The organism is Phenylobacterium sp. (assembly GCF_036677185.1).
In the GTDB taxonomy this organism is placed as follows: Bacteria; Pseudomonadota; Alphaproteobacteria; order Caulobacterales; family Caulobacteraceae; genus Phenylobacterium.
This window is the reverse complement of the sequence record NZ_JAKFEN010000039.1, coordinates 1-51,770: the sequence shown is the minus strand read 5'-3', so window position 1 is coordinate 51,770 and position 51,770 is coordinate 1. Positions and strand designations below refer to the sequence as shown.

Annotated in this window: 56 protein-coding genes, 1 tRNA gene and 1 other RNA gene; 34 read left to right on the top strand and 24 right to left on the bottom strand. The window is 69.8% G+C overall.

Going from position 1 to position 51,770, the window contains the following annotated elements:
- Positions 1–612 (bottom strand): c-type cytochrome (locus V6M51_RS20425; protein ID WP_332770083.1); only part of this gene is annotated, 612 nt, incomplete at its 3' end.
- A gap of 137 nt (positions 613–749) precedes the next feature.
- Between V6M51_RS20425 and V6M51_RS20420 the strand changes: the two genes are divergently transcribed.
- The 4 genes from V6M51_RS20420 (at position 750) to V6M51_RS20405 (ending at position 3,372) form a co-directional block, all read left to right on the top strand.
- The gene (locus V6M51_RS20420; RefSeq protein ID WP_332770082.1) at positions 750–1,499 is read left to right on the top strand and encodes a 3-deoxy-manno-octulosonate cytidylyltransferase; all 750 of its coding nucleotides are present in this window, start codon (positions 750–752) and stop codon (positions 1,497–1,499) included.
- Positions 1,496–2,341, top strand: coding sequence for a prephenate dehydratase (locus tag V6M51_RS20415; protein ID WP_332770081.1), 846 nt, complete (start codon positions 1,496–1,498; stop codon positions 2,339–2,341). The genes V6M51_RS20420 and V6M51_RS20415 overlap by 4 nt, the downstream gene beginning before the upstream one ends.
- Complete coding sequence (locus V6M51_RS20410) at positions 2,342–2,650, top strand: hypothetical protein (protein WP_332770080.1); 309 nt, start codon at positions 2,342–2,344, stop codon at positions 2,648–2,650. It abuts the gene before it with no gap.
- A 98-nt stretch (positions 2,651–2,748) separates the two neighbouring features.
- Positions 2,749–3,372, top strand: a complete 624-nt coding sequence (locus tag V6M51_RS20405; protein ID WP_332770079.1) for a glutathione S-transferase family protein — start codon at positions 2,749–2,751, stop codon at positions 3,370–3,372.
- Here the strand turns inward: V6M51_RS20405 and nudC are convergent.
- Positions 3,369–4,295: an NAD(+) diphosphatase gene (gene nudC / locus V6M51_RS20400; protein ID WP_332770078.1), complete on the bottom strand. Its 927-nt coding sequence runs from the start codon at positions 4,293–4,295 to the stop codon at positions 3,369–3,371. The genes V6M51_RS20405 and nudC overlap by 4 nt on opposite strands.
- 60 nt (positions 4,296–4,355) lie before the next feature.
- Here nudC and ffs point away from each other — a divergent pair.
- The 6 genes from ffs (at position 4,356) to def (ending at position 9,095) form a co-directional block, all read left to right on the top strand.
- An RNA gene (gene ffs, locus V6M51_RS20395) (signal recognition particle sRNA small type) lies at positions 4,356–4,454 on the top strand.
- A gap of 22 nt (positions 4,455–4,476) precedes the next feature.
- Positions 4,477–6,273: a DNA polymerase III subunit gamma/tau gene (locus tag V6M51_RS20390; RefSeq protein ID WP_332770077.1), complete on the top strand. Its 1,797-nt coding sequence runs from the start codon at positions 4,477–4,479 to the stop codon at positions 6,271–6,273.
- Positions 6,274–6,302: 29 nt separating this feature from the next.
- Complete coding sequence (locus V6M51_RS20385; protein WP_332770076.1) at positions 6,303–6,629, top strand: YbaB/EbfC family nucleoid-associated protein; 327 nt, start codon at positions 6,303–6,305, stop codon at positions 6,627–6,629.
- 1 nt (position 6,630) lies between these two features.
- On the top strand, positions 6,631–7,233 hold the full coding sequence (gene recR / locus V6M51_RS20380; protein ID WP_332770075.1) for a recombination mediator RecR: 603 nt from the start codon (positions 6,631–6,633) through the stop codon (positions 7,231–7,233).
- Between the two features lie 65 nt (positions 7,234–7,298).
- Positions 7,299–8,570 carry a DNA recombination protein RmuC gene (locus V6M51_RS20375; protein ID WP_332770074.1) on the top strand — a complete coding sequence of 424 codons (1,272 nt, stop codon included), beginning with the start codon at positions 7,299–7,301 and terminating at the stop codon, positions 8,568–8,570.
- Positions 8,571–8,585: 15 nt separating this feature from the next.
- Positions 8,586–9,095: a peptide deformylase gene (gene def, locus V6M51_RS20370; RefSeq protein ID WP_332770073.1), complete on the top strand. Its 510-nt coding sequence runs from the start codon at positions 8,586–8,588 to the stop codon at positions 9,093–9,095.
- Between the two features lie 8 nt (positions 9,096–9,103).
- Here def and V6M51_RS20365 read toward each other — a convergent pair whose 3' ends face one another.
- Entirely contained in the window at positions 9,104–9,430 is a 327-nt protein-coding gene (locus tag V6M51_RS20365; protein ID WP_332770072.1) for a cell surface protein, read from the bottom strand.
- Between the two features lie 90 nt (positions 9,431–9,520).
- Between V6M51_RS20365 and fmt the strand changes: the two genes are divergently transcribed.
- Entirely contained in the window at positions 9,521–10,447 is a 927-nt protein-coding gene (gene fmt, locus V6M51_RS20360) for a methionyl-tRNA formyltransferase (RefSeq protein WP_332770071.1), read from the top strand.
- Positions 10,447–11,184 carry a tRNA pseudouridine(38-40) synthase TruA gene (gene truA, locus V6M51_RS20355; protein ID WP_332770070.1) on the top strand — a complete coding sequence of 246 codons (738 nt, stop codon included), beginning with the start codon at positions 10,447–10,449 and terminating at the stop codon, positions 11,182–11,184. Before fmt ends, truA begins: the two co-directional genes overlap by 1 nt.
- A 138-nt stretch (positions 11,185–11,322) precedes the next feature.
- Here truA and dapE read toward each other — a convergent pair whose 3' ends face one another.
- Positions 11,323–12,477: a succinyl-diaminopimelate desuccinylase gene (gene dapE / locus V6M51_RS20350; protein ID WP_332770069.1), complete on the bottom strand. Its 1,155-nt coding sequence runs from the start codon at positions 12,475–12,477 to the stop codon at positions 11,323–11,325.
- A 48-nt stretch (positions 12,478–12,525) separates the two neighbouring features.
- On the opposite strand from dapE, the gene V6M51_RS20345 reads away from it, so the two are divergent.
- The gene (locus V6M51_RS20345) at positions 12,526–12,981 is read left to right on the top strand and encodes a cupin domain-containing protein (RefSeq protein ID WP_332770068.1); all 456 of its coding nucleotides are present in this window, start codon (positions 12,526–12,528) and stop codon (positions 12,979–12,981) included.
- A gap of 133 nt (positions 12,982–13,114) precedes the next feature.
- On the opposite strand, the gene dapD is transcribed toward V6M51_RS20345, so the two are convergent.
- The 3 genes from dapD to argB are packed head-to-tail and all read right to left on the bottom strand — an operon-like array spanning position 13,115 to position 15,527.
- A complete protein-coding gene (gene dapD / locus V6M51_RS20340; protein WP_332770067.1) occupies positions 13,115–13,954 on the bottom strand; it encodes a 2,3,4,5-tetrahydropyridine-2,6-dicarboxylate N-succinyltransferase in 840 nt (279 codons plus the stop codon).
- Positions 13,954–14,616: a pyrimidine 5'-nucleotidase gene (locus tag V6M51_RS20335; protein WP_332770066.1), complete on the bottom strand. Its 663-nt coding sequence runs from the start codon at positions 14,614–14,616 to the stop codon at positions 13,954–13,956. The genes dapD and V6M51_RS20335 overlap by 1 nt, the downstream gene beginning before the upstream one ends.
- Positions 14,613–15,527: an acetylglutamate kinase gene (gene argB / locus V6M51_RS20330; RefSeq protein WP_332770065.1), complete on the bottom strand. Its 915-nt coding sequence runs from the start codon at positions 15,525–15,527 to the stop codon at positions 14,613–14,615. The genes V6M51_RS20335 and argB overlap by 4 nt, the downstream gene beginning before the upstream one ends.
- 196 nt (positions 15,528–15,723) lie before the next feature.
- On the opposite strand from argB, the gene V6M51_RS20325 reads away from it, so the two are divergent.
- Positions 15,724–16,992: a Xaa-Pro dipeptidase gene (locus tag V6M51_RS20325; RefSeq protein ID WP_332770064.1), complete on the top strand. Its 1,269-nt coding sequence runs from the start codon at positions 15,724–15,726 to the stop codon at positions 16,990–16,992.
- 6 nt (positions 16,993–16,998) lie between these two features.
- On the opposite strand, the gene V6M51_RS20320 is transcribed toward V6M51_RS20325, so the two are convergent.
- The 8 genes from V6M51_RS20320 to V6M51_RS20285 form a co-directional block, all read right to left on the bottom strand.
- Positions 16,999–18,141, bottom strand: a complete 1,143-nt coding sequence (locus V6M51_RS20320) for an acyl-CoA dehydrogenase family protein (RefSeq protein ID WP_332770063.1) — start codon at positions 18,139–18,141, stop codon at positions 16,999–17,001.
- A gap of 234 nt (positions 18,142–18,375) precedes the next feature.
- Positions 18,376–19,029 (bottom strand): ribosome biogenesis GTP-binding protein YihA/YsxC, encoded by a 654-nt coding sequence (gene yihA, locus V6M51_RS20315; protein ID WP_305675306.1) that lies wholly within the window; start codon positions 19,027–19,029, stop codon positions 18,376–18,378.
- Positions 19,026–20,834, bottom strand: a complete 1,809-nt coding sequence (yidC, locus tag V6M51_RS20310; RefSeq protein WP_332770062.1) for a membrane protein insertase YidC — start codon at positions 20,832–20,834, stop codon at positions 19,026–19,028. Before yidC ends, yihA begins: the two co-directional genes overlap by 4 nt.
- A 12-nt stretch (positions 20,835–20,846) precedes the next feature.
- Positions 20,847–21,245 carry a ribonuclease P protein component gene (rnpA, locus tag V6M51_RS20305; RefSeq protein ID WP_332770061.1) on the bottom strand — a complete coding sequence of 133 codons (399 nt, stop codon included), beginning with the start codon at positions 21,243–21,245 and terminating at the stop codon, positions 20,847–20,849.
- Between the two features lie 31 nt (positions 21,246–21,276).
- Positions 21,277–21,411: a 50S ribosomal protein L34 gene (gene rpmH, locus V6M51_RS20300; protein ID WP_056731898.1), complete on the bottom strand. Its 135-nt coding sequence runs from the start codon at positions 21,409–21,411 to the stop codon at positions 21,277–21,279.
- A gap of 248 nt (positions 21,412–21,659) precedes the next feature.
- Positions 21,660–22,928: a beta-ketoacyl-ACP synthase II gene (gene fabF / locus V6M51_RS20295; RefSeq protein WP_332770060.1), complete on the bottom strand. Its 1,269-nt coding sequence runs from the start codon at positions 22,926–22,928 to the stop codon at positions 21,660–21,662.
- A gap of 4 nt (positions 22,929–22,932) precedes the next feature.
- The gene (locus V6M51_RS20290) at positions 22,933–23,385 is read right to left on the bottom strand and encodes a MarR family transcriptional regulator (protein ID WP_305677030.1); all 453 of its coding nucleotides are present in this window, start codon (positions 23,383–23,385) and stop codon (positions 22,933–22,935) included.
- A 45-nt stretch (positions 23,386–23,430) separates the two neighbouring features.
- Positions 23,431–24,231, bottom strand: a complete 801-nt coding sequence (locus V6M51_RS20285) for a LytTR family DNA-binding domain-containing protein (RefSeq protein WP_332770059.1) — start codon at positions 24,229–24,231, stop codon at positions 23,431–23,433.
- Between the two features lie 109 nt (positions 24,232–24,340).
- Here V6M51_RS20285 and V6M51_RS20280 point away from each other — a divergent pair, with 109 nt between their 5' ends.
- The gene (locus V6M51_RS20280; RefSeq protein WP_332770058.1) at positions 24,341–25,549 is read left to right on the top strand and encodes an acyltransferase family protein; all 1,209 of its coding nucleotides are present in this window, start codon (positions 24,341–24,343) and stop codon (positions 25,547–25,549) included.
- Here the strand turns inward: V6M51_RS20280 and V6M51_RS20275 are convergent.
- The gene (locus V6M51_RS20275; protein WP_332770057.1) at positions 25,487–26,257 is read right to left on the bottom strand and encodes a class I SAM-dependent methyltransferase; all 771 of its coding nucleotides are present in this window, start codon (positions 26,255–26,257) and stop codon (positions 25,487–25,489) included. The genes V6M51_RS20280 and V6M51_RS20275 overlap by 63 nt on opposite strands.
- Positions 26,258–26,377: 120 nt before the next feature.
- On the opposite strand from V6M51_RS20275, the gene V6M51_RS20270 reads away from it, so the two are divergent.
- The 4 genes from V6M51_RS20270 to V6M51_RS20255 all read left to right on the top strand — a co-directional run bounded on the left by V6M51_RS20270 (position 26,378) and on the right by V6M51_RS20255 (position 29,347).
- Complete coding sequence (locus V6M51_RS20270) at positions 26,378–27,031, top strand: LemA family protein (protein ID WP_332770056.1); 654 nt, start codon at positions 26,378–26,380, stop codon at positions 27,029–27,031.
- Positions 27,028–27,813 (top strand): TPM domain-containing protein, encoded by a 786-nt coding sequence (locus V6M51_RS20265; protein WP_332770055.1) that lies wholly within the window; start codon positions 27,028–27,030, stop codon positions 27,811–27,813. The genes V6M51_RS20270 and V6M51_RS20265 overlap by 4 nt, the downstream gene beginning before the upstream one ends.
- 1 nt (position 27,814) lies before the next feature.
- Positions 27,815–28,504 carry a TPM domain-containing protein gene (locus tag V6M51_RS20260; protein ID WP_332770054.1) on the top strand — a complete coding sequence of 230 codons (690 nt, stop codon included), beginning with the start codon at positions 27,815–27,817 and terminating at the stop codon, positions 28,502–28,504.
- A 144-nt stretch (positions 28,505–28,648) separates the two neighbouring features.
- On the top strand, positions 28,649–29,347 hold the full coding sequence (locus V6M51_RS20255; RefSeq protein ID WP_332770053.1) for a hypothetical protein: 699 nt from the start codon (positions 28,649–28,651) through the stop codon (positions 29,345–29,347).
- Positions 29,348–29,356: 9 nt separating this feature from the next.
- On the opposite strand, the gene V6M51_RS20250 is transcribed toward V6M51_RS20255, so the two are convergent.
- Entirely contained in the window at positions 29,357–30,739 is a 1,383-nt protein-coding gene (locus V6M51_RS20250; RefSeq protein ID WP_332770052.1) for a DUF6880 family protein, read from the bottom strand.
- Between the two features lie 7 nt (positions 30,740–30,746).
- Complete coding sequence (gloB, locus tag V6M51_RS20245) at positions 30,747–31,496, bottom strand: hydroxyacylglutathione hydrolase (RefSeq protein ID WP_332770051.1); 750 nt, start codon at positions 31,494–31,496, stop codon at positions 30,747–30,749.
- Between the two features lie 77 nt (positions 31,497–31,573).
- Here gloB and V6M51_RS20240 point away from each other — a divergent pair, with 77 nt between their 5' ends.
- Together V6M51_RS20240 and V6M51_RS20235 are read left to right on the top strand one after the other, a co-directional pair.
- Positions 31,574–32,329 carry a class I SAM-dependent methyltransferase gene (locus V6M51_RS20240; RefSeq protein ID WP_332770050.1) on the top strand — a complete coding sequence of 252 codons (756 nt, stop codon included), beginning with the start codon at positions 31,574–31,576 and terminating at the stop codon, positions 32,327–32,329.
- A gap of 67 nt (positions 32,330–32,396) precedes the next feature.
- Positions 32,397–32,741, top strand: coding sequence for a P-II family nitrogen regulator (locus tag V6M51_RS20235; RefSeq protein WP_305677019.1), 345 nt, complete (start codon positions 32,397–32,399; stop codon positions 32,739–32,741).
- Between the two features lie 3 nt (positions 32,742–32,744).
- Here the strand turns inward: V6M51_RS20235 and ggt (V6M51_RS20230) are convergent, their stop codons facing one another.
- The 3 genes from ggt (V6M51_RS20230) to V6M51_RS20220 form a co-directional block, all read right to left on the bottom strand.
- Positions 32,745–34,499, bottom strand: a complete 1,755-nt coding sequence (gene ggt / locus V6M51_RS20230) for a gamma-glutamyltransferase (protein ID WP_332770049.1) — start codon at positions 34,497–34,499, stop codon at positions 32,745–32,747.
- 107 nt (positions 34,500–34,606) lie between these two features.
- On the bottom strand, positions 34,607–35,932 hold the full coding sequence (locus V6M51_RS20225; protein WP_332770048.1) for a calcium-binding protein: 1,326 nt from the start codon (positions 35,930–35,932) through the stop codon (positions 34,607–34,609).
- A gap of 15 nt (positions 35,933–35,947) precedes the next feature.
- Positions 35,948–36,289: a helix-turn-helix domain-containing protein gene (locus V6M51_RS20220; RefSeq protein WP_332770047.1), complete on the bottom strand. Its 342-nt coding sequence runs from the start codon at positions 36,287–36,289 to the stop codon at positions 35,948–35,950.
- Positions 36,290–36,455: 166 nt separating this feature from the next.
- On the opposite strand from V6M51_RS20220, the gene V6M51_RS20215 reads away from it, so the two are divergent.
- Both V6M51_RS20215 and V6M51_RS20210 read left to right on the top strand, forming a co-directional pair.
- Complete coding sequence (locus V6M51_RS20215) at positions 36,456–39,587, top strand: autotransporter outer membrane beta-barrel domain-containing protein (protein WP_332770046.1); 3,132 nt, start codon at positions 36,456–36,458, stop codon at positions 39,585–39,587.
- 15 nt (positions 39,588–39,602) lie between these two features.
- The gene (locus V6M51_RS20210) at positions 39,603–39,881 is read left to right on the top strand and encodes a hypothetical protein (protein WP_332770045.1); all 279 of its coding nucleotides are present in this window, start codon (positions 39,603–39,605) and stop codon (positions 39,879–39,881) included.
- Positions 39,882–39,887: 6 nt separating this feature from the next.
- Here V6M51_RS20210 and metW read toward each other — a convergent pair whose 3' ends face one another.
- Together metW and metX are read right to left on the bottom strand one after the other, a co-directional pair.
- Positions 39,888–40,550: a methionine biosynthesis protein MetW gene (metW, locus tag V6M51_RS20205; protein ID WP_332770044.1), complete on the bottom strand. Its 663-nt coding sequence runs from the start codon at positions 40,548–40,550 to the stop codon at positions 39,888–39,890.
- The gene (metX, locus tag V6M51_RS20200; RefSeq protein ID WP_332770043.1) at positions 40,547–41,698 is read right to left on the bottom strand and encodes a homoserine O-acetyltransferase MetX; all 1,152 of its coding nucleotides are present in this window, start codon (positions 41,696–41,698) and stop codon (positions 40,547–40,549) included. Before metX ends, metW begins: the two co-directional genes overlap by 4 nt.
- A 129-nt stretch (positions 41,699–41,827) precedes the next feature.
- Here metX and V6M51_RS20195 point away from each other — a divergent pair, with 129 nt between their 5' ends.
- From V6M51_RS20195 to V6M51_RS20180, 4 genes are all read left to right on the top strand, one after another.
- Positions 41,828–42,319 (top strand): SixA phosphatase family protein, encoded by a 492-nt coding sequence (locus tag V6M51_RS20195; RefSeq protein WP_332770042.1) that lies wholly within the window; start codon positions 41,828–41,830, stop codon positions 42,317–42,319.
- 2 nt (positions 42,320–42,321) lie between these two features.
- Positions 42,322–42,663: a DUF952 domain-containing protein gene (locus tag V6M51_RS20190; protein WP_332770041.1), complete on the top strand. Its 342-nt coding sequence runs from the start codon at positions 42,322–42,324 to the stop codon at positions 42,661–42,663.
- The gene (locus tag V6M51_RS20185; RefSeq protein WP_332770040.1) at positions 42,660–43,700 is read left to right on the top strand and encodes a quinone-dependent dihydroorotate dehydrogenase; all 1,041 of its coding nucleotides are present in this window, start codon (positions 42,660–42,662) and stop codon (positions 43,698–43,700) included. The genes V6M51_RS20190 and V6M51_RS20185 overlap by 4 nt, the downstream gene beginning before the upstream one ends.
- A 67-nt stretch (positions 43,701–43,767) precedes the next feature.
- A complete protein-coding gene (locus V6M51_RS20180) occupies positions 43,768–45,261 on the top strand; it encodes a sensor histidine kinase (RefSeq protein WP_332770039.1) in 1,494 nt (497 codons plus the stop codon).
- Here the strand turns inward: V6M51_RS20180 and ggt (V6M51_RS20175) are convergent.
- Positions 45,258–46,973: a gamma-glutamyltransferase gene (gene ggt, locus V6M51_RS20175; RefSeq protein ID WP_442957870.1), complete on the bottom strand. Its 1,716-nt coding sequence runs from the start codon at positions 46,971–46,973 to the stop codon at positions 45,258–45,260. The two genes, V6M51_RS20180 and ggt (V6M51_RS20175), sit on opposite strands and share 4 nt — an antisense overlap.
- 81 nt (positions 46,974–47,054) lie before the next feature.
- On the opposite strand from ggt (V6M51_RS20175), the gene V6M51_RS20170 reads away from it, so the two are divergent.
- The 7 genes from V6M51_RS20170 to V6M51_RS20140 form a co-directional block, all read left to right on the top strand.
- Complete coding sequence (locus V6M51_RS20170) at positions 47,055–48,092, top strand: P1 family peptidase (protein ID WP_332770037.1); 1,038 nt, start codon at positions 47,055–47,057, stop codon at positions 48,090–48,092.
- Positions 48,093–48,174: 82 nt separating this feature from the next.
- Positions 48,175–48,251, top strand: a tRNA-Arg gene (locus V6M51_RS20165).
- A 234-nt stretch (positions 48,252–48,485) separates the two neighbouring features.
- The gene (locus V6M51_RS20160; protein WP_332770036.1) at positions 48,486–48,842 is read left to right on the top strand and encodes a hypothetical protein; all 357 of its coding nucleotides are present in this window, start codon (positions 48,486–48,488) and stop codon (positions 48,840–48,842) included.
- Positions 48,843–48,963: 121 nt separating this feature from the next.
- A complete protein-coding gene (locus tag V6M51_RS20155) occupies positions 48,964–50,115 on the top strand; it encodes a Re/Si-specific NAD(P)(+) transhydrogenase subunit alpha (protein WP_332770035.1) in 1,152 nt (383 codons plus the stop codon).
- Entirely contained in the window at positions 50,112–50,315 is a 204-nt protein-coding gene (locus V6M51_RS20150) for a hypothetical protein (protein WP_332770034.1), read from the top strand. The genes V6M51_RS20155 and V6M51_RS20150 overlap by 4 nt, the downstream gene beginning before the upstream one ends.
- Positions 50,315–50,635: a proton-translocating transhydrogenase family protein gene (locus V6M51_RS20145; protein WP_332770033.1), complete on the top strand. Its 321-nt coding sequence runs from the start codon at positions 50,315–50,317 to the stop codon at positions 50,633–50,635. The genes V6M51_RS20150 and V6M51_RS20145 overlap by 1 nt, the downstream gene beginning before the upstream one ends.
- Positions 50,636–50,639: 4 nt before the next feature.
- Positions 50,640–51,770 (top strand): NAD(P)(+) transhydrogenase (Re/Si-specific) subunit beta (locus tag V6M51_RS20140; protein ID WP_332770032.1); only part of this gene is annotated, 1,131 nt, incomplete at its 3' end.

Sequence of the window (51,770 nt, the reverse complement as noted above, 5' to 3'; positions counted from 1 at the left end):
AGCCGCGGTCGAGGCCCCAGCTTCGGCCGGAGCCGCGGCGCCCTCGGCGGCCGGAGCCGCGGCGACGACCGGGTTCGGCGCCGGGATCGGCAGGTTCGAGCCCTGGGCGTTGAGATAGGCGATGAGGTTGACGCGCTCTTCCGGCTTCTTCAGGCCCACGAAGGTCATCTTGGTGCCGGCGATGTGCTTCTGCGGCGCCTTGAGGAACTCGGAGAGGTCGGCGAACTGCCAGGTCCCCACCGCGGCGCCGTGTTCGGTCATGCCGGCCGAATAGGCGAAGCCCGCGCGCGTGCCCGGCTTCTTGCCCAGGACACCGTTCAGGTTGGGGCCGGTGCCGTTCGGGCCGCCGGCCTCGATGGTGTGGCAGGACTTGCACTTGGCGAACACCGCCTCGCCGGCCTTGACGTCGGCGGTCGGCAGGACGCTGCCCCAGTCGATCGGCGCTTCCGCGGTCGCGCCGCCGCCGGTGTCTTCCACCACGGCGATCGCATAGCCGGGCTTTTCGACTTCGTGGGTGGCGAACACGCCGGTGGAAATTTCGCGAAGGCCGACAATGGCCAGACCGGTCGCCAGCACAGCGCCGGCGACTTTGTTGAACGTTAGGTCGCTCATAGTCCTGAAATCGGCCCTCTTATCAGCCGGCCCGGAGGCCAGCGTAAGCGCGGGAATCCCCGCCCCTTATTGCGCCCGGCTCTCTTACACGCTACCGCCGCCCGCGCAACCGGCCAGTTGGTCGCTCATGGACGCACATGAACCCAATCGTCCTGATCCCCGCGCGGATGGCCGCCACCAGGCTGCCCGGCAAGCCCTTGGCGGATATCGAAGGCGTGCCGATGATCGTCCGTGTGCTGCGCCAGGCGCAGGCCGCCGGCGTCGGCCCCGTGGCCATCGCGGCGGGCGACGCTGCGATCGTCGAGGCCGTGCGCGCGGCCGGCGGGGAGGCGGTGCTGACCGATCCGGACCTGCCCTCGGGCTCGGACCGAATCATCGCGGCGCTGAACGCGCTGGACCCGCAGGGACGCCACGACGTGGTGATCAATCTGCAGGGCGACATCCCCTTCCTGGCGCCGTCCGTGGTCGAGGCGACCGCGCGCCTGCTGGCCGACCGGCCCGACTGCGACCTCTCCACGGTCATGGTGGCGGAATCGGACCCGGCCGAGCGCAGCAATCCCGACATCCCAAAGGTGGTGGCGGCCATGGCGCCCGACGGGCGCAGCGGCCGGGCGCTCTACTTCACCCGCTCGGTGCTCTATGGCGACGCGCCGGTCTGGCTGCACCACGGGGTCTATGGCTATCGGCGCGAGGCGCTGGAGCGGTTCACGCAGAGCCCGCCCTCCCCCCTGGAATTGCGCGAGCGGCTGGAACAGCTGCGCGCCCTGGAGATGGGCATGACCATCTGGGCGGCGGTCATCGACGAAGCCCCGATCTCGGTGGATAACCCGGCCGACCTCGAACGGGCGCGCCAGTATGCAAGGCAGTACGCAAGGATGAACCCATGACCAAGGGACGGATCGCCTTCCAGGGCGAGCTCGGCGCCAACAGCCATGAGGCCTGCGTCGCGGCCTTTCCCGAGATGGAGCCGGTTCCCCACGCCACCTTCGAGGAGGCCTTCGAGGCGGTGAAGAGCGGCGACTGCCAGCTGGGCATGATCCCGGTGGAGAACTCCATCGCCGGGCGGGTGGCGGACGTGCATCACCTACTGCCGTCCTCCGGGCTGAAGATCGTCGGCGAGCGGTTCAAGCCGATCCACTTCCAGCTGATGGCCAATCCCGGTGTGAAGCTGGAGGACCTCAAGACCGTGGCCTCCATGCCGATCGCACTGGTCCAGTGCCGCAAGACCATCCGCCGGCTGAAGCTGAAGACCGAGGCCGTGGGCGACACGGCGCTCGCCGCCAAGCTGCTGGCCGCCCAGCCCGATCCGACCCGGGCGGCGATCTCGCCGGCGCTGGCCGCCGAGCTCTACGGCCTGGAGATCCTGGCCCGGGACATCGAGGACGAGCACCACAACACCACCCGCTTCCTGGTGATGACCGCCGACAAGAATCCGCCGCCGCCGCCGTTCACCACCCCCTGCGTGACCAGTTTCGTGTTCCGCGTGCGCAACCTGCCCGCGGCGCTCTACAAGGCCATGGGCGGCTTCGCGACCAACGGGGTCAACATGACCAAGCTGGAGAGCTACATGGAGAACGGCGCCTTCACGGCGACCTTCTTCTACGCCGAGGTCGACGGGCGTCCGGAGGATCGCGGCCTGGCTCTGGCCTTCGAGGAACTGCAGTTCTTCTCCGAGCAGTTCGCCATCATGGGCGTCTATCCGGCCGACCCGTTCCGGTCACGCGGCTAGATGAAGATCATCGCGATCGACGCCGCGGACTGTCCGACCGTCAAGGCCTTCACGACGCAGCTGAAGGACGCCATCCAGGCCCTGCCGGGCCACGGCGGCAGCATTCCGGCCTTCGTCGATTCGATGATCTGGGGGACCGGAGTGAGCGATCTCGTCCCGCCCTACACGATCAAGGTCGTGGGCAAGCTCGACCGCGAGGTCGGCCGCTTCGCCCGCGAGCTCTCCGACGCCCTGGAGGCCGCCCGCACCGACCGCCGCACCCGCAAGGGCGAGGATATCCCGGTGGTGCTGGAGATAGGACGGCGCTAAGCGGCCTCGCATTTGAGACCGATCAAGGCTGGTCCGGCTTGGATCGGCGAGCGTCGCGCCCAGATGGGGCCTAGGGTCTCTTCCGGCGAGGTGATCAAATGGCCGACATCGTCCTGCACACCGACGTGCTCAGCCCTTACGGCTGGGCGGCGCGGCTCGTCGCGGCGGAAAAGGGCGTGTCCTGGCGGTTGAAGCCCGTGAACGTCGCCTTGCCGGCGCACTGGAAACTGCACCCCTTCGGCAAGATGCCCGTGCTCGAGCACCGCGGCGTGATCGTCTACGAGACCCTGGCCATCGTCCACTATATCGATCGCGCCTTTTCCGGCCCGGCGCTGCAGCCCAGCGGGGCCCTGGCCCAGGCGGAGATGCTGCAATGGATCAGCGTCGTGAACGGTTACATGTTCCCGGTCATGAACGGGCTTCTCAAGGAGCGGACGTCGGCCATGTGGCGGGCCGAGGGGCCCGACGACGAGGTGCTGGCGAGCTTCAAGGGGCCGCTGGAGCTGCAGGTGCAGTACATCGACCGGGCGGTGGCGGAACATGACTTCCTGGTGGACGGCGAGATCAGCCTGGCCGACAGCTTCCTGCTGCCGCACCTGCACTTCGTCTCGGCGACGCCGGAAGGCGCCCAGGCCCTCGAGCGGGCGCCGGCGGCGCAAGCCTGGCTCGACCGGATGCGCGAGCGCCCCAGCTTCGCGGCGACGACCCCCTTCGGCGCCTAGGGCTCCTCGGCCCAGGCCTTCAGGAGCTGGTGGGCGATAGCCATGCCGCCGGGCGCATTCACCCCGTCGCCCTTGCCGGCCAGGACGTCGCGGGCCTCGGCCTTGGTGAACCAGCGGACCTCGGAGAGCTCGGTCTGGTCGGGGGTGGCGTCGTCGTCCTCCACCTGGGCGATGAGGCCGATCATCAGCGAGGACGGATAGGGCCAGGGCTGGGTGGAATGGTAGCGGACGCTGAGCGTCTTCAGCCCCGCCTCCTCGTGCAGTTCGCGGGCGCAGGCCTCCTCGATGCTCTCGCCGGGCTCCAGGAAGCCGGCCAGGGCCGAGAACATGCCCTTGGGCCAGATCTCCTGGCGGCCCAGCATGCAGCGCTCGCCATGGACGGCCAGCATGATCACCACCGGATCGGTGCGCGGGAAGTGCTCGGCCTTGCAGGCGGGGCAGGCCCGCTTCCAGCCGCCTTCGACCACGTCGGTCTGTTCGCCGCAGGCCGAGCAGTGGCGATGACGGCGGCGCCACTCGAACATCTGCTTGGACGTGGCCATGATCGCTGCATCGGTGGGCGGCAGGCGCAGGGCGACGGCGCGCAGGTCCTCGAACCGCCCCAGGCCCGCCAGCGGGCCATCGGCGGGATCGGCCCCGCCTTCCAGGTCGACGGCGAAGACCGCGGTCTCCTGCCACAGCCCCAGGAACAGCAGGCGTTCGCCGCCGCCCGACAGCTCCTCGGCCATCCTGGCCGGCAGGTAGGCGATCTGCAGGCCGCCGTCCTTGGCGGTCTCCACGAAGGGCTTTCCGTTCCAGATCGCCACGGCTAGCGATTCGTCGGAACGAAGCTGTTCGGTCAGCCAGGCGACATCGGTTCGCTTCTCGCTGGCGCGGTTCAGCGGGTTGCCGGCGAAGGTGTTTTGGAAGGCGGAAAGAGGCATGCGCGGAGTTGTAGCTGCGCCAGCGCTTGCGCGCGACCCTCAAGGCCGCGATATAGGGGGTGGAGATCGGCGACGGGCGGACGCCTCGCCAACCCGGTCAGGTCCGGAAGGAAGCAGCCGCAACGAGTTTCGCTCCGGGTCGTCGTTCGGTCTCCACCCAAAGCTTTACCCTCGGGCGCCAATGGCCGACGAAGACGAACCCGAGACAGTCGAACGCGATCCCGACACGAGCGATATGTTCGGCGCGCCCGCGGCTCCGAAGCCGGTCGCCGCCGCCGAGCCCTCGGCCGCCTACACCGTCATCGCCCGCAAGTATCGGCCCAGGACCTTCGAGGACCTGTTCGGCCAGGAGGCGATGGTGCGCACCCTGCGCAACGCCTTCGCCACCGGCCGCATCGCCCACGCCTTCATGCTCACCGGCGTCCGGGGGGTCGGCAAGACCACCACCGCGCGGCTGCTGGCCCGGGCGCTGAACTACGAAAGCGATACGATCCACGAGCCGACCCTCGACCTCTCCGTCGACGGCCGCCACTGCAAGGCGATCATCGAGGGGCGGCACATGGATGTGCTGGAGCTGGACGCCGCCAGCCGCACCAAGGTCGACGAGATGCGCGAGCTGCTGGACGGGGTGCGCTACGCTCCCGTCGAAGCGCGATACAAAGTCTATGTGATCGACGAGGTTCACATGCTGTCGACGGCGGCGTTCAACGCCCTGCTGAAGACGCTGGAAGAGCCGCCGCCCCACGCCAAGTTCATCTTCGCCACCACCGAGATCCGCAAGGTGCCGGTGACCATTCTCTCCCGCTGCCAGCGCTTCGACCTGCGCCGGGTGGAGCCGGAGGTCATCGTCAAGAACCTGGAGATGATCGCCGAGAACGAGGGCTCGCGCGTCGAGGCCGAGGGCCTGCTGCTGATCGCCCGCGCCGCCGAGGGCTCGGTGCGCGACGCCCAGTCGATGCTGGACCAGGCCATCGTCCAGGCCGAGGCCGGCCAGACGGTCACCGCCGCCTCGATTCGCGACATGCTGGGCCTGGCCGACCGGGCCCAGACCATCACCCTGTTCGAACAGGCCATGCGCGGCGAGGCCGGGCCGGCCATCGAGACCTTCCGCACCCTCTACGGCTTCGGCGCCGATCCGGGCCAGGTGATGCTGGACCTGCTGGACCACGCCCACGGCGCGGCGGTGGCCAAGGCCATCGGGCCCCAGGCCCTGATCATGCCCAAGGAGCAGGCCGGACGCCTGGCCGCCATCGGCGCGGCGGTCTCGGCCGGGATCCTGTCGAGGGTCTGGCAGATGCTGCTGCGCAGCCACGACGAGGTGCGCCGGGCGCCCGACGCGGCGGCGGCCTGCGACATGGCCCTGATCCGCCTGGCCTACGCCGCCGACCTGCCGGGGCCGGAGGAGGCCCTGAAACGATTGCAGTCGGGCGAATCCCTGCCCAGCGGCGGACCAGCGCCCGCGCCTTCGGGCGGCGGCGGCGGGATGTCGGCGGCCGGCATCGGCGGCTCGGTCAACGCCCAGGCGCGGATGGTGGCCCGGGATCCGGAGGCCAACGAGCCCGCCCCCACCCTGCAGTCCTTCGCCGACGTCATCGCCCTGATCGAGCGCAAGCGCGACATCGCGCTGCGCCTGGACGTCGAACGCTATGTCCGGCCGATCAGCTTCCGGCCCGGCGCCTTGGAATACGAGCCCGCCCCGGGCGCGCCGGTGAACCTGGCCCAGCGCCTGGTGGGCCGCCTGAAGGAATGGACCGGCCAGCCCTGGCTGATCGCCGCCCAGGGCGGCGGCGGGGCCGAGAGCGCCTGGGAACGCCAGAAGCGCGAGGAGCGCGAGGTCCGTGTCCAGATCGAGGCCGACCCCTTCATCGTCGCGGTGATGGAGGCCTTCCCTGGCGCCGAGATCGTCAGCGTGCGCAACCTGCCCGTTCCGGAGGCGTCGCCGATGACCGACGCGCCGGACGAGGATGAGGACGAGTAGGAGAACTTACCGATGAAAGAGTTAGCCCGATGAAGGATTTGGGCGGCCTGATGAAGCAGGCCCAGGCCATGCAGCAGAAGCTGGCCGACGCCCAGGCGCGGCTGGCCGAGATCACCGTCGAGGGCACCTCGGGCGGCGGCATGGTCAAGCTGACCCTTAAGGGCACCGGCGAGCTCGCCGACGTCGTGCTGGACGAGAGCCTGCTGCAACCCGGCGAGGGGGAAGTGATCTCCGACCTGCTGGTGGCCGCTCACGCCGACGCCAAGCGCAAGCTGGACGCCCAGCAGTCCGAACTGATGCGCGAGGCCGCAGGCCCGCTTGCCGGCCTGGGCATCCCCGGCATGCCGAAGTTCTAGCTTGGCCGCTTCCGCCGGACCCGAGATCGAGCGGCTGATCTCGCTGCTCTCCAAGCTGCCGGGGCTGGGCCCCCGCTCGGCCCGGCGCGCGGCCTTGGCCCTGCTCAAGCGCCGCGACCAGCTTCTGGCGCCGCTCAGCGAGGCATTGGCCCAGGCCGCCGAGCGGGTGCGCACCTGCTCGGTCTGCGGGTCGCTGGATACGCAGGATCCCTGCGCCATCTGCGCCGACCAGAGCCGCGACGGCTCGCTGATCTGCGTCGTGGAGGAGGTGGGGGCGCTCTGGGCCATGGAGCGGGCCGTGGCCTTCCGGGGCCGCTACCACGTGCTGGGCGGCCTGTTGTCCGCCCTGGACGGGGTGGGACCCGATGCGCTGAAGATCGGGCCGCTGGTCCACCGCGCCGAGGCGGAGGCCATCCGCGAGGTGATCCTGGCCCTGCCCGCCACGGTCGACGGCCAGACCACCGCCCACTACCTGGCCGAACGCCTGGCCGGCGCCGGGGTCTCCGTGACCATGCTGGCCCGCGGGGTGCCGGTGGGCGGCGAGCTCGACTGGCTGGACGACGGGACCATCAACCAGGCCATGCGGGCGCGGCGTCCGGCCTAGGCGCCTTTCCCTCCCCACAAGGAGGAGGGATGCGCTTATCTCCGACTCCGGCTAAAGAACGGAGCATGAACTTCGAGACCCTGCTGCTGATCCTCGTCGCCGTGCTGCTCGTGGCCGTGCCCCTCCTGGCTTGGGCGCTGATGGAGCGCGGGCGCGCCAACCGGGCCGAGGCCCGCGCCTGGCAGTTCCAGGACGCCGCCACGCGGGTGAAGGTGATCGAGGAAATGGGCGCGAAGAACGCCGCCCTGCTGCAGGGCGAGGCGGCCAACGCCATCGCCGAACAGGTGCTGAAGCGCGCCGACGAGACCTTCCACAACCGCGAACAGCTCGCCCAGGCCCGCCTGGAGGCGCAGCTCAAGCCGGTGGCCGAGAGCCTGGCCAAGTTCCAGGAGCAGGTGGTCGCCGTCGAGAAGAGCCGGGCCGAGGAGAGCGGGGGGCTGAAGGCCCAGATCGCGGCCCTGATGCAGGCCTCGGTCGACACCCAGTCGGAAGCCCGCAAGCTGTCGGCCGCCCTGCGCCGCGGGGCCGGCGTCCAGGGGCGCTGGGGCGAGCAGACCCTGCGCAATGTGCTGGAGGCCGCGGGCCTGCACAATCGCTACGACTTCGACGAACAGACCTCCACCGACACCGAGGAGGGCCGCCGGCGCCCAGACGTCACCGTGCGCCTGCCGGGCGGGGCGGTGTTCGTGATCGACGCAAAGTGCTCGCTGAACGCCTTCCTGGACGCCCAGGACGCGGTGGACGAGGCGGTGCGCGAGGCCTGCTATGTCCGTCACGCCCAGAGCGTTCGGGCCCACATGCACGGCCTGTCGGCCAAGACCTATTGGGATCAGTTCAACCAGGGCTCCCCCGACTTCGTGGCCATGTTCATCCCCGGCGACAGCTTCCTGGCCGCGGCCCTGGAGCGGGCGCCCGAGCTGATGAGCGAGGCCATGGATCGCCGGGTGCTGGTGGTGACGCCCACCACCCTGTTCGCCCTGTGCAAGGCGGTGGTCTACGGCTGGCGGGTGGAGGAGCAGGCGGCCAACGCCCAGGAGATCTCCAAGCTGGGCCGCGAGCTCTACAAGCGCCTGTCGGTGATGGGCGGCCACGCCGCCTCGGTCGGCAAGGCCCTGGAGCAGGCGGTCGGCAAGTACAACGCCTTCGTGGGCTCGCTGGAGACCCAGGTCATGACCCAGGCCCGCCGTTTCGAGGACCTGAAGGTCGACCACGAGCACCGCGAACTGCCGGAGCTGACCCCCGTGGACGGCGGGGTTCGGGCGCTCTCCAAGCTCGCAACCGACTTCGAGCCGGACGAGGCGGGGCAAGTCGCCGCCTTGACGGCCAAGGGTCGCTGACCTACCTGCGTTCTCATGGCCTTACGCGAAATCCTCGTTGTCCCCGATCCGGTCCTGAAACAGGTCTCCCAGCCTGTCGACAAGGTCGACGACGCGCTGCGCGCGCTCATGGATGACATGCTCGAGACCATGTACGACGCCCCCGGCATCGGCCTGGCCGCGATCCAGGTCGGGGTGGCCAAGCGGGTCATCGTCATGGACCTCGCCGGACCCGACGAGGAGAAGGCGCCGCGCTATTTCGTCAATCCCGAGATCCTCTGGGCGTCGGAAGAGACCCAGCCCTACGAGGAAGGCTGCCTCTCGGTCCCCGACATCTTCGATGAGGTCGAGCGCCCCATCCAAGTGAAGCTGAAATACCTGAACTATCAGGGCGAGGAAGTGATCGAGGACGCTGAGGGCCTGTTCGCCGTCTGCATCCAGCACGAGATGGACCATCTCGAAGGCGTGCTGTTCATCGACTACCTCTCGCGCCTGAAGCGCGACCGGGCCGTGGCCAAGGTCAAGAAGCAGGCCCGCGCGGCCTAGGTTCCGAGCTACTTCGCGTCCTGGCGGGCCTTGTCAGCCGGGGTCGGGGCGGTGGCTTCGTGGATCGCCTGCTTGGCCTCGACCGTGGCGTCCTTCGCGCCTTCCTTGACCGCGGCCCCAGCGTCCTTGGCCGCTTCCTTGATCTCGGTTCCGGCCTGTTTGACCTCGGGGCTGTTGGCGAAGTCCTTGGTCTCGGCGGCCACGGTGCTGGCGGCCTCCTTGGTTTCGGCGGCGACCTTGTCGGCGGCGGCCTGGGCGTCGGCCTTGTCGGACTGCGAGCAGGCCGAAAGGCCGAGGATCGCGACGACGGCGGCGGCGGTCAGTAGCGTGCGCATGAGGTATGGACTCCCTATCCGAGCGCTCAGAGGAACGGCCAAGCTTGCGCCTGGTTCCTAAAACTCCGCCACGCCGCTAAACGAGCGTCAATGCGCATCGCCTTTCTTGGAACCCCCGACTTCGCCGTCGCCGCCCTGGCCGCTCTCGTGGAGGCCGGGCACGAGGTCGCCTGCGTCTATTCCCAGCCCCCCGCGCCACGCGGCCGGGGCCAGGACCTGAAGCCATCGCCGGTCCACGCCTACGCCCAGGAGCGCGGCATTCCGGTGCGCACCCCGGTCTCCATGCGCGACCCCGCCGAGATCGAGGCCTTCGCCGGGCTTGAGTTGGACGCCGGCGTCGTGGTGGCCTTCGGCCAGATCCTGCCGCGCGAGGTGCTCGACGCGCCGCGCCTGGGCTGTTTCAACCTGCACGCCTCGCTGCTGCCGCGCTGGCGGGGCGCGGCCCCGATCCAGCGCGCGATCATGGCCGGCGACAAGCTGACCGGGGTCGAGGTGATGCAGATGACCGAGGGCCTGGACGAGGGCCCGGTCCTGGCCTCGGAAACCCTGCGCATCGACGCCCTCGAGACCGCCGGGACCTTGCACGACCGGCTGGCCGAGGTGGGCTCGGCCCTGCTGGCCCGCACCATGGCCGCCGTCGAGCGCGGCGAGACCCGGGCCAAGCCGCAGGCGGCCGAGGGTGAGACCTACGCCAAGAAGATCCGCCCCAAGGAGGCGCGTATCCGCTGGACCAGGCCGGCCGCCGAGGTCGACCGCAAGATCCGCGGCCTGTCGCCGTTTCCCGGCGCCTGGTTCGAGCTGCCCACCGAGCGCGGCCCGGTGCGGGTGAAAGCCCTGCTGTCCCAGCCGGAAGACGCCGACGGCGCGCCCGGGACCGTGCTGGACGACGCCTTGCTGGTGGCCTGCGGCGAGGGGGCGGCGCGCCTGCTGCGGGTCCAGCGCGAGGGCAAGGGACCGCAGGACGCCGCGACCTTCCTGCGCGGCCTGGCCGTGCCGGCCGGGACGGTGCTGGGCTGATGCCGCGCTACCGCCTCACCATCGAATATGACGGCCGGCCCTATCGCGGCTTCCAGGCGCAGGACGGCCTGCCTTCGGTGCAGGTCTCCATCGAGCGCGCGGTGGAGGCCTTCTGCGGCGAGACGCTGCGGGTCCACGCGGCCGGACGCACCGACACCGGGGTCCACGCCACGGGGCAGGTGATCCACATCGACCTGGCCAAGGCTTGGCGGCCAGAGGTGGTGCGCGACGCGCTGAACGCCCACCTGCGGCCCCAGCCGATCGTGGTGCTGGACGCCCAGGCCGCGCCGGACGACTGGCATGCGCGGTTCTCGGCGACCGGGCGACGCTATCTCTACCGGATCCTCAATCGCCGAGCGCCGCCGGGACTCGACCAGGGCCGGGTCTGGCACGTGGCCAAGCCGCTGGACGTAGAGGCGATGCATGCGGCGGCCCAGGCCCTGGTCGGACACCACGATTTCACGACGTTTCGCCACATCCACTGCCAGGCCAAGTCGCCTGAGAAGACCCTCGACGTGGTTCGGGTTAGCCGCGAGGGCGACGAGGTCCGGCTGGTGTTCGAGGCGCGATCCTTCCTGCACCGCCAGGTCCGGTCCCTGACCGGGTCCATCGTCGAGGTGGGGATCGGGCGCTGGAGCGCCGGCGACCTGAAGGCCGCCCTGGAGGCCCGCGACCGCACCGCCTGCGGTCCCGTCGCCCCGGCCGACGGGCTCTACCTGACAGGCGTGGATTACTGACCTTTTCCCTCCTCCTTGTGGGGAGGGCAGACCGCGTAGCGGTCGAGGGTGGGGCTTTCTCAAGCTACCGCACAGACGGCCGAACTTCCCCACCCTGGTCGCAACGCGACCTGTCCCTCCCCATAAAGAGGAGGGATGTTACGCGCCGAACGCTTCGAAGTAGCGCGCGATCAGGCGTTCATAGACCGCCTGGAGCTTGTGGATCTCGTCGACCGGCGCGCGCTCGTCGACGGCGTGCATGGTGGTCCCGACAAGGCCCAGCTCCACCACCGGGCAGAGGTCGCGGATGAAGCGGGCGTCGGAGGTGCCGCCGGTGGTGGAGAGCTCGGGCGCCTGGCCGGCCACGTCGGCGACGGCGGCGCTGACCACGTCGGTGAACGGGCCCGGCGCGGTGAGGAAGGCCTCGCCGCTGATCACCGGCTCGACCTTGATGGTCCCGGCGAAGTCGATGTCCAGGGCGGCGGCCTCGCGGGCGATCCAGGCGGCGAGGTCGGCGCCCTTGTGGTTCGGGTTGAAGCGGATGTTCAGCCGCGCCTTGGCCTGGGTTGGGATGACATTGGTCGCGCCGTTGCCGACGTCGACCGTGGTGACTTCCAGGTTGGACGGTTGGAAACCGGTATAGCCCTCGTCCAGCACATGGTTCTGCAGCCGCGCCAGGAGCTCGATCAGCACTGGGATCGGATTGGCCGCCCGCTGCGGGTAGGCCACGTGGCCCTGCTTGCCGTCGACGGTGATCCAGGTGTTGATCGAGCCGCGGCGGCCGATCTTGATCATGTCGCCGAAGGTCTCGGCGCTGGAGGGTTCGCCCACCACGCAATGGTCGAGCACCTCGCCCTGGGCCTTCAAGGCCTCGACCACCATCTTGGTGCCGTGGGTGGCCACGCCCTCCTCGTCGCCGGTGATCAGGAAGGAGAGCGATCCCGTCACCTGGCCCGCGGCGATGGCCTTGGCGGCGGCGGCGGCGAAGGCGGCCACGGCGCTCTTCATATCCACGGCGCCGCGACCGATCAGGACGCCGTCGACGATCTCGGCGGCGAAGGCCTCGCGGCTCCAGGCCTGGGCGTCGCCCACCGGCACGACGTCGGTGTGGCCGGCGAAGCAGAGATTGGGCCGCGCCGTTCCCCAGCGGGCGTAGAGGTTCTCGATCTCGCCAAACTTCATCCGCCGGCAGGCGAAGCCCAGGCCCTCCAGGGTGCGCTGGACGATGTCCATGGCGCCCTCGTCGGCGGGGGTCACCGACGGGCGACGGATCAATTCCTGGGTGAGGGCGACGGGATCAATGGCGAGCGACATCCGCGCGCTTTACGGTTCCAACGATCCAATCGCAAACGGAACCTGTGAATGCCGAAGATCGACATCGCCGCCGCGCCCTCCAGATCGGGCACGGGCTATCCGCCGCCGTTCGACAGGGAGTGCCAGGGCCGCCAGCGCTGGATGCTGGGCGACGCCGTGGGGCTCAGCCAGTTCGGGGTCAACCTGCTGCGGCTGCCGCCCGGCCAATGGTCGAGCCAGCGGCACTGGCATACCGCCGAGGATGAGTTCGTCCAGGTGCTGGAGGGCGAGGTGGTGCTGGTCACCGACGCGGGCGAGGAGGTCCTGCGCGCCGGGGACTGCGCCGGTTTCCCGGCGGGCGTGGCCGACGGCCACCACCTGCAGAACCGTTCGGACCGTGAGGCCGTGCTGCTGGAGGTGGGCTCGCGACGTCCGGAGTACGACGCCTGCGCCTATCCCGACATCGACCTGGCGGCGCCGGCGGGGCTGGACGGCTACGTCCACAAGGATGGGACGCCTTATTGAGCGTGGGCTACCCAAACCCCGCTCACCCCGGCGAAGGCCGGGGCCCAGGTCGTAAGACTGTGCTTCCGGTTGAAATTCCCGGCGCGGCGGATGAATCTGGGTCCCGGCCTTCGCCGGGATGAGCGGAAGAGAGCTAGTCCCGCAGCAGTTCGTTGATGCTGGTCTTGGAGCGGGTGCGGGCGTCGACCGTCTTCATGATCACCGCACAGTAGGTGGACGGCATGCCCTCGTGCGGGCTGGGGCGGCTGCCGGACATGATCACCGAATAGGGCGGCACCTCGCCGGTGAAGACCTCGCCGGTGCGGCGGTCGATGATCGGGGTGGTGGAGGTCAGGTAGACGCCCATGGACAGCACGCTGCCCTCGCGGACGATCACGCCCTCGGCGACCTCGGAGCGGGCGCCGATGAAGCAGTTGTCCTCGATGATGGTGGGGTTGGCCTGCAGGGGCTCCAGCACGCCGCCGATGCCCGCGCCGCCCGAGAGGTGCACGTTCTTGCCGATCTGAGCGCAGGAGCCGACGGTGGCCCAGGTGTCGACCATGGTCCCTTCGTCCACATAGGCGCCGATGTTCACGAAGGACGGGGTCAGGACCACGTTCTTCGCCAGGAAAGCGCCGCGGCGGACCACGCAGCCGGGGACCGCTCGGAAGCCGGCGGCCTCGAACCGGGCGGCGTCCCAGCCGGTGAACTTGGAGGGCACCTTGTCCCAGTAGGGGCCGGGCGCGTCGGCCTCGATCAGCCTGTTGGCGAAGAGCCGGAACGACAGCAGGATCGCCTGCTTGGCCCACTGGTGCGTGGTCCAGACGCCGTCGTCGCCGCGCGTGGCGACCCGCAGGATCCCGGCGTCGAGCTGGTTCAAGGTCTCTTCCACCGCCTCGCGGGTCGGCCCTTGAGTGGCGGTGTTGACCTCGTCGCGGGCCTCCCAGGCGGCTTCGATCACGGACTTCAAGTCTTGGTTCGCTTGGGAGGACATCAGGCGGCTTCCTTCAGGCGCGCCGCATTCAGGAAGGGCGCGAGCTTGGCGGTGCGATAGTGGACGAAATCGGCGGTGGACGCGGCGGCGCGAGGGCCGACCAGGACCGTGGTCATGCCCAGGTCCGCGGCGGGCTTCAGGTTGCGCTCGGAATCCTCGAAGAAGGCGGTGGTCGTCGGGGTGATGCCGTGGGCGTCGATCATCCGCTGGAAGCCCAGGGGATCGGGCTTGGGCGCGAAGCCGAACGAATGGATGTGGAAGACGTCGTCGAACAGGTCGGCCAAGCCCAGATGGGCCATGACCCGCTCGGCGTGCTTGTCGTCGGCGTTGGTGAAGATGAACCGGCGGCCGGGCAGGTGGGCCAGCGCCGCCAGCAGGTCGGGATCCTGGGCCAGGACCTCCAGCGACAGGTCGTGGAACAGGGCGTGGAAGTCGGCCGGATCGACGCCATGGTTCAGCATCAGGCCCTTCAGCGTCAGGCCGTGCTCGGCCAGGTACTTCTTCTGCAGGGCATAGGCCTGGTCGCGGGGCAGGCCTGAGACCTTGGCCACGAAGTCGGTCATCCGCGCCTCGACGGAGCCCATGAACCCGGACTCCTCGGGATAGAGGGTGTTGTCCAGGTCGAAGAGCCAGGTGTCGATGTGGCGGAGGTCGGCGCTCATGCGCAGATCAGCGTCCCCGAGCCGTGCTCGGTGAACAGCTCCACCAGCATGGCGTGCGGGCGCCGGCCGTCCAGGATGACCACGGCCTCGACGCCGGACTCCACGGCGGCGATGGCGGTCTCCAGCTTGGGGATCATGCCGCCTGTGGCGACGCCGCTGTCGATGGCCGCCCGGGCCTCGGCGACGCTCATCTGGCGGATCAGCTCGCCCTTGGCGTCCAGCACGCCGCGCACGTCGGTGAGCAGCAGCATGCGCTTGGCGGTCAGCGCCCCGGCCAGGGCGCCGGCCACGGTGTCGGCGTTGATGTTGTAGGTCTGGCCCTCGACCGACACCCCGATCGGCGCGACGACCGGAACGTAGTCCTCGTCGGCATAGATCAGGGCCTCGATCAGCTTGGGATCGATGACCGTGGGTTCGCCCACGAAGCCCAGATCGACGGCCTGTTCGATCTGGCTGTCAGGGTCCTTCTTGGTGCGGACGGCCTTTTCCACCGTGATCAGCCGGGCGTCCTTGCCCGACAGGCCCACGCCGCGGACGTCGGCCTCGGCGCCGGCGAGGGTGATCCAGTTGGCGATCTCCTTGTTGATGGCGCCCGACAGCACCATCTCGGCGACCTCCATGGTGGCCTCGTCGGTGACCCGCAGGCCGTCGACGAAGCTCGACTTCACCCCGGCCTTGTCCAGCATCCGGGAGATCTGCGGCCCGCCGCCGTGCACCACCACCGGATGGCAGCCCAGCATCTTCAGCAGCACGGCGTCAGCGGCGAACAGGCGCGCGACGCTCTCCTCGCCCATGGCGTGGCCGCCGTATTTGATCACCACGACCTCGCGGTCATAGATCTGGATATAGGGCAGGGCCGTGGCCAGGGTCTTCGCGGTGGCCCAGCCCTGTTCTTCGGCGTCGTCGGTCAAGGTCGCGGCCCTCCCGGAGCCGGATGGCTCCAAATCAAAAGTAAGAGCGTGATGGCCGCCGAAACCGGTGGCCACTTTCGGCTATCACGCTCTTGTCGGGAGGTTCCGATAGCGGACCCTGGCGCGCATGTCACCGCCTCGACGCACGCCCCGGCCGTGCTAGCTTCGCCGCACTGTCCAAACCCAGAGGGATTTCATGCGCTCCATTGCTCTCGCCGCCGCGTTCGCGGCGCTCTCCGTCGGCGCCGCGGAGGCCAAGACGGTGGCGGTCAGCGCTGAGCGGCTGGTCGACGTCACCAACGGCAAGGTGACGGAGAAGCCCCTGGTGATCATCACCGATGGGCGGATCACGGCGGTCGGCCGGCAGGGCGACGCGGTCCCCGCCGGCGCCGAGCAGGTCAGCCTGCCGGGGGTGACCCTGCTGCCCGGCCTGATCGACATGCATGTCCACCTGACGTCGTCGCCGCTCTATGGCGGCTACACCTCCCTGCAGTTCTCCGACGCCTTCGGGACGGTGATCTCCACCCGCCACGCCAAGGACACCCTGGAGGCGGGCTTCACCACGGTGCGCAACGTGGGCTCGGAGTTCTACGGCGATGTCGGCCTGAAGGAGGCGATCGAGGCCGGCTTCGTGCCCGGGCCGCGGGTGATCCCGGCGGCCTATTCCTTCGGCGCGACCGGCGGGCATTGCGATTCGACCTTCTTCCCGCCGTCCATGGAACAACAGGCGCCCTATGTCGCCAACGGCCGCGACCAGGCCCGCGAGGCGGTGCGCCGGGTGCGCAAGTACGGCGCCGAGGTGATCAAGATCTGCGCCACGGGCGGGGTCTTCTCGCGCCGCACCTCGCCGGGGGCCCAGCAGCTCACCCTCGACGAAATGAGCGTGGTGGTCGAGGAGGCGCACATGGCCGGTATGAAGGTCGCCGCCCACGCTCACGGCGCGCCGGGCATCACCGCCGCCGTCAAGGCCGGCGTCGACACCATCGAACACGCCAGCCTGGTGGACGACGAGGGGATCAAGCTCGCCGCCCAGAAGGGCACGTGGTTCGGCATGGACATCTACAACACCGACTACACCCAGGCCGAGGGCAAGAAGAACGGCGTGCTGGAGGAGAACCTGCAGAAGGACCGCGACATCGGCGAGATCCAGCGCCAGAACTTCCGCAAGTCCCTGAAGGCCGGCGTGCGGCACATCTATTCCACCGATGCCGGGATTTATCCGCACGGCGACAACGCCAAGCAGTTCGCGGTGATGGTGCGCTATGGCGCGACGCCCTTGCAGGCTATCCAGACCGCCACGGTCAACGCCGCCCAGGCGCTAGGCTGGGAGAAGGATGTCGGCCAGGTGGCGGTAGGCCGCTATGGCGATCTGGTCGGCGTGACCGGCGACCCGCTCAACGACGTGACCGTGCTGGAAAAGCCCGTCTTCGTCATGAAGGGCGGGGATGTCGTGAAGCGGCCGTAGCGGCGGCTAGATCGAGCGGGCCACGACCTCCTTCATGATCTCCGACGTACCGCCGTAGATGCGTTGAACCCGCGCGTCCCGCCACAGGCGCGCGATGGGGTATTCGTTCATGTAGCCCGCCCCGCCATGGAGCTGGAGGGCGGTGTCGCAGGCCTCCCACTGCAGCTCGGTGTGGAACAGCTTTGCGGCGGAGGCCTCGGCGGCGGTCAGTTCGCCGGCTACGTGGCGCTTGATCGCCCAGTCCAGGTGCGCCCAGCCGACCTGCAGCTTGGTCTTCAGCGCCGCCAGGGTGAAGCGGGTGTTCTGGAAGTCGAAGATCGACTGGCCGAAGGCCTTGCGGTCCTTGGTGAAGGTCACCGCCTCGTCGAAGGCGCGCTGGGCGCCGGCCTGGCCGGCGATTGCGATCTGCAGACGCTCCTGCGGCAGCTGGCCCATCAGATGGGCGAAGCCGCGACCCTCTTCGCCGAGGCAGTTGGTGATCGGCACCCGCACATCGTTGAAGAACAGCTCGGAGGTGTCGGCCGAGCTCTGGCCGATCTTGTCGAGGTTGCGGCCCCGCGCGAAGCCTTCGCGCTCGCGCTCCACCAGGACCAGGGAGATGCCCTTCGAGCCCAGGGTCGGGTCGGTCTTGGCCACCACGATGACCAGGTCGGCGTTCTGGCCGTTGGTGATGTAGGTCTTCGAGCCGTTGACGACATAGTGGTTGCCATCCCGCTTGGCGGTGGTCTTGACCCCCTGGAGGTCCGAGCCGGTTCCGGGCTCGGTCATGGCGATGGCGGTGATCACCTCGCCCGAGACCATGCCGGGCAGCCAGCGGGCCTTCTGCTCCTCCGAGCCGTAGTTGATCAGGTAGTCGACGGTGATGTCCGACTGCAGGGTGACGCCGGCCGAACAACCGGCATAGGCCAGCTCCTCGCCGATGATGGCGTTGTAGCGGTAGTCGAGGCCCAGCCCGCCGTACTCGGCCGGAACCTGCGGGCAGAGCAGGCCCGCCTCGCCATAGGCCAGCCAGAAATCGCGATCGACGATGCCCTCCTCCTCCCAGCGGTCGAGGTGGGGGTGGAGGATCTTGTCGAACACCTTGCGGACCTGGTCGCGGAAGGAGTCGAGTTCGGCGTCATAGGCCGTGCGGCCGACGGTGGTGAGCATGGTGGCGGGCCCTGGTTGGTTTCAGGCACCATGTTCCATGTGACGTGGGGTACGCAAAGCCGGCAATACCCATTCCGTGTCATCCCGGCCGCAGCGAAGCGGAGAGCCGGGACCCATACGCGCCACGCTGTCGGAAGATGGCCGGGCCGAGCCGTTTCTTGTTCCATCAGGTGTTCATGGGTCCCGGATAAGCGCTGCGCGCTTTCCGGGATGACAGCTTTGGGGGATGACGAGCTAGGTGAGCGTGATCCCGCAGGCGGCCATGATCTCGGCGCGCAGTTCGGGCAGGCCCGTGCCCTTTTCCGACGAGGTGGCCAGGACCCGCGGGAAGGCGGCGGGGCGCTTGGCGATGGCCGCCTGGGTCTTGGCGACCATGGCCGCGACCTCGGACGGTTTGATCTTGTCGGCCTTGGTCAGGATGATCTGGTAGGAGACCGCGGCCTTGTCGAAGGCGTCCATGGGCTCCTTGTCGACCTCCTTCAGGCCGTGGCGTGCGTCGATCAGCAGATAGGCGCGCTTCAGGTTCGGGCGGCCGCGCAGATAGTCGCGGCCCATGTTCTGGAACTTCTTCACCGTCGCCTTGGAGGCCTTGGCCCAGCCATAGCCGGGCAGGTCGACCAGGCGCAGGCGGTCGTCCAGGACGAAGAAGTTCACCTCGCGGGTGCGGCCGGGCTCGTTGGAGGCGCGCGCCAGCTTCTTGTGACCCACCAGGCCGTTGATCAGCGACGACTTGCCCACATTGGAGCGGCCGGCGAAGGCGACTTCCGGGAGGTCGGGCGCGGGCAGGCCGTCGATGGCCACGGCGCCCATCAGGAAGCTGGCCTCGCGGGCGAACAGCACCCGGCCGGCTTCCAGTTCGTCCTCGTCGAAGTCTCCGGTGTCGGTCACCCGGCGGCCTTTGCTTTGCCGGTCAGCTTGTTGATGATCTGGTCGATGGGATTGTCCACCTTGAAGCGGCGCATGATCACGTACTGCTGCAGCACGGTCAGCACGTTCGACCAGCACCAGTACATCAGGAGGCCCACGGCGAAGGGCGCCATGATGAAGGTGAACATGATGGGCATGAACTGGAAGATCTTCTGCTGCACCGGGTCCGGCGCGGGCGGGTTCATGGCGGTCGAGAACCACATGGTCACGCCGTAGAGCAGGGCCAGCGGGCCCAGGTGTAGGAAGTCGGAGTTCAGGATCGAGCCGAGCAGAGGCACGGCCGCCGGGTCGTAGGGGATCAGGCCGAACAGGTTCCAGACCGTCAGCGGGTCCTTGGCCGACAGGTCCTGGATCCAGCCGACGAAGGGCGCGTGCCGCATCTCGATGGTGACCGTCAGCACCTTGTAGAGGCCGTAGAAGACCGGGATCTGCACCAGCATCGGCAGGCAGCCGGTCAGCGGGTTGATCTTCTCGGTCTGGTAGAGGGCCATCAGCTCCTGTTGCTGCTTGGCCGGGTCGTCCTTGAATTTGGTGCGCAGCGCCTCGATCTGCGGCTGCACCTTCTTCATCTTGGTGATCGACTCGTAGCTCTTATTGGCCAGCGGGAAGAAGACGATCTTCACCGCGACGGTCAGCAGCAGGATGGCGATGCCGAAATTCCCGACCTGGCGGAAGATGAAGTCGAGGAAGGCGAACATATAGCGGGTGATGAACCAGAAGTTCCCCCAGTCCACGGCCCAGTCGAAGCGCGGCACGCCCAGCTTGGCCTCGTAGTCCTTGAGGACCGGCACGGTCTTGGCGCCGGCGAACAGGCGGGTGGTCTCGCTGATCTGGCGGCCGGGCGCGATGACGTGCGGCTGGCCCACATAGTTGGCTTCATAGATGTCCAGGCCGCCCGCGGCCTTGGTCACCCGGTACTGGGTCTGCACCTTCTCGGTCTGGTCGGGAATGAGCGCGGCCAGCCAGTACTTGTCGGTGATGCCGGTCCAGCCGCCCGTGGAGGTGAGCGACGGCCCGCCTTCCTTCAGCCACTTGCCGTACTTCACCTGCTGCAGCTTGCCGTCCAGCATGCCGATGGCGCCTTCGTGGACGATCTGGTTCTTGCCCAGGTCGTCAGGCACGCCCTGGCGCTGAACCGAGGCGTAAGGCGCCAGCACCACCGATCCCGCGCCGAGATTGGCCACGGTGTCGGTGACGGTGAACATGAACCGGTCATCGACCTCGATCTTGCGGGTGAAGGTCAGGCCCGCCCCATTGGACGTACGCAGCACCAGCGGCTTGCCGGGCGCCAGGACAGACCCCTCGACCAGTTGCCAGACGGTGCCGGCGTTGGGCAGGCCCGGCAGGTTGGCGCCGGTCCAGCCGAACTCGGCGAAGAAGGCGTGGCGCGCGCCCTCGGGGCGCAGCAGCTCCACCGGCGGCGAGGTCTTCTCGATGCTGACGCGGTAGTCCTTCAGGAACAGGTCGTCGATCCGCGCCCCGCGCAGAGAGACCGAACCCGAGAGAGCCGGGCTGTCGATCGGCGCCCGGGCGCTGGCGGCGGCGGCCTCCTGGCGCGACACCACCACCGTCCCCGGGGCGGCGCTCGGCAGGGCGCCTGGCTTGGCGGCGACGTCGGCGACCTGGGCCGCGGCGGCCTTCTGCCGCCCCAGTTCGGCGTTGCGGCGCTTGGACGCCGGTTCCAGCACGAAGATCTGGTAGACGATCAGGATGATGACCGCGCTGACCACGAAGATGATCGTGTTGCGGTTGTTATTGTCTTGCATAAGGACGCGCGCTCAGGCGGAAGGGGAGGGGGCGCGCGTATCAGCGCGGGACGGGACGTCGCTTTCGGCCGCGAGGCTTATCAGCGCGCTTTTCACATCGTCAAGCAAACGCAACCAGGGACGCGTCGGCGCGCCGCCTCGGGCGATCAAGACGTAGTCATGACCGGGTTTGGCGAGCTGCGGCAAAAGCACCCGCGCGGCCTCGCGCATCCGGCGCTTGGCCCGGTTGCGCACCACGGCGCCGCCGACCTTGCGGGTGGCGGTGAAGCCGACGCGAATGAGCGGGGTTTCGTCGGCCCGGTCGCGAGCCTGCAGCACCACCGCGCCGCGGGCGCAGGAGGGCGCACGCGCGGCGGCGAGGAAATCGGCGCGCTTTTTCAGGCGTTCGATGGGCGGGGCGGCGCCGGTCATGCCGACACCTTATCCTAAAGACCGATGAGTCTTAGGCGGTCAGGCGCTTACGGCCCTTGGCGCGGCGACGGGCCACGATCTTGGCGCCGTTCTTCGTGGCCATCCGCGAACGGAAACCGTGACGGCGAGCGCGCACCAGTCGGGACGGTTGGAAAGTCCGCTTCACGTGAATAGCTCCGGGGTCGAAAACGAGCGGCGGTGCTTAAGGGCCAAAGGCAGGCCTGTCAACCACTTTGGGTCACGCGGGGGGCGTTCCAGTCACCTCCTCTCCACCCGCCTTCGGGGGGAGAGGGTAGGGTGAGGGGGGCGTCTCCGCTGCGCTGAGTGGGGTGAGAGGCCAGATTGCGCCGCCGCGCGCCGCGCCCCTCACCCTACCCTCACCCATGAATGGGGAGAGGAGCAGGTGGTTGTCGGCTAGCCCTCCCAGCGCTTGAAGAGCACGCTGGCGTTGACGCCGCCGAAGCCGAAGCCGTTGGAGAGCACATAGTCGAGATCGGCCTTGCGGGCGGTGAGCGCCACCAGGTCGAGGCCGTCGGCCGCCTCGTCGGGGGTTTCGAGGTTGAGGGTCGGCGGGATGATCCCGTCGCGCAGGGCCAGGATGGCGAACACCGCCTCCAGCCCGCCCGCCGCGCCCAGCAGGTGGCCGGTGGCCGACTTGGTGGAGCTGATCGCCGGGCCCTTGCCGGTCCCGAACACCGCCTTGACCGCGGCGAGTTCGCCCTTGTCGCCCACGGGAGTGGAGGTGGCGTGGGCGTTGAGGTGGCCGACGGCCGAAGGCTCGACCCCGGCTTGTTTCAGCGCCGTGCGCATGGCGCGGGCCGCGCCGTCGCCGTCCTCGGGGCCGGCGGTCAGGTGGAAAGCGTCGGCGCTGGTGCCGTAGCCCACCAGTTCGACGATGGGCTTGGCTCCGCGCGCCAGGGCGTGCTGGAGTTCCTCGATCACCAGGATGCCGGCGCCCTCGCCCATGATGAAGCCGTCGCGGTCCGCGTCGAACGGGCGCGAGGCCTTCTCGGGCGTGTCGTTGAAGGCCGAGCCCAGGGCGCGGGCGGCGGCGAAGGATCCCAGGCTGACCCGGTCGATGGTGGCCTCGGCCCCGCCGCAGACGGCGATATCGGCCTCGCCGGCGCGGATCATCCGGGCGGCGTCGCCGATCGCCTGGACCCCGGCGGCGCAGGCGGTGACCGGCGCGCCGAGCGGTCCCTTGAACCCGTGGCGGATCGAAACCCAGCCCGAAGCCAGGTTGGCCAGGAACGACGGCACGGTGAACGGCGACAGCCGCCGCACGCCGCGCGAGTCGGTGATCCGCACCGCCTCGGCGATGGCCGGGAAGCCGCCGATGCCGGTGGCGATCACCGTGGCGGTGGCTTCCTGCTCGGCGGCGCTGGCCGGGGCCCAGGCGGCCTGGGCGATGGCTTCGTCGGAGGCGGCCAGGGCGAACTGGATGAACCGGTCCATCTTCTTCTGGTCCTTGCCCGGGACCGCGGCGTCCAGGTCGAAGCCGCCCTCGGGGTCGGCGGCCTTGTCCTTGACCTGGCCGGCCACCTGGGCCGGGACGTCGGGGGCGAGGTCCTCGGGAATGCGCGACAGGCCCGAGCGGCCGGCGATCAGCCGGCTCCAGGCGATCTCGGTTCCGGTTCCCAGGGGCGAGACGACGCCCAGTCCGGTCACGACGATTCTACGCATCACTCTACCTTTCGAGTTTGGCCATGGCCTGGGCGGCCTGTTCCAGGTCGGCCAGGGCGGCGTGGGTCTGGGCGGCGCTTCCGTGGAGCGCGCGCGCGAGGTCGGCCTGGGCGTCCACCCAGAGGGGCACGCCGGCGGTGATCAGGTCGAGACCCGATTGGGTGATCGAGAAGCGCCGGCCCTTGCGCCCGCGCCCACCCTCGCTCTCGATCAGGCCGCGCTGCTCCAGCAGCCGGAGATTGCGCAGCAGGGCGGAGGCCTCGACGTCGACATAGTCGGCCATGGCGGCGATGGACTGGTCCTGGCCCCGGGCGATGGCGCCCAGCAGGATGAATTGGGTGATCTGCAGGTTCAGCGGCCGCAGGCGCAGGTTGAAGGCCCGCGTCACGGCGCGCGCGGCGCGGCGGCTGCGATGGCCGAAACAGAGCCGGCCCATCTCGGTCGTGGACAGCATCATCCTGTATATACGGCTATTCTAATCCGGTATCTACCGGATAAAGGTTCAACCGGCGCGCAGGCGGGCCAGGGCCTCGGGAAAGCGGCGCGATAGCGGCGCTTCGACCGGCCCCAGGGCCACGCTGTAGTCGCCGGACTTCTCGGGCCGCAGCTCGGTGACGCGGGCGACATTGACCAGCCAGGAGCGGTGGGTGCGCACGAAGCCCCGCGGGCCGAGCTCGGCCTCGACCGCCGAGAGCGACGAGCGCATCAGCGGCTTGCGGCCGTCGGCGAGTGCGAACTCCACATAGTTGCCGGCCGACGAGACCGCGAGGATGTCCGCCAGAGCGACCCGGGTCACCCTGGCGCCGTCGCGGATGTCGAAGGTGGCGGGCCCGTCCGTCGTCGACGGGGCCTGGCCGTAGAGCCGGGTCATGCCCCAGAAGGCGGTCGTGCCGACGACGTAGCCGAAGGCGTCCTTGCGCAGCTCGTAGATGAAGCGGCCTGACAGGTCGTATTCGTAGGGCAGGTCCAGCAGCCCGAAGGTCAGCATCCGCAGGTAATAGAATCCGACCACGTGGAAGACCGAGAAGGCCAGAAGCGCGAGGGTGTGGACCATGAGGACGCGCCAGCGCGGCCGGCCGTCGACCGGAGCGATCCGGTAGGCCAGCCAGGCGATCCAGATCGACGCCACCGCGGTGATCGCGCTCGTCGCCTGCGACACCGCCGGATATATCCAGGGCACGTCGGGCCGATCCTGGATGGCGGTGAAGGTGTTGATCGTGTTGAGCGTGAAGATCGCCGCGGCGAACAGCGGCAGGGCGCGCCAGAAGATCCTGTCCGTCCCGGATTGATCGCCGTTCGTCACCGGGCCCCTCCGCTCGTCACCGGTCCGGCGCCGCACGCCCCGAGGCGCTTTTCACGAGCAATCCTGCCCGCCGATGGTCGAACATCGAGCTTCCGCATAGGGTGATGCCGTGACCCCGTCCGTCTCTTCAGAGCGCCGTCCCGACCTCGACTGGATCCGCGTCGGCGCGTTCTTCCTGTTGATTCTCTACCACGTGGGCATGTTCTACGTGCCCTGGGACTTCCACGTGAAGTCGCCGCATCCGGTGGAATGGCTGCAGCCCCTGATGTGGCTGACCAATCCCTGGCGCCTGACCCTCCTGTTCCTGGTCTCCGGGGCGGCCACCCGGTTCATGGCCGACAAGCTCAGCGCCGGCGACCTGGCCAAGGCGCGAACCGCGCGCCTGCTGCCGCCCATCCTGTTGGCGGTGTTTGTGATCGTGCCGCCGCAGACCTACTACGAGATCGTCGAGAAGCTCGCCTATGCCGGCTCGTTCGCCGAGTTCTACGGCAAGTACGTCACGGCCAGCGGCCATTGGCGGCCGGGCGGTGAGCCGCTGATCACGCCGACCTACAATCACATGTGGTTCGTGGTCTATCTGTTCCTCTACAGCCTGATCCTGGCGGCGGCGCTCAAATGGGGCCGCGGCGTCGTGGCGACCCTGGACCGCGGCGTGGAGCGGGTCTTGGACGGCTGGGGCCTGCTGGTCTGGCCGGTCCTCGTCCTGGTCGTCCTGCGCGCCACCCTGTTCCCTATGTTCGAGGTGACCCACGCCCTGATCGACGACTGGTACAATCACGCGGTCTCGTTCGGCGTCTTCCTGCTGGGCTTCCTGATCGCCAAGTCCGAGGTTCTCAAGGCTCGGTTCATCGCCCTGCGCTGGCCGGCCCTGTTGCTGGCGATGGCGAGCTACGGCGCCTATGCGGCCCTGGGCTGGTTCCTGCCGGACACCGACGAGATCACCACGGGCGAGATCGCCCGCCAGACCGCCTTCGCCCTGGACCAGTGGTTCGCCATCGCCGCGGTGCTGGGTTTCGGCGGCAAGCACCTCACGCGCGGCGGTCCGGTCCTGACCTACCTGACCCTGGGGGTGTTCCCGTTCTACATCGTCCACCAGACCTTCATCGTGGTGGCCGGTCACTATCTCGCCCGGCTGGGCCTGAACCAGGCGCTAGAGGCCGCGATCCTGGTCGCCGGCACCTTCGCCGCCTGCTTCGCCACCTATGAACTCGTCCGGCGGGTGAACCTGCTGCGGCCCCTGTTCGGGCTGAAGCCCCTAGTCGCGGCGGAACACGTGGATCGCGCCGACGCCGCCCAGGTCAATCGCGGGACGGTCTAGGACCAGGCCCGCGGCCAGGGCGTAGGGGGCCGGATCGGCGGCGTAGTAGCTGATCCGCTCCCGGGCCCGGCGCTCGACCTGGCCCTTCGGCCCCATCACCACATGGTCGACGATCTGGTCGAACCGCCCGACGCCCGGCTTGGCGCTCCGGGCGTGGATGAAGATCGAGAGCCGGCGGCCGCTGGCGTCGAGCGGGGCCTGGAAGACCGGGCGGTCCGGCGGCGTGGCCGGCGCCTGGGCCATCCGCTCGGCCGAGGGCAGGTGGAAGGCCCAGAGGCCGCCGGGCTTCAGACGCTTGGCCACCCCCGCGAACACATTGCGCCAGGCCGCCCCGGCCGGCAGGTGGGCCAGGCCGAAATAGGGGCAGATCACCGCGTCGTAGGTCCCGGCTACGTTGAGCGCGGCCATGTCGCCCTGCAGGAAGGTCAGCCGCGCGGCCACCTGCGGATCGGCCGCCGCCAGCTTGGCCCGGGCCTGGACCAGCATGGTGGGGGCCAGGTCGATCCCGGTGACGCAGAGCCCGGCTTCCGCCAGGGCGAAGGCCACGCGGCCGGTGCCGACGCCCAGCTCCAGCACCGAACCGCCCGCCGGGACGAGCGAGCGATAAATATCAATGTCGCCGGCCAGACTCGGGTCCATGGCCGTGGTCAGGTCGTAGAAGGTCGCCGTGAGGCCCTTCTCGGAATAGTAAGGTCGGACTTCCGCCATTCGCCCCCCAGCGCCAGCATGACGAGACCTTAACCTCGGAGTCATTGCGCGGGAACGAAGCGGGGGCCAATTATTCACGGGCCAGGCGACCCTGGCTGACATGTTCTGGGGAGCTCGTCCTTGTCCAAACTCAGCAATCGCTTCGCACGCCTGGCCCTGCTGGTGCTGGCGCCGGTCCTGATCGCCGGTTGCGGGATCAACACGATCCCCACCAAGGATGAACGCGCCAAGGCCCAGTGGGCCGAGGTCCAGAACCAGTACCAGCGCCGCAGCGACCTGATCCCCAACCTGGTGGAGACGGTGAAGGGCTACGCGGCGCAGGAAAAGTCGGTCCTGGTCGAAGTAACCGAGGCCCGCGCCTCGGCCACCCAGGTCAAGGTCGACGCCTCGACCATCACCGATCCGGCCGCCTTCCAGGCCTATGCCGAGGCTCAGGACCGGCTCTCGGGCGTGCTTGGCCGGCTGATGATGATCCAGGAAGCCTATCCGGACCTGAAGTCGAACCAGAACTTCATGGCCCTGCAGAGCCAGCTCGAGGGCACTGAGAACCGCATCACCATCGCGCGGCGCGACTACAATGAGGCGGTCCGCGACTACAACACCGAGATTCGCACCTTCCCCGGCGCCCTGTGGGCCGGGACCGTGCACCGCTGGGCCAAGCCGATGGAGACCTTCAAGGCCAGCCCCGCGGCCCAGACCGCGCCCAGTGTGAACTTCGGGACCAGCGCCGCCCCGGCCGCCCCGGCCGCCCCGGCGCCCGCTCCGGCCCAATGACCCTGCTGAGGGGACCGCGGGCCTTCCTCGCGGTCCTGGGCGCGCTCGCGCTGTTGGTGCTGTCGACGGGCGCGGTCGCCGCGGCGCCCAAGTTCCCGCCCCTGACCGGCCGGGTGGTCGACGGCGCAGACCTGCTGTCGCCCAGCGCCGAGCAGGAACTGACCGCCGAACTCGCCGACCTGGAGGCCAAGACCGGCCGCCAGCTGGTGGTGGCCACCGTGCCCGACCTGCGGGGCTACGAGATCGAGGACTACGGCTACCAGCTGCTGCGCACCTGGGGGATCGGCGACAAGGAACGCGACGACGGGACGATACTGATCGTCGCGCCCACCGCCCGGAAGGTCCGCATCGAGGTTGGCTACGGCCTGGAGCCGGTGCTGACCGACGCGCTCTCCAGCCTGATCATCCAGCAGCGCATCCTGCCGGCCTTCAAGAGCGGCAAGATGGAAGACGGCGTGGTCGACGGGACCCGCGCCATCATCCGGCAGCTGTCCCTGCCCGACGACGAGGCCCGCGCGGCCGCGGCGGCCCCGCAGGAGGCGAGCGGCGCTTCGGGCGGCCCGCCGCTGATCTTCATCCTGCTCATCCTGTTCTGGGTGCTGGGCGGGGTCTTCGGCCTGTTCGGGCGTCGCCGGCGGCGCGGCGGCGGGCTCTGGTGGCTGCTGCCCCTGATCCTGTCCAGCAGCAGCCGCGGCGGCGGCGGTTGGAGCGGCGGCTCCGGCGGCGGGTTCTCCGGCGGCGGTGGTTCGGGCGGCGGCGGCGGCGCCTCGGGGAGTTGGTGAGATGCTGAACGAGACCGACCGCGCCCGCATCCAGGCGGCCATCCGCCAGGGCGAGACCCGCACCTCGGGCGAGATCTACTGCGTGGTGGCGCAGGAGAGCTCCGACTATCTGGAGATCCCCCTGGCCTGGGCGGCGGTCGCGGCGCTGGTGGCGCCGGCCCTGCTGCTGGCGGCAGGAATCCAGGTCGCCGCCCCGGAGCTCGGTCAGGGCTGGACGGCGGCCCAGATGTCCGACATCGCGACGACCGCCGCGCGCTCGGCGCTCACCGGAGCCATCCTGTTGCAGGGCGTGCTGTTCGTGGTGGTTGCGATCCTGGCGGCCCTGCCGCCTGTGCGCCGCCTGCTGACGCCCCGGGCGCTGAAACGCCACCGTGTGCGCCGCCGGGCCAGCGAGCAGTTCCTCGCCAAGAGCCTGCAATCCACCCGCGAGCGGACGGGGGTGCTGATCTATGTCTCCATCGACGAGCACATGGCCGAGCTGATCGCCGACGACGGCATCGCCGCCAAGGTGGACGGCCAGGTCTGGGACGCGGCGATGACGCGGCTGATGGAGGGCTTCAAGGCCGGCCGCCCGGCCGAGGGCTTCGAGGCCGCCATCGGCCTCTGCGTCGACATCCTGGCGCAGCACGTCCCCGCGCGGGCGGGGGATAATCCGAACGAGCTGCCGGACAACGTGGTTTTGCTGCCCTAGACGCCTTCGCGCCGCCGCGCCGGCCTTCACGAAAGGCGTGTGCCATGAAACCCCCAGGCGATTGCCGCGCTCATCACCTGTGGAACGTCACTCGGAGATGTCACGGCGAGAGCCGAGGCCTCGAAGCAGATGCTGGATCGGACAATGCGCAGGCGGTCGCGACGCTGGATCGTCGGCGTCGGATGCGCTGGAGCGGCCCTGCTGGGCGCGGCGGCGGCTCAGGCCCAGACCGTGCAGCCGCGGACCTCCGACGAGGCCAGCCAGGCCACCCTGCAGGGCGCGCTGCTGGCGCCCCTGCGGGACCTGAACCTCATGAGGGACAAGGCGCCCAAGTCCCTGACCGGCGCGCAGGAAGCGCCCTATCTCGATCCACAGAAGGCGAGTTGCGCCGAGCTGGCGGCGATGATCGCGCCGCTGGAGGCCGCGCTCGGTCCCGATCGCGGCGACGGCGCCGCGGCCCCGAAGTCGGGCGGCCGTTCCATGGTGCTGGGCGCCCTGGCCGACATCACCCGCGACGTCATCCCCTTCCGTGGCGCGGTGCGCTGGCTGACCGGCGCGTCGCGCCAGGATCAGAAGGTGCGTGAGGGGCGCGAGGCCGGGCAGCTCCGGCGGGCCTATCTGAAGGGCTTCGCCTCGGCCAATGGCTGCTACGGGCCGCCGTTACAGGTGGCGCAGTGGGACGACCCGGCGCCGCCTCCGCGCCCGCCGGTGCAGGTGGCGCAGGCCACACCGATCGCGGTGGCGACGCTCCCCGCGCCGACGGCTCCAGAGCCGCCCAAGCCCGCCGTGCGCTTCAACCTGCCCGAAAGCTGGCGGGCCCAGATGGCCGGCGATCCCTCCTGATCGGCAGGATCAGACCATGCGGCGGACACGCTCGCGAAAGCGCGCTGGGGGATCGACCTCGCCCCAGTCGGCGATCTGCCCCTCCAGGCTCTCATTGGCCGCGGCCTGATGCTTCACCAGATCGCGCCATTCCGGCGGACGGCCGCGGACCGCCGCCTCGATGATGGCGCGCCGGACCAGGGTGGCGGCCAGGGGATGGCGCGCCTCGAGCGCCTGGGCGGCGCGTTCCATGACTTCGACCCGGCCGCCATCCAGCTGCGCCGAACGGGCGAGCACGAGCCGCGCCGCCAGGTTCACGGCGGGCCAGATGGTCAGGAAGTCCAAGGCCTGGGCGGCGTCGGGGAAATCGATGGCCAGGGCCAGGGCGCGGTCCTCGGCCACCACATCGTCGAAGTCGGACAGGCGCTTCAGATAGGCGCGCAGGTGGGTCGGCGAGAGGGCGGTCTCGAAGGCGGCCCAGCGCAGGGCCTGGGCGTCGTCCTTGCGGCCGAGCGCCTCCAGGCCCGCCTCATAGGCGGCCAGCCATTCCGGGCCGCCGGGCAGGCGGAGCAGGGGGGGCAGGCCTTTGCCGAAGGGCGGCTCGAGGCGAAGGTTCGACGGCGCACCCGTCTCGAGGACCCGCAGGGCCTCTTCCGGCTGGCCGGCCGTGAGCAGCCGCGCGCCGATCTGGGCCGCGCCCCAAGGGGTGGCGGTCTCTCGATCCGAGAGGGTCGCCGCATAGCCGGCCACGTCGCCGGCGGCGTCGGCGAGCATCTGGCTGGCCAGGCGCAGGTGGGTGCGCGCGCCGGGTCCGCGCGGGTCGAGTTCGGCCACCGCCTGGCGCAGCCAGGCGACCGCCGGGGGATCGAGCCCCTGGATCACGCCGGCCAGCACGGCCACGGCCAGCCGGGGCACGAGATCGCGCAGGGCCTTCAGGGCGAACTGGGCCATGGCCGGCGGGGCGACCCCGGCCGTGGGGGCGAGGTGACCGAGATCCTCCGCGGCCGCCTCGAAGACGCCGGCGACCTCGCCTCGGGCGTCGTTGACCCGATCCAGCACGTCTTCCGCGATCCCCAGGAAGCGGCCCAGCAGGTCGAAGGCCAGCGCCGGCGACGCCTTGGCCAGTTGGCCGGCGATCAGGCGGCGCTGCAGGTCGAGGTCGAGCACCAGGGCTTTGTACTTGCGCCAGGGCACCCGGCCGCGCCGGCTGGCCATGGTCGCCAGCGCCTTGTCGATCTCACCCGCCAGGACGTCGGGGCCGGCGGCGGCGGCCAGCTCCAGGCGCAGGCGGCGCTTCACCACCGGCTGTTCCTCGGCCAGTTCCATGGCGAGGTCGGCCAGCCGCTCGGCGCCCAGGGCGACCAGATTGGCGTGGGTCAGGGTCCGGCGCGAGCCCCGCGGCTTGGCGACCATCAGATGGTCACCCCTTGAAGCTGTCCTTGGCGGCGCGGACGGCGGCGAAAGCCTCATGCTCGGGCACGCCGGGACGCAGCAGCGGCGCGCGCAGGAAGGGGTTGGTGGCCTTCTCCAGACCGATGGTGGTGGGCACGGTCCATTCACCGCGTTCGCGGGCGGCGAAGATCTCGGCGGCCCGGGCCTTCAGCGCCGGATCGTCGTCCACCGAGAGCGCGAAGCGGGCGTTGGAGGCGGTGTATTCGTGGGCGCAGTAGACCTTGGTGTCGTCGGGCAGGTCGGCGAGGCGCTGCAGGCTGGCCCACATCTGCTGCGGCGTGCCCTCGAACAGCCGCCCGCAGCCGAGCGCGAACAGGGTGTCGCCGACGAAGGCCACGTGGTCGGCCAAGTCGAAATAGGCGATGTGGCCCAGGGTGTGGCCGCCGGAATCCAGCACCTGGAACGCGGTCTCGCCCAGCTTGATCACGTCGCCGTGGGACACCTCACGGTCGGGCGCCTTGCCGATCCGCTCGACTTCCCTGGGCCCCACCACGGTCGCCCCGGTGGCCGCCACGATGTCTGCGTTGCCGCCGGCGTGGTCGGGATGCCAGTGGGTGTTGAGGATCAGGTCGAGCTTCCAGCCCACCTTGTCCAGCTCGCGCAGGATGGCGGCGGCGTCGGGGGTGTCGATGCAGGCGGCCAGGCCCGTGGCGTCGTCGCGCACCAGGAAGCCGTAGTTGTCCGAGAGGCAGGGGAATTGATGCACGGTGATCGTCATGACGGCCTCTCGAAAGACTTCGTGTACGGGTCCCAGGCATTTAGGGTCGGACGACCCGCAAGTCGAGCATAGGCCCCATGCGCCGCGACGTCCTGGAACTGCGCGAATTCTACGCCACGCCGCTGGGCCGCGCGGCGCGCGAGATGGTGGGCCGCAAGGTGCTGGAGACCTGGGACGACGCCCAGGGCCTGGACCTGCTGGGCCTGGGCTACGCCATCCCATTCCTGGGCGGCATTCGGGTCGCCGCGCGCCGGGTGGTGGCCGCCATGCCCGCCCAGCAGGGCGTCGAGATCTGGCCGGCGGACGGCGCCAACCTGGCCTGCCTGACCGACGAGGACGGCCTGCCGTTCCCCAACGCCTTCTTCGACCGCATCCTGGCGGTCCACGCGCTTGAGGAGAGCCCCGATCCGCTCGCCCTGATGCGCGAGGTCTGGCGGGTGCTGGCGCCGTCGGGCCGGGTGATCGTGGTCACCGCCGCGCGCAACGGCCTGTGGGCCAATGCCGAGAAGACCCCGTTCGGCCACGGCCGCCCCTATACCCGCAGCCAGCTCGCCGACCTCCTGCGCGAGGCCGAACTGGAGCCCACGGGCTGGACCCGGGCGCTCTATGTGCCGCCGATCCCCTGGATGGCCGGCTGGGCCGAGGCCTTCGAGCAGGCGGGCTCACGGTTGTGGCCGGGCTTCGCGGGCCTGGTGCTCACCGAGGCGGTCAAGCAGACCTTCGCCGTCAAGGCCAAGCCGGCCCGGGTGCGGGCGCGGGTGGCGCGCCCCGGCCTGACGCCCCTGCCGGCCAACCGGGCGCCTGCTTCTCGGGCGCCTGCTCGGGACGTTTAGCTCAGCCCTTGGAGCCTGCCGCGCGGCGCCCTAGCTTCGAAAGACAGTCGCTTCGCGGAGCAGCGCCATGAAAATGATCGTCGCGGTTATCAAGCCCAGCCGTCTTGATGCGGTCCTCGAGGCCGTCACGGAGGCTGGGGCCTCGGGACTTACCGTCACCGAGGTCCGCGGCTACGGGCGCCAGCGGGGTAAGACCGAGGTCTATCGCGGCGCCGAATACGAGGTGAAGCTTCTGCCCAAGGTGAAACTGGAGATCGCCGTCCCCACCGACATCCTCGAGACGGTGATGGAGGCGGTGGCCCGCACCGCCAACACCGGCAAGATCGGCGACGGCAAGATCTTCGTCCTCGATCTGGAACAGGCCCTGCGCATCCGCACCGGCGACCGCGACGCCGCGGCCATCGCGGGGTAGGGGTCAACGCGCCGGGCGCTGCACCAGGGCCGTGCCGACGCCGTGGCGCTTGCCTTCGCTCACCGCCGTGACGCCGCCGTCCGGATGGAACACGATGGCGCTGGCCGCGCCGATTTCCTCCGGCCTGTCCCCCCATCTGTGGCCGAACTGCTCCAGAGCCCTCGCCTGTGGCCCATCGACGAAACCCGGCTCGACCGAGGTCGCCGTCCCATTGCGCTCGCTCAAGCGCGGCGCGTCGATCGCCTGATCCATGGACATGCCCAGGTCGACATAGTTGACGATGGACTGGAGCACCGTGGTGATGATGGTCGCGCCGCCCGGGCTGCCGATTGTGAAGGCCGGTTTGCCGTCCTTGAGCGCGATCGTCGGGGCCATGCTGGAGCGGGGCCGCTTGCCGGCCTCCGGCACGTTCGGCCGAGGACCTGTGAAGTCGAAGTCCGTCATTTCGTTGTTCAGCAGGAAGCCGTAGCCCGGCACCACGATGCCGCTGCCGCCCCAGGATTCGATGGTGAAGGTGTAGGCGACCACGTTTCCGTCCTTGTCGGACACGGTCAGGTGGGTCGTGTGCGCGCCTTCCAGGGGCCGTCGCGCGCCCGGCGGGCGCAGCGGGATGCTCTGGTCGCTCTGGAACGCATAGGGGTCGCCGGGGGCGACATCGCTCGCCGCCGAGCGCGGATCGATGAGGGTGGCGCGCTGCTTGGCATAGGCCTTGGAGAGCAGGCCCTGGACCGGCGCGTCCACATATTCGGGATCGGCCAGATAGGCGCTGCGGTCTGCAAAGGCCAGACGGCTCGCTTCCAGGTAGACATGCTCCGCAACGGCGCGGTCCATGGACTTCAGGTCGAAGTTCTCGAGGATATTCAGCGCCTCGGCGACGGTTACGCCGCCGCTGCTGGGCAGGGCCATGCCGTACAGATCATAGCCGCGATAGGTGCTGTGCACCGGCCGGCGGATGCGCGCTTCATAGTTGGCGAGATCGGCCAGCGTCATCGATCCAGGGCGGACGGACTTGCCGGCGGCGAGGGGCGGACGGTTGACCGCGTCGACGATCGCTTGCGCCATCGGGCCCCGGTAGAACGCGTCGAGACCATCGGCGGCGATTGCGCCATAGGCCCTGGCGAGATCGGGATTGCGTAGGATGACGCCCGCCGGAATCGCGCTGCCGTTCCTCAGATACAGAGCGCTGGTCGTCGAGAAGTTCTGAAACTTCGCCTCATTTTCCGCCACCAGCCGATTGAACGTCGGCGTGACCTGAAAGCCCGCGGTCGCGACCTCGATGGCCGGGGCGAGGACCTGATCGAACGACATGGAGCCGTAGCGTTCCAGGGCCTCGTGCCAGCCGCGCACCGTGCCCGGCACGCCCACGGACGCGCCGCTGGCGACCGCCACGTCGAAGTCGATCGGCGCGCCGTTCGCCTGGAACATAGCCGGCGTGAAGGCCGCTGGAGCCACTTCGCGGTGATCGATGGTGATCACGCGATTTTCCTTGGCGAGGTAGATGACCATGAAACCACCGCCGCCGATCCCACAGCTGAAGGGGTCGGTGACGCCCAGCGTGGCCGCGGCGGCCACGGCGGCGTCGATGGCGTTGCCGCCCTTGTTCAGGATGATCATCGCCGAGCGCGACGCCTGTTCGCTGATCGTTGCGGCCGCGCCGCCAGAGCCGGTAGCGACGGGCGGCCTCGCGTGGGCGGCGGAAAGGCTTAGGCCGAGGGACAGGATCAGCCCGCAAGCGAGGGCCTTGGCGGCGTGGATCATGGGTCGGCCTGGGGCGTGCGAAACCGGCGGCCGCTTGATCGGCCCTCGGTCGGCAACCTAGTCGGCGATTGGAACGGGGGTCAATTCGTCCGGCGACGCCTGGGGGTCTATCCGGTGAAGTCGCCGGGGGGCGGCGGGGCCGCATAGAGGCTGGAGGTCGAGAGTTCGCCGTGCCAGCCGCCCTCGGCGGGCTTGGCCTCCTCGGGGGGCGCCGATCCGCCGGGCCGGCCCAGCATCAGGTAGCCGTCGGCGACGCCGTCGCCGTTCAGGTCGACATCGACCCGCAGGCCGGGCAGGGGCGAGGTCGCGGTGGCGCCGAAGAAGCCGTTCAGGCCGCCCAGGATGTTGGCTTCCTGGTGCTCGCCCACCACGGTGTAGGTCCGTCCGCCGCTGAAGGCGATGCGGTCGCCCTGGCCCTGGGAGAAGTCCGTCACCACGCCCAGCAGGCCCTCGGCATTGGCCTGGCCGGAGAAGACGAAGGTGTCGGCCCCCGCGCCGCCGGTGGCCACGGCGTCGGAGGCCAGGGCGATCTGGTCGTCGCCCGCTCCGCCGTCAAGGACGTCGAACTCGCCGGGACCCGCGCCGCCGCCTTGCAGGGTGTCGTTTCCCTCGCCGCCGTGCAGGGTGTCGGCGCCGCCGCCGCCGTTTAGGCTGTCGTCGCCGGCCCCGCCGAAAATCTCGTCGCGGCCCTCGCCGCCCTGCAGGGTGTCGGCGCCGCCGCCGCCGCGCAGCACCTGGACATCTTCCTGGGGCGCGGCGGGGCTATCCAGCCGTCCGGGGTCCTCCAGGCTGGTCGCCAGCGCCGGGGATTCGACCGCGGCGAGGGGCGGGGGTTCCTCGGGCGCGGCCGGGGCCGGCTCCAGGTCGGCGGGCTGGGTGGTGACTTTCTCGGCGTTGTCCTGGGCGCCCAGCAGTTCGTGGCGCAAGTCGTCGGCGGTCTGGGCCTGGGCGGCCAGCGGCGCCAGGGCCGCGGCGGCGCCCAGGGCAGTGGGCGCCGTCGGCGTGCCGGGCATGGTCGCAGCCTCGGCGTGGTCGACCTCGTGGATGAAGGTGGCGGCCATCACCAGGGCCACGACGAGCTGGGCGTGGCGTCCGCTGAGCGAGACCACGACATCGCCGCGATGCTCGCGCCAGTCGGGACCCAGCAGGCGGTCACAGGCGCTCCACAGGGTGTCGCCCTCCTGGATCGCGTCGGCGGCGGCGTCGTGGATCACGAACTGGCCGTCGATCCGGGCGATGTGGACCAGGACCTCTTCATTCTCGTCCTTGATCACGCACCAGGGATCGCCGTCGTCGCTGACGCCGTAGACGGCCTCGACCTTGCCGCCACCCGCCGAAAGCCGGTCGGCCAGGTCCGCCAGCCGTTCGCGTTCGGAAGCGGTCCACCCGCCGCCTGCGCTGGCGCGCGATGTGAACGGCACGACGTTGGTCATGACACCCGCAGTTCCCTAAGCCCGATTGGCCAGGCGCGCGCTGGGCGCATCCTGGGCCGCATCCCCGAACAGAAGCCGGAAGAGTTCCGGCTCGTAATAGCGCAGCAAGGTGCGGGCAAATTCGGCGGGATCAAGGCCGACCGCCTCGGCCCAGGCGCCCTGGGTCTCGATGGGCACGCGGCCGAGGCCGCTCTCCACCTGGGAGACGAAGGTGTAGTATCGCAGGCCCACCCGCACGGCGAGTTCGGCCTGGGTCAGGCCCGCGGCTTCGCGCGCGGCCTTCAACCAGCGCCCCGCCTCCTGGCGTAGGCTCTTGGTCGCCGCAGCCCGCGCCGGATCCACCGCGCTTCTTGGCATCTGTCTCAACTCCATCACCGCGGGCGCCGACGGCCCGCTCAGCCATCTTGCAACGTCCGGGCAGGCTATGTACAGTAATTACGAAACGTATTTCTACGCCACGTATAACGCCTTGTCGTAGCCATAACATGGTTCCGGGGGCGCCCGCCACCTTCCCGGAGACTCCATGCCCCTTCGCCACGTCCTGCTCGCCGCCGCGTCTCCCCTGTGCCTGCTGGCGGGCGCGGCTCACGCCGAAACGACGATCGCCACTGAGCGGACCACCGCGATCACGACGGCTACCGCGGCAAGCGGTTCCCCCGACAGCGTCAAGGTGACGAGCGCCGGGTCCATCAAGCTCGGCTCGGGCACGGCGATCACCCTGAACAGCAACCACGCCGTCACCCACGAGGGCTCGATCGTCATCCAGAACGCTGACGACGCCACCGGCATACTGGTGCAGGGCGGAACCACCGCCGAAGTGAAGATCTCGGGCTCCATCCAGGTCGACGAGACCACGGAGATCAAGGACACCGACTCCGACGGCGACAACGACGGCCCGTTCGCCACCGGCAATCGGCGGTTCGGCGTGCGCGTCACCGGCGCGCAGCCCTTCCACGGCAGCATCGTCATGAGCGGCGGCTCCATCGCCGTGGAGGGCAATGATTCGGCGGGAATCTCGGTGGAGACCGCCATCGACGGCTCGGTGCGCACCGCGGGCGCCATCACCGTCAGCGGCGACCGGATCTACGGCGTCCACACCACCGGCACGGTGGGCGGCGACGTGGCGATCCTCTCGTCGGTCCTGGTGCAGGGCAAGGACGCCGTGGGCGTCGCGGTCGACCAGGGGGTCGGCGGCAAGCTGGTGCTGGGAAACACCATCACCGCCACCGGCTATCGCTACACCAGTCGCCCAGCCGACGCGGCCCTGGCCAAGCTGGACGCCGACGACCTGCTGATCGGCGGGCCGGCGGTGCGGGTGCGCGGCGATGTGTTCGGCGGCATCGTGGTCGATGCGCCCCCGGCGGACCTGGACACCAACGACACCGATGAGGATGACGACGGGATCGCCGACGCCTCGGAGACCACGGGCACGATCAGCTCGATCGGCACGGCCCCGGCGATCCTGGCCGGCGACGTCGCCGGCCACGACATCCGCCTGGGTCTGGGCGGGACGGGCGTCAACGCCTACGGCCTCAACATCAAGGGCACGGTGCAGAGTGCAGGCGTCTATGACGGCGCGGCCTCCACGGCGATCCAGCTCGGCGGCCTGGGCGGCAAGGTCACCATCGACGGCGGCGTTCGGGTCTCGGGCTCGGTGACCGCAGCCACCGCCAAGGCCAACGCGACGGCCCTGCGCCTGGGCGCCGGCGCGACCACGCCGCTGATCCGCAACGAGGGCGGGACGATCAAGGCCACGGCCAGCGCGACCGACGCCGCCGACGTCCGCGCCATCCAGATCGACGCCGGCGCATCGGCTGGCTATCTCGGCAATTCGGGCACGATCGCCGCGGCGATCACCGGGACCAAGGGGGCGGCCACGGCGGTCCTAGACTCGGCCGGCTCCCTGCGGCTGATCGAGAACATCCACACCATCTCCGCGACCATCACCCCCACCGACACCGCGGCGGTGACCGGCAGCACGACAGCCCTGGACCTGCGGGCCAATACGGCGGGCGTCACGGTGCGCCAGGGCGCCAACGCCACGACCACGATCACCCCCACCATCACCGGCGACGTGCTGTTCGGCTCGGGCGCGGCTCGGCTGGAGCTGCTGGCCGGGGTGTTGAACGGCAAGGTGGCTTTCGGCTCGGGCGCCGACACCCTGGTGATCGACGGCGGGGCCAAGATGACGGGCGCCCTGACCGACGCCGGCGGCGGCCTGACCATGAATATCGTCAAGGGCCGGCTGACCGCCACCAACACCGACACCCTGAACCTCACCAGCCTGAGCCTGGGCGCCGCCGGCGAACTGGTGCTGACCGCCGATCCGGTGGGCGGCAAGTCGACCACGCTCAACGTGTCGGGGGCGGCCAATGTGGCCACCGGCGCCAAGCTCGGCCTGCGGTTCGCCACCAAGCTGACCGCGCCCGCCAGCTTCACGCTGATCAAGGCCGGCGCGCTCACCACGGGAACCCTGGATCAGAGCCTGCTCGGCTCCACGCCCTGGCTCTACAAGACCGACCTGCGGGTCGATGCGGCCCAGAACACCATCTTCGCCGACGTTCGCCGCCGCACGGCGACCGAGGCCGGGCTGAACGCGGCGGAGGCTTCGGCCTATGAGGCGGTGTTCGCCAATTTCGACCGTGACACGGGCGTCCGCGACGCCCTGCTGGCCAAGACCGACGAAGGGACGTTCGCCGGCCTCTACGACCAGTTCCTGCCCGACTATTCCGGCGGCCTGTTCAATGTGCTGTCGACCGCCTCCGACGCCGCCAACCGGGCGATCGAGGAAGAGCAGCCGATGATGTCGCGCGACGGCCTGCGGCTGTGGACCCAGGAGATCGCCTTCCTGGTCAAGCGCGACGTCGATCGCACCTCCAGCTACGAGGCCGACGGCTTCGGCCTGGCCGGCGGGATCGAGGCGCCCGACACCACGGTCGGGACCCTTGGCCTGATGACCAGCTTCGTGAATGTCGATGTCGAGGATGAGGGTTCCAACACCGCCGAGACCCTGGGCGGCCAGGTCTATTCTGCCGGGGTCTATTGGCGCGACACGGCGGGCGGCCTGACGGCCAACCTGGGCGCGACCGGCGGCTATGCCCGGCTGAAGAGCAAGCGGGTGCTGTCCGACGCGGCCTCCAGCCTGTCACGGACCACGGAGTCCGACTGGAACGGCGCGACCTTCGCGGTCCACGCCAACGCCAGCTACCTGTTCGAGGCCGGCGCCTTCTTCGCCAAGCCCCAGGTCAGCGCCGACTACTTCCTGCTGAAGGAAGACAGCCGCACCGAAAGCGGCGGCGGCGCGGCGATGGATCTGGCCATCGACAAACGTTCGAGTTCACAGCTTGGCGCCTTTGCGGGCGTCACCTTCGGGGCGCGTCTGGGCGAGGAGAGCGCCTTCGTCTGGGTCCCGGAAGTGACGGCTGGCTGGCGCCAGGTCTCCGGCGACGGGGTGGATGTCACGACCGCCCGCTTCGTCGCCGGAGGCCCCTCCTTCAGTCTCGCCGCGCCGGAACTTTCCGGCGGCGGACCGGTTCTGCGCTTGGCCCTTCGCGGCCAGGCCGAATATTTCGACTTCGCGGTCGAGGCCGGGGGCGAATTGCGAGACGATTACGAAGCTTATGACGGCCGCGTGGTCGCCAGATTCCTATTCTAGTATAAGGACTTGGATATGACGCTCTTGGTCGGGGGACTCTTGGCGGTGGCCGCGGTGCTGGTGAGCCTCGCGAGACGGACCGCGGGACGCCCCCCGCTCTGGCGTTCGAAAGTCGCCTTCGTCGGGGCCTGCGGCTGTTTGTCGCTGGCCGTCCTGCTGGTGATCGCCGACCCGATGGCCCTGGTCGAGACCCCGGTGCTGTTCGTGGCCGCCTACTGCCTGTTCGAGGGCGGCATGGCCCTGATCAGCCTGCGCGCCGCGTCCGGCCGCCCCGCGCCGGCCTGGCTGCTCTAGCCTCGTCTAGCCGAACAGATCCGATTTCGCCGGCCGAGCCGGCGCGGGCTCCGGCTCGGCCTTGCGGCTGAGCAGGAAGAGGGCGGTCTCGGCCCGCCAGTTCTCGATGGGCCGCGCGGCGTCGATCTGGCGGGGCGGCTTGCCCGGCGCCAAGGACACGCAGGCGTCGATCCGCAGATTGAGGTCCGCGCACAGCGAGGTGAAGTCGCGCAGGGTGCAGAGGTGGATGTTCGGGGTCGACCACCAGGGCTCGGGCAGGGCCTTGGTCTCCGGCATCCGCCCCGTGGTGATCAGGGCCATCCGCACCCGCCAGTGGCCGAAGTTCGGCACCGAGACCACCGCCCGCTCGGCGATCCGCAGCAGCTCGGAGAGCACGTGCTTGGGATCGCGGACCTGCTGCAGGGTCTTGGACAGGATGGCGTAGTCGAAGGCCTTGGTCGGGAAGTGGTCGAGGTCGCGGTCGGCGTCGCCCTGTACGACCGCCAAGCCGCGCGCCAGGCAGGCGCCGACGCCCTCGGACGACAGCTCCAGCCCCTGGCCGTCGACGTTCTTCTCACGGGTCAGCAGCTCCAGCAGCTCGCCCTCGCCGCAGCCCACGTCCAGCACCCGGGCGTCGGGGCGCACCAGCCGCAGGATTTCGCGGAAGTCGTCGCGCAAGGGACCGCTCACGCCAGGCCCCGCTTCTCGGCGTTGGAGTCCAGGAAACCGCGCAGGGCCGAATCCAGGGCCGGTTCGTCGAGGAAGAAGGCGTCGTGGCCCTTGTCGGTCTCGATCTCGGCGAAGCTCGCCCGGCAGCCGGCGGCGTTCAGGGCGCGGACGATGTCGCGGCTCTCGGCGGTGGAATAGAGCCAGTCCGAGGAGAACGACAGCACGCAGAACCGCACGGCGCGGGCCCGGCGGAAGGCCTCGGCCAGCACGCCGCCGTGGTTCCCGGCCAGGTCGAAATAGTCCAGCGCCCGGGTGATGTAGAGATAGGAGTTGGCGTCGAAGCGGTCGACGAAGCTGGCCCCCTGATGGCGCAGGTAGCTCTCCACCTGGAAGTCGGCGTCGAAGCCCCAGGAGAGGCCGTCGCGCTGCAGCTCGCGGCCGAACTTCCGTTGCAGGGCGGTCTCCGAGAGATAGGTGATGTGGGCGGCCATGCGGGCCACGGCCAAGCCCTTCTCCGGGCGCACGCCCTCGACCTGGTAGGAACCGCCGCGCCAGTCGGGATCAGCCATGATCGCCTGGCGGCCGACCTCATGAAAGGCGATGTTCTGGGCCGAATGGCGCGCGGCCGCGGCGATGCAGATGGCCGAATAGAGCCGGTCCGGATAGTCCGCCGCCCATTGCAGGACCTGCATCCCGCCCATGGAGCCGCCGACCACCGCGAACAGGGTCTCAATGCCCAGCGCCTCCACCAGCATGGCCTGGGCGCGGACCATGTCGGCGATGGTGATCATCGGGAAGGTCAGGGCATAGGGCTTGCCGGTGGTGGGATCGATGGAGCCGGGCCCCGTCGAGCCCATGCAGCCGCCCACCACATTGGTGCTGATGATGAAATAGCGCTCCGGGTCGAGCGGCAGGCCGCGGCCGATCACTCGATCCCACCAGCCCGGCTTGCCCGTCACCGGATGGACCGAGGCCGCGTGCTGGTCGCCGGTGAGCGCGTGGCAGACCAGGACGGCGTTGGACTTGTCGGCGTTCAGGACGCCGTAGGTCTTGTAGCCGATCTCCAGCGGGGTCAGCAGGGCGCCGCTGTCCAGGCGCAACGGCTTGTCGGCGGGAAAACGGTGCGTCCCGCCGCCGGTCTCACCTGTCGGGATCGCAACAGCGGTCATCGGGGCCTTGAAGACCGTTTCGCTCAATCGCTGTCAACCGCTTCGCGTCGGGCGAAGACGCCGCTATGAGACTTTTGTGGGCGACGCGTCTGGGGGCGTTCGCAAGTAGGGGGGCGCGGCGAAGCGTTCATGGACCGGCTTATCCTCTTGCGGCACGGCAAGGCCGAGCGCGACTCCGCGAGCGGCGACGACTTCGACCGCCGGCTCGACGATCGCGGCGCCGTCGAATCGGCCGCCATGGCCGAGCGCCTGGCGGACCTCGGCCTGGTCCCGGACCTGGTGCTGGTCTCGCCCTCGGCGCGGACCCGGGAAACCTGGACCGCGGCCGCGCCCGCCTTCCCCAGGGCCGCCTTCCGGGTGGAGCGCTCGCTCTATCACGCCGAGGAATCCACCGTTCGGGAGCTGGCCGAGGCGGCGGGCGAGACCTCGGGCACGGTGATGATCGTCGGCCACAATCCGGGCCTGCAGGACCTGGTCATCCGCCTTCTGGCCGAAGGCTCGGCGCCCCAGACCCTGATCGCCCGCGCCCATGGCGCCTTCCCACCCTCGGCGGCGGCGGTGTTCCTGTTCGATGCGGTGGGCCGCCCGTCCTATGACGGCCTCTTCTTCCCCAAGGACTGAGCGTGGGCCGAATCTACAAGATCCTGACCCGCGCCGAGTGGGCGGAGGCCGAGGCGACGGGCCTGTTCGCGGGCTCGGCGGTCGATCTGGCCGATGGCTTCATCCACTTCTCCACGGGCGTCCAGGCGGCGGAGACCGCCCGGCGCTATTTCGCCGGCCAGCCCGACCTCGTGGTCCTGGAACTCGAGGCCGACGACCTGGGCGAGGCCCTGCGCTGGGAGCCCTCCCGCGGCGGCGACCTTTTTCCCCATCTCTATAGCTCCCTGGCCGTCTCGCGGGTCCTGGCCGTGACTGAGGCGCCGCTGGACGCCGACGGGCTTCCGACGCTGGGAGTCCTGGCGTGATCCTTCACGACGTCGCCGCCCGCGTTCTGCACGTGCTCGATCCCGAGGACGCCCACGGCCTCACCATCCGCGCCCTGCAGGCGGGGCTGGGTCCCCGCGCCGGCCGCGACGATCCGATCCTGGCGACTGAGGTCGCCGGGCTCGCCCTACCCAACTGCATCGGCCTGGCGCCCGGCTTCGACAAGAACGCCCAGGTGTTCGGTCCCATGCTGCGGGCCGGCTTCGGTTTCGTGGAGTGCGGCACGGTCACCCCGCTTCCCCAGGCCGGCAATCCGCGTCCGCGCCTGTTCCGGCTCAGCGAAGACCGGGCGGTGATCAATCGCATGGGCTTCAACAACCAGGGGCTGGAGCCCTTCGCCGCGCGCCTGGCGCGACGCGGACCGGGCATTGTCGGCGCCAATATCGGGGCCAATAAGGACGCCGAGGACCGCATCGGCGACTATGTCACCGGCTTGACGCGGCTCTGGGGCCTGGCCTCCTATTTCACCATCAACATCTCCTCGCCCAACACGCCGGGCCTGCGCGCCCTGCAGACCAAGGCGGCGCTGGAGGAGCTGCTGGGCCGCCTCGCCGCCACCCGCGACAGCCTGCCGGCTGAAGGCCTTGTCCCGATGTTCCTGAAGGTCGCGCCCGATCTCGAGGACGGCGAGGTCGAGGCCATCGTCGAGACCGTGGTCGCCAACGGCCTGGCGGGGATCATCGTCTCCAACACCACCATCACCCGGCCGCCGCTCGCCTCGCGCCACGCCGGGGAGGCGGGGGGGCTCTCGGGCGCGCCGTTGACGGACCTTTCGACGCACATGCTGGCGCGGTTCCGGCAGGCCGCCGCAGGCCGCCTCGCCTTGATCGGAGCCGGGGGAATCGGCTCGGGGGTCGACGCCTACGCCAGGATCCGGGCAGGCGCCCAGGCGGTGCAGCTCTATTCCGCGATGGTGTTCGAGGGGCCGGGCCTGGTCACGCGGATCAAGCGCGATCTGGCCGCGCGCCTGCGCGCCGACGGCTACGCATCGGTCGCCCAAGCGGTCGGCGCCGGTTAAGCTTCGCTCCCGCGCCGGGCGCGTTTCGTTGCCGAACCGTTCTCAGTGAAGTAACGGGGGAGTCGTCATGGCGGACGCCCCCATTCCCCAGCCGCCCATCAGGTCGCCCGGGCGCCGCTTCTTCTGGCCGGGCGGACTCTCGGCGCGTCTGCTGATCCTCACCATCCTGTTCGTGGCGGGCGCCGGCGCCATGGCCGTGCCCCCGGCCCTGGCGGCGTTCGAGGAGCAGTGGCTGCTGGACCGGGTCCGGGCCGCCGAACTGGCCTCCCTGGCCACCGATGTCGACCCCGACCAGGTGATGAGCGAGGCCCTGGCTTCCAAGCTGCGCGCGGGCGCAGGTGTGCAGACCGTCGCCATCCTCGACAATGACGGCAACCGCTTCCTGAAGGTGCCGGGACCGCGCCTGGCGCGCACGCCCTACCTCGTGGACCTGCGCGACCGGGCGCTGGGGTCCTGGTTGTCGGCGCCGTTCCAGACCCTGTCCGGCGGCGGCGAGGGCCGCATGGTCCGGGTGATCGCCGAGCCGCGCTTCTACGACGCCCAGTTCATCGAGGTGGTCGCCCCGGACGCGGCCCTGAAGGCCGAGCTGAAGCGCTATCTGTGGCGGCTGCTGGCGGTCATGGCCTTCGTCTCGGCCTTCGCCGGCGGCCTGGTCTATCTGTCGCTGAACTTCTTCCTGGTGCGGCCCATGCAGCGGATCACCCGCTCGATGGAGCGCTTCGCCGCCGATCCCGAGGACGCCGCGGCCCGCATCGCGCCCTCCGGTCGCCGCGACGAGATCGGCCGCGCCGAGGTGGAGCTGGGCCGGATGCAGGGTGAACTGCACACGGCGCTGGCCTCCCGCGCCCGGCTGGCGGCCCTGGGCGAGGCGGTGGCCAAGATCAACCACGATCTGCGCAACATGCTGACCAGCGCTCAGATCGCGTCCGAGCGGCTGGCGGCGCTGAAGGACCCCAAGGTCACCCAAGCCCTGCCGCGCCTGGAACGGGCGCTGGACCGCGCCGTGACCCTGGCCTCCGACGTGCTCACCTACGGCAAGACCCAGGAAGCCGCGCCCGACGCCCGGCCCATGCTGCTGGCGCCGGCCCTGGAGATCGCCGCCGAGGAGGCGCGGTTTTCCGAGCGGATGCGGCTGGTCACGGGGGTCGATCCCGCCGATCAGGTTGTCGCCGATCCTGACCAGCTGCACCGGATCCTGGTCAACCTGCTGCGTAACGCCCGAGAAGCCGTCGAGCAGCAGGAAGGCCGCACGGCGCCCGGCCAGGTGCAGGTCTCCCTGGCGCAGGAGGACGGGGCGAGCCTGATCTCCTTGGCCGACAACGGGCCCGGCGTCTCGGAACGCGCCCGCGAGCGATTGTTCCAACCCTTCGCCGGCTCGACCCGGGCGGGCGGGGCGGGCCTCGGGCTCGCCATCGCCCGGGAGTTGGCGGTCGGCCACGGCGGAGACCTCTCCCTGGCCCAGACGGGGCCGGAGGGCTCAGTGTTCGAACTGCGCCTGCCGGGCGCCCCGCCGCGCCTGGCGGCCGCCAAGAGGCGCCGCGCGCCGAGCTCTGAAGTCTAGAACCCCTTGGCCACGCCCTCGCGGCGGGGATCGGCGGCGCCTTCCAGGCCGTTCGGTGTCATCACCACCCCGTGCAGGCCCGAGCCCTCGCCGCCGAAGCCGGTGAACTTCACGCCCTTGGCCGCCAGGGCTTCGACCACGCCCGGCGCGTACTTGGCGGGCTCCGAGGCGTAGCTGTCGCCGCGGGCGATCAGGTTGGGCAGGTCGAAGGCCGCCTGGATCGGCATCTTCCAGTCCAGAACGCCCACCAGGGCCTTCAGATTGTAGGCCAGGATCGAGTTGCCGCCCGGCGAGCCGATGGCCGCCACGAAGCGCCCCTGACGATCCAGGACCACGGTTGGCGCCATGGACGAGCGCGGTCGCTTGCCCGCCGCCACGGCGTTGGCCGCCGGGGTCTTGTCGGGGTTGGCCGGCGAGAACGAGAAGTCGGTGAGCTGGTTGTTGAGGAAGAAGCCGCCGACCATCCGCCCCGTGCCGAAGATGCTCTCCACCGTGGTGGTCATGGAGACGACGTTGCCGGCCGCGTCGACGATCACGAAATGCGAGGTGCCGGCCGGCTCGCGGGTGGCGTCGGGCGCGCGCACGCCCGCGCCGCGCGGCTTGCCGGGGGCCGGGGCGGGCCCGGCCGTCTCGCCGATCAGCTTGGCGCGGTCGCTCACATAGCCAGGCTCCAGCAGGCCCTCCAGGGGAACCTCGACGAAAGCGGGATCGCCGAAATAGCGATCACGGTCGGCGTACATCAGCCGGCTGGCCTGGGCCAACAGATACCAGGCCTGGGGATCGGTCGGGCCGCGCGAGGCGATGTCGGTTCGTTCCAGGATGCCGAGCGCCTCCAGCAGCGCCGCCCCGCTGGACGGCGGCGCGGGCACGCAGACCACGTAGACGCGGTAGGGGCGGCAGACGGCGGGATCGGTCTCGGGCCTATAGGTCTTGAGATCGGTGAGGCTGAGCGTCCCCGGTCGCGGGCCCTCGGCCACCTTGGCGACGATGGCCTCGGCGATCGAGCCCTCCAGGATGGCCTTCGGGCCTTCGGCGGCGATCCTGCGCACCGTGTCGGCGTAGGCCGGGTTCTTCAGGACGTCGCCGGCCTTGTATTTCTCGCCGTCGGACTTGCTGAAATAGGCCTTGGCGTCGGGGGTCGTGGTCTGGGGGAAGGGGCCCGCGATCATGCCGGCCAGGCGGGGGCTGACCACGAAGCCCTGGTCGGCCAGGCGCTCGGCGTCGGCGAACAGTTGGTTCCAGGCCAGCTTGCCGTGCGCCGACTGGGCCATGGCCAGCATCGCCACCGCGCCCGGCGTACCGGTCGCCCGACCGGAGATCACCGCGTCACGGAAGCCGATCGGCTTGCCCGCATCGTCCAGGAACAGCTCGGGCGTTGCCCCGGCCGGGGCGGTCTCGCGGCCGTTGAAGGCCGTCACCTTGCGGGTCCTGGCGTCGTAGTAGGTGAGGAATGCGCCGCCCCCCAGGCCCGAGCTCTGCGGCTCCACCAGGCCCAGCACCGCCTGGACGGCCACCGCGGCGTCCACCGCCGAGCCGCCCTGGCGTAGCACGTTCAGTCCGGCTTCGACCGCGTGTGGATTGGCCGCGGCGACCATGACCTTGGGGCCGGTCGCGGGCGTGGCGGCTTGCTGGGGAATGGCGGCGCAGGCCGACACCGACAGGGCGAGCGCCAGGCCGGCGAGACGATTGAGCTGAAACACGAAGGACCACATGCAAAGGCGGGGGGAGGAAAGCGACACCATAGACGTCGGCGCGCGTGGACAACAAACGCCAAGCCGTGCTTTCGGTTCTTCATGAGCGAAACAGCCGCCGCAGCCCCCGGATCGCGCAACCTGATCACCGATGTGGCGGGTTTGAGGGTCGGCCAGGCCCATGACGCCGCCGTCCGCACCGGGGTCAGCGTCATCCTGCCCGACGACCGCGCCGTGACCGCCTGCGACGTGCGCGGCGGCGGGCCGGGCACGCGGGAGACCGACGCGCTCAACCCTGAGAACCTTGTCGAGGCCGTCGACGCTATCGTGCTGTCGGGAGGCTCGGTCTATGGCCTGGCCGCCGCCGACGGGGTGGCCGCCTGGCTGGGAGCCCAGGGCCGCGGCTATGGGCTGGTGGTCCGGCCAGACGTGCCGAAGTCGCCGGTCGTTCCCGCGGCCATCCTCTATGACCTGACCAATGGCGGCGACAAGGCCTGGAGCGAGGACCCGCCCTATCGCCGGTTGGGCCGCGAGGCGGTGGTGAGCGCCGGCCTCGACTTCGACCTCGGCACGACCGGGGCGGGCTACGGCGCCATGGCCGGCGGTCTGAAGGGCGGGACCGGCTCGGCCTCGCTGATCGCCGCCGACGGGATCACGGTGGGCGCCCTGGTCGCCGTCAATTCGTTCGGCTCCGTGGTCGCCCCGGGCGGGCGGACATTCTGGGCCGCGCCCTATGAGATCGGCGAGGAGTTCGGCGGCCTTGGACCCGCGGGTCTGCGCGCCGCGCCCGACGACTGGGGCCTGGCCAAGGCCGACCCCGGCGCGCGGATGAACACCACCATCGCCTGCGTCGCCACCGACGTGGCGCTCACCCCCGCCCAGGCCAAGCGGGTGGCGGTCATGGCCCAGGACGGCCTGGCCCGGGCCATCCGTCCCATCCACGCCCCCTTCGACGGCGACGTGGTCTTCGCGCTCTCGACGGCGCGTCGCCCCCTGCCGCAGGACGCCGACTTCGCCATCGCCCGCATCGGCGCCCTCGCCGCCGACGCCCTGGCCCGGGCCGTGGCGAGGGCCGTCTACGCCGCCACGCCCTGGCCTGGAACCGAGGTCCCGACCTGGCGCGACCTGCCGTCAAAGTGACCTCTGAAATTTCCCATCGTCCCTGGCTTGCGCTTCGCCGCCGCCCGGACTAGGTTCCGCGCCCTCGCCGCAAGGCAGGTGCGCGCCCGTAGCTCAGCTGGATAGAGCATCAGACTACGAATCTGAGGGTCGGACGTTCGAATCGTTCCGGGCGCGCCAATTTCTTCAATAAAAACAGTGGTCTGCAGGCTGTTCCGGGGGCCGCCCCGACCTAGAATTGCAGTTAGGTCGGGGTTTAGGTCGGGGGTTTTGGGCTCCTAGCGCTACAGCTAAGGCCGTCTGAATTCAGCCAATCGAGGCGTTTTCGGGCGTAGTTGCGCCTCTGCGAAGGCAAAGGTCACATGTCCGAATCGTGTCGGATGCGCCAATTGCCTCAATAATATCAATGGATTGTTGGGATTTCTGGCCCTGCCGGGGAGTAGCTGGCCGCAGCTCTGCACCCATATCGCAACCACGCGGCTGCCACGCGCCCTGATCGGCGGCTCAGGCGTCGCTGGAGAAAAAATCGAAACCGCGGATTGGCCGACCGCCCCGGCAGCGAGTTGGCTTCATGCCCCCACGCTCGCGACCGCGGTGCACTCGGTGCTCGTAGACGGCCTGTATGGGCTCCTCAGGCAAGATCGCCGAATCGAAACCTGGCTCGCCGACACCGTCCATCGCGGCCGCTTTGCGCCCGGCGGGCTTCGTCGCACCGCAGCGGGTGTCGAGGCCGCGAGCTGCGATAGCCAGAACCAATCGACGGTGTCGTGACTGCCTTCAATTAATTGAACTTGCCATGTGATTTCGATTAAATATGATCTCCGGCCTTGAGGCGGCGCGGCCCGCATTGGCCTACGCAGCAGGGAGCTGAGGTCCGGGAGCCGAGTTGAGAATGAAACCAGTGCACAGGGCTCCAACGATAGCCGTCACCAAGGAACGCCGCGCCGCCGAGACGCGCGTGGCCGCCACTCCGGAGACGGTGAAGAAGCTGATCGCCAGCGGGTTTTCCGTGGTGGTCGAGGCCGGGTCTGGAACGACCGCCTCTTTCCAGGACGCCGACTACGCCGCCGCCGGCGCGACGCTCGCCAAGACCGCCAAGGAGGCGATCGGCAAGGCCGACATCCTGTTCAAGGTCCGCGCGCCGGTCGATGAGGAGATCGCCGCGCTGAAGGCCGGCGCCATCGTCGTCGCCACTCTCAATCCGCACCAGGACAAGGACGCTCTGCAGGCGCTGGCGGCAAAGAACGCCACGGCCTTCGCCATGGAGTTCGTGCCGCGGATCACCCGGGCCCAGGTGATGGACGTCTTGTCCTCCCAGGCCAACCTGGCCGGCTACCGCGCCGTGATCGAGGCCGCCGAGGCCTATGGCAAGGCCATCCCGATGATGATGACCGCCGCGGGCACCGTGGCCGCGGCCAAGGTGTTCATCATGGGGGTCGGCGTCGCGGGCCTGCAGGCGATCGCCACCGCCCGGCGTCTCGGCGCGGTGGTCACCGCCACGGACGTTAGGCCCGCCACCAAGGAACAGGTCGAGAGCCTGGGCGCCAAATTTCTCGCCGTAGAAGACGAGGAGTTCAAGAACGCCCAGACCGCCGGCGGCTACGCCAAGGAGATGAGCCCCGAGTACCAGGCCAAGCAGGCCGAACTGGTCTCGAGCCACATCGCAAAGCAGGACATCGTCATCACCACGGCCCTCATCCCCGGCCGCCCGGCGCCCAAGCTGGTCAGCGCCGAGCAGGTGGCGACCATGAAGCCCGGCTCGATCCTGGTCGACCTGGCCGTCGAGCAGGGCGGCAACGTGGTCGGCGCCAAGCTGGGCGAGGTGGCGGTCACCGCCAACGGGGCGAAGATCCTCGGCATTCCCAACCTGCCGGGCCGCGTGGCCGCCGACGCCTCGGCGCTCTACGCCCGCAACCTGATGGCCTTCGCCGGCCTCTTCCTCGACAAGGACGGCGCCTTCGCCCCCGACTACGAGGACGAGATCCTCAAGGCCGCCCTCGTCACCCAGGGCGGCAAGATCACGCGACCTGAGCTCACATCATGAATGTCATCGTCTTTCCCCTTCACCGCGTCAGGCGCCCGCAGGTCACGGAGCCCGTCGAGGCGCCCAAGACCCGTTGGCGCGATCGGTTCTTCCAAGCCATGCCCCTCATAGCGGCGAACATGGCTTGCTGCCTGCCCATGCCCATGACCGCCGACATGTCTGAGGTGATCGGCAGGCAATATCAGAAGGCGATCAAGTGATGGACACCGTCGATCCCACCGTCTTCCGCCTGGCGATCTTCGTCCTGGCGATCTTCGTCGGCTACTACGTGGTCTGGAGCGTGACGCCGGCCCTGCACACGCCGCTGATGGCGGTGACCAACGCCATCTCCTCGGTGATCATCGTCGGCGCCCTGCTGGCCGCCGCCGCCCACAGCCCCGACGGCGGGGCGCTCACCGGCAGCATCATGATCTCCAAGGGCGCCGGCGCAGTCGCCGCGGCCTTCGCCGCGGTGAACATCTTCGGCGGCTTCCTCGTCGTCCGGCGCATGCTGGCCATGTACAAGAAGAAGGCGAAATAGGCCCATGAACGCCAATATCGCGGCCATCGCCTATATCGTCTCGGGCATCCTGTTCATCCTGGCCCTGCGGGGCCTCTCCAGCCCCACCACCAGCCAGGCGGGCAACCGCAACGGCATGATCGGCATGGCCATCGCCGTCGGCACGGCGATGCTGACCCTGTGGGGCCAAGGCGCTCTGGACACCCTCACCCTCGGCCTGATCCTGGGCGGGGTGGCCATCGGCGGCACGGTCGGCGCGGTGATCGCCCGCAAGGTGGCCATGACCTCCATGCCGCAGCTGGTCGCGGCCTTCCACAGCCTAGTGGGCATGGCCGCCTGCCTGGTGGCCGTGGCCGCCATCTACACGCCCGCCGCCTACGGCATCATGGGCGAGGATGGGACCGTCCACCTCAACTCGCTGATCGAGCTCAGCCTAGGCCTGGCCATCGGGGCGGTGACCTTCACCGGCTCGGTGATCGCCTTCGCCAAGCTGAACGGCAACATGAGCGGCGCGCCCATCCTGCTGCCCGCCCGCCACCTGCTGAACATCGTCATCGCCCTGGCCATCGTCGCTCTGATCGTGGTGCTGGTGATGAGCGGCGGCCAGGCGATCTGGGCCTTCTGGGGCATCTTCGCGCTCGCTCTGCTGGTCGGGATCACCCTGATCATCCCCATCGGCGGCGCCGACATGCCCGTCGTGGTGTCCATGCTGAACTCCTACTCCGGCTGGGCCGCGGCGGCCCTGGGCTTCACGCTGGAGAACGTGACGCTGATCATCACCGGGGCGCTGGTCGGCTCGTCGGGCGCGATCCTCAGCTACATCATGTGCAAGGCCATGAACCGCAGCTTCGTCTCGGTGATCCTGGGCGGCTTCGGGGCCGACGACAGCGCCGCGGCCAGCGACGCCAAGGTCGAGACCCGGCCGGTGAAGCGGGGCTCCGCCGAGGACGCGGCCTTCATCATGAAGAACGCCAGCAAGGTGATCATCGTCCCGGGCTACGGCATGGCCGTCTCCCAGGCTCAGCATGCGCTACGCGAAATGGCCGACAAGCTGAAGGAGGAGGGCGTGGAGGTGAAGTACGCCATCCACCCCGTCGCCGGCCGGATGCCGGGCCACATGAACGTGCTGCTGGCCGAGGCCAACGTCCCCTATGAC

Bases quoted from the DNA above. Each gene is read 5' to 3' on its own strand.
- V6M51_RS20365 (WP_332770072.1), bottom strand. From the start codon at position 9,430: ATGCGCACGCTACTGACCGCCGCCGCCGTCGTCGCGATCCTCGGCCTT.
- fmt (WP_332770071.1), top strand. From the start codon at position 9,521: ATGCGCATCGCCTTTCTTGGAACCCCCGACTTCGCCGTCGCCGCCCTG.
- V6M51_RS20250 (WP_332770052.1), bottom strand. From the start codon at position 30,739: ATGGTCGCCAAGCCGCGGGGCTCGCGCCGGACCCTGACCCACGCCAAT.
- V6M51_RS20235 (WP_305677019.1), top strand. From the start codon at position 32,397: ATGAAAATGATCGTCGCGGTTATCAAGCCCAGCCGTCTTGATGCGGTC.
- V6M51_RS20180 (WP_332770039.1), top strand. From the start codon at position 43,768: ATGGCGGACGCCCCCATTCCCCAGCCGCCCATCAGGTCGCCCGGGCGC.
- V6M51_RS20320 (WP_332770063.1), bottom strand. From the start codon at position 18,141: ATGCTCACCACCGTCGGCCGCACGGCCTATGACGCCGAACTCGACTCC.
- V6M51_RS20375 (WP_332770074.1), top strand. From the start codon at position 7,299: ATGAACTTCGAGACCCTGCTGCTGATCCTCGTCGCCGTGCTGCTCGTG.
- V6M51_RS20265 (WP_332770055.1), top strand. From the start codon at position 27,028: ATGACCCTGCTGAGGGGACCGCGGGCCTTCCTCGCGGTCCTGGGCGCG.
- V6M51_RS20240 (WP_332770050.1), top strand. From the start codon at position 31,574: ATGCGCCGCGACGTCCTGGAACTGCGCGAATTCTACGCCACGCCGCTG.
- V6M51_RS20150 (WP_332770034.1), top strand. From the start codon at position 50,112: ATGAATGTCATCGTCTTTCCCCTTCACCGCGTCAGGCGCCCGCAGGTC.
- V6M51_RS20255 (WP_332770053.1), top strand. From the start codon at position 28,649: ATGCGCAGGCGGTCGCGACGCTGGATCGTCGGCGTCGGATGCGCTGGA.
- V6M51_RS20325 (WP_332770064.1), top strand. From the start codon at position 15,724: ATGCGCTCCATTGCTCTCGCCGCCGCGTTCGCGGCGCTCTCCGTCGGC.
- V6M51_RS20225 (WP_332770048.1), bottom strand. From the start codon at position 35,932: ATGACCAACGTCGTGCCGTTCACATCGCGCGCCAGCGCAGGCGGCGGG.
- truA (WP_332770070.1), top strand. From the start codon at position 10,447: ATGCCGCGCTACCGCCTCACCATCGAATATGACGGCCGGCCCTATCGC.
- yidC (WP_332770062.1), bottom strand. From the start codon at position 20,834: ATGCAAGACAATAACAACCGCAACACGATCATCTTCGTGGTCAGCGCG.
- rnpA (WP_332770061.1), bottom strand. From the start codon at position 21,245: ATGACCGGCGCCGCCCCGCCCATCGAACGCCTGAAAAAGCGCGCCGAT.
- V6M51_RS20415 (WP_332770081.1), top strand. From the start codon at position 1,496: ATGACCAAGGGACGGATCGCCTTCCAGGGCGAGCTCGGCGCCAACAGC.
- V6M51_RS20290 (WP_305677030.1), bottom strand. From the start codon at position 23,385: ATGATGCTGTCCACGACCGAGATGGGCCGGCTCTGTTTCGGCCATCGC.
- V6M51_RS20345 (WP_332770068.1), top strand. From the start codon at position 12,526: ATGCCGAAGATCGACATCGCCGCCGCGCCCTCCAGATCGGGCACGGGC.
- V6M51_RS20155 (WP_332770035.1), top strand. From the start codon at position 48,964: ATGAAACCAGTGCACAGGGCTCCAACGATAGCCGTCACCAAGGAACGC.
- V6M51_RS20410 (WP_332770080.1), top strand. From the start codon at position 2,342: ATGAAGATCATCGCGATCGACGCCGCGGACTGTCCGACCGTCAAGGCC.
- fabF (WP_332770060.1), bottom strand. From the start codon at position 22,928: ATGCGTAGAATCGTCGTGACCGGACTGGGCGTCGTCTCGCCCCTGGGA.
- nudC (WP_332770078.1), bottom strand. From the start codon at position 4,295: ATGCCTCTTTCCGCCTTCCAAAACACCTTCGCCGGCAACCCGCTGAAC.
- V6M51_RS20215 (WP_332770046.1), top strand. From the start codon at position 36,456: ATGCCCCTTCGCCACGTCCTGCTCGCCGCCGCGTCTCCCCTGTGCCTG.
- V6M51_RS20405 (WP_332770079.1), top strand. From the start codon at position 2,749: ATGGCCGACATCGTCCTGCACACCGACGTGCTCAGCCCTTACGGCTGG.
- V6M51_RS20420 (WP_332770082.1), top strand. From the start codon at position 750: ATGAACCCAATCGTCCTGATCCCCGCGCGGATGGCCGCCACCAGGCTG.
- V6M51_RS20210 (WP_332770045.1), top strand. From the start codon at position 39,603: ATGACGCTCTTGGTCGGGGGACTCTTGGCGGTGGCCGCGGTGCTGGTG.
- dapE (WP_332770069.1), bottom strand. From the start codon at position 12,477: ATGTCGCTCGCCATTGATCCCGTCGCCCTCACCCAGGAATTGATCCGT.
- V6M51_RS20260 (WP_332770054.1), top strand. From the start codon at position 27,815: ATGCTGAACGAGACCGACCGCGCCCGCATCCAGGCGGCCATCCGCCAG.
- V6M51_RS20195 (WP_332770042.1), top strand. From the start codon at position 41,828: ATGGACCGGCTTATCCTCTTGCGGCACGGCAAGGCCGAGCGCGACTCC.
- V6M51_RS20385 (WP_332770076.1), top strand. From the start codon at position 6,303: ATGAAGGATTTGGGCGGCCTGATGAAGCAGGCCCAGGCCATGCAGCAG.
- V6M51_RS20275 (WP_332770057.1), bottom strand. From the start codon at position 26,257: ATGGCGGAAGTCCGACCTTACTATTCCGAGAAGGGCCTCACGGCGACC.
- V6M51_RS20220 (WP_332770047.1), bottom strand. From the start codon at position 36,289: ATGCCAAGAAGCGCGGTGGATCCGGCGCGGGCTGCGGCGACCAAGAGC.
- gloB (WP_332770051.1), bottom strand. From the start codon at position 31,496: ATGACGATCACCGTGCATCAATTCCCCTGCCTCTCGGACAACTACGGC.
- V6M51_RS20390 (WP_332770077.1), top strand. From the start codon at position 4,477: ATGGCCGACGAAGACGAACCCGAGACAGTCGAACGCGATCCCGACACG.
- V6M51_RS20145 (WP_332770033.1), top strand. From the start codon at position 50,315: ATGGACACCGTCGATCCCACCGTCTTCCGCCTGGCGATCTTCGTCCTG.
- def (WP_332770073.1), top strand. From the start codon at position 8,586: ATGGCCTTACGCGAAATCCTCGTTGTCCCCGATCCGGTCCTGAAACAG.
- ggt (WP_332770049.1), bottom strand. From the start codon at position 34,499: ATGATCCACGCCGCCAAGGCCCTCGCTTGCGGGCTGATCCTGTCCCTC.
- ggt (WP_442957870.1), bottom strand. From the start codon at position 46,973: ATGTGGTCCTTCGTGTTTCAGCTCAATCGTCTCGCCGGCCTGGCGCTC.
- V6M51_RS20170 (WP_332770037.1), top strand. From the start codon at position 47,055: ATGAGCGAAACAGCCGCCGCAGCCCCCGGATCGCGCAACCTGATCACC.
- metX (WP_332770043.1), bottom strand. From the start codon at position 41,698: ATGACCGCTGTTGCGATCCCGACAGGTGAGACCGGCGGCGGGACGCAC.
- V6M51_RS20335 (WP_332770066.1), bottom strand. From the start codon at position 14,616: ATGAGCGCCGACCTCCGCCACATCGACACCTGGCTCTTCGACCTGGAC.
- dapD (WP_332770067.1), bottom strand. From the start codon at position 13,954: ATGTCCTCCCAAGCGAACCAAGACTTGAAGTCCGTGATCGAAGCCGCC.